Annotated in this window: 45 protein-coding genes and 1 riboswitch (1 of these 46 running past the window's edge); of the genes, 28 read left to right on the top strand and 17 right to left on the bottom strand. The window is 61.0% G+C overall.

Annotated elements, in window-relative coordinates; all coding sequences use genetic code 11:
* On the top strand, positions 1-2088 hold the 3' portion of the coding sequence (gene metH, locus CYR32_RS16035) for a methionine synthase (protein WP_101826171.1). Its footprint begins 1596 nt before the window's first position; the window shows 2088 of its 3684 coding nt (coding positions 1597-3684); its start codon lies beyond the left edge, outside the window; the stop codon is at positions 2086-2088.
* Between the two features lie 44 nt (positions 2089-2132).
* Here metH and CYR32_RS16030 read toward each other — a convergent pair whose 3' ends face one another.
* Positions 2133-3023, bottom strand: a complete 891-nt coding sequence (locus tag CYR32_RS16030) for a beta-1,6-N-acetylglucosaminyltransferase (RefSeq protein ID WP_101826164.1) — start codon at positions 3021-3023, stop codon at positions 2133-2135.
* 495 nt (positions 3024-3518) lie between these two features.
* Here CYR32_RS16030 and CYR32_RS16025 point away from each other — a divergent pair, with 495 nt between their 5' ends.
* Positions 3519-5165, top strand: coding sequence for a Na/Pi cotransporter family protein (locus CYR32_RS16025; RefSeq protein WP_101826163.1), 1647 nt, complete (start codon positions 3519-3521; stop codon positions 5163-5165).
* Between the two features lie 75 nt (positions 5166-5240).
* Here the strand turns inward: CYR32_RS16025 and panS are convergent, their stop codons facing one another.
* Complete coding sequence (gene panS, locus CYR32_RS16020; protein ID WP_101826162.1) at positions 5241-6188, bottom strand: ketopantoate/pantoate/pantothenate transporter PanS; 948 nt, start codon at positions 6186-6188, stop codon at positions 5241-5243.
* A gap of 140 nt (positions 6189-6328) precedes the next feature.
* Positions 6329-7711: a lysine-sensitive aspartokinase 3 gene (lysC, locus tag CYR32_RS16015; protein ID WP_101826161.1), complete on the bottom strand. Its 1383-nt coding sequence runs from the start codon at positions 7709-7711 to the stop codon at positions 6329-6331.
* 106 nt (positions 7712-7817) lie between these two features.
* Positions 7818-8010, bottom strand: a riboswitch (Lysine riboswitch).
* A 314-nt stretch (positions 8011-8324) separates the two neighbouring features.
* Here lysC and pgi point away from each other — a divergent pair.
* The 4 genes from pgi to CYR32_RS15995 all read left to right on the top strand — a co-directional run bounded on the left by pgi (position 8325) and on the right by CYR32_RS15995 (position 14260).
* The gene (pgi, locus tag CYR32_RS16010) at positions 8325-9971 is read left to right on the top strand and encodes a glucose-6-phosphate isomerase (protein ID WP_101826160.1); all 1647 of its coding nucleotides are present in this window, start codon (positions 8325-8327) and stop codon (positions 9969-9971) included.
* An 802-nt stretch (positions 9972-10773) separates the two neighbouring features.
* Positions 10774-11409, top strand: a complete 636-nt coding sequence (locus CYR32_RS16005) for a YjbF family lipoprotein (protein WP_101826159.1) — start codon at positions 10774-10776, stop codon at positions 11407-11409.
* A 5-nt stretch (positions 11410-11414) separates the two neighbouring features.
* The gene (locus CYR32_RS16000) at positions 11415-12170 is read left to right on the top strand and encodes a capsule biosynthesis GfcC D2 domain-containing protein (protein WP_101826158.1); all 756 of its coding nucleotides are present in this window, start codon (positions 11415-11417) and stop codon (positions 12168-12170) included.
* Positions 12170-14260 (top strand): YjbH domain-containing protein, encoded by a 2091-nt coding sequence (locus tag CYR32_RS15995; protein WP_101826157.1) that lies wholly within the window; start codon positions 12170-12172, stop codon positions 14258-14260. Before CYR32_RS16000 ends, CYR32_RS15995 begins: the two co-directional genes overlap by 1 nt.
* A gap of 101 nt (positions 14261-14361) precedes the next feature.
* On the opposite strand, the gene CYR32_RS15990 is transcribed toward CYR32_RS15995, so the two are convergent.
* Both CYR32_RS15990 and CYR32_RS15985 read right to left on the bottom strand, forming a co-directional pair.
* Complete coding sequence (locus CYR32_RS15990; protein ID WP_101826156.1) at positions 14362-14700, bottom strand: helix-turn-helix domain-containing protein; 339 nt, start codon at positions 14698-14700, stop codon at positions 14362-14364.
* Positions 14697-15059, bottom strand: a complete 363-nt coding sequence (locus tag CYR32_RS15985) for a type II toxin-antitoxin system RelE/ParE family toxin (protein ID WP_101826155.1) — start codon at positions 15057-15059, stop codon at positions 14697-14699. Before CYR32_RS15985 ends, CYR32_RS15990 begins: the two co-directional genes overlap by 4 nt.
* A 183-nt stretch (positions 15060-15242) precedes the next feature.
* Here CYR32_RS15985 and psiE point away from each other — a divergent pair, with 183 nt between their 5' ends.
* Positions 15243-15650, top strand: coding sequence for a phosphate-starvation-inducible protein PsiE (gene psiE / locus CYR32_RS15980; protein WP_101826154.1), 408 nt, complete (start codon positions 15243-15245; stop codon positions 15648-15650).
* Positions 15651-15697: 47 nt separating this feature from the next.
* Here psiE and CYR32_RS15975 read toward each other — a convergent pair whose 3' ends face one another.
* Both CYR32_RS15975 and CYR32_RS15970 read right to left on the bottom strand, forming a co-directional pair.
* Entirely contained in the window at positions 15698-16012 is a 315-nt protein-coding gene (locus CYR32_RS15975) for a PTS sugar transporter subunit IIB (protein WP_101826153.1), read from the bottom strand.
* Between the two features lie 14 nt (positions 16013-16026).
* A complete protein-coding gene (locus tag CYR32_RS15970; RefSeq protein WP_101826170.1) occupies positions 16027-17370 on the bottom strand; it encodes a PTS sugar transporter subunit IIC in 1344 nt (447 codons plus the stop codon).
* 444 nt (positions 17371-17814) lie between these two features.
* On the opposite strand from CYR32_RS15970, the gene CYR32_RS15965 reads away from it, so the two are divergent.
* Positions 17815-18852: an oxidoreductase gene (locus tag CYR32_RS15965; protein ID WP_101826152.1), complete on the top strand. Its 1038-nt coding sequence runs from the start codon at positions 17815-17817 to the stop codon at positions 18850-18852.
* A gap of 109 nt (positions 18853-18961) precedes the next feature.
* Here CYR32_RS15965 and malG read toward each other — a convergent pair whose 3' ends face one another.
* From malG to malE, 3 genes are all read right to left on the bottom strand, one after another.
* On the bottom strand, positions 18962-19852 hold the full coding sequence (malG, locus tag CYR32_RS15960; protein WP_101826151.1) for a maltose ABC transporter permease MalG: 891 nt from the start codon (positions 19850-19852) through the stop codon (positions 18962-18964).
* A gap of 12 nt (positions 19853-19864) precedes the next feature.
* Complete coding sequence (gene malF / locus CYR32_RS15955; protein ID WP_101826150.1) at positions 19865-21436, bottom strand: maltose ABC transporter permease MalF; 1572 nt, start codon at positions 21434-21436, stop codon at positions 19865-19867.
* A gap of 69 nt (positions 21437-21505) precedes the next feature.
* Positions 21506-22708 (bottom strand): maltose/maltodextrin ABC transporter substrate-binding protein MalE, encoded by a 1203-nt coding sequence (gene malE / locus CYR32_RS15950; protein ID WP_101826149.1) that lies wholly within the window; start codon positions 22706-22708, stop codon positions 21506-21508.
* A gap of 396 nt (positions 22709-23104) precedes the next feature.
* On the opposite strand from malE, the gene malK reads away from it, so the two are divergent.
* The 5 genes from malK to ubiA all read left to right on the top strand — a co-directional run bounded on the left by malK (position 23105) and on the right by ubiA (position 28243).
* On the top strand, positions 23105-24214 hold the full coding sequence (gene malK, locus CYR32_RS15945; RefSeq protein WP_101826148.1) for a maltose/maltodextrin ABC transporter ATP-binding protein MalK: 1110 nt from the start codon (positions 23105-23107) through the stop codon (positions 24212-24214).
* Positions 24215-24258: 44 nt separating this feature from the next.
* Positions 24259-25533, top strand: coding sequence for a maltoporin (locus CYR32_RS15940; protein WP_101826147.1), 1275 nt, complete (start codon positions 24259-24261; stop codon positions 25531-25533).
* Between the two features lie 141 nt (positions 25534-25674).
* Positions 25675-26610: a maltose operon protein MalM gene (malM, locus tag CYR32_RS15935; RefSeq protein ID WP_101826146.1), complete on the top strand. Its 936-nt coding sequence runs from the start codon at positions 25675-25677 to the stop codon at positions 26608-26610.
* A gap of 204 nt (positions 26611-26814) precedes the next feature.
* Entirely contained in the window at positions 26815-27363 is a 549-nt protein-coding gene (ubiC, locus tag CYR32_RS15930) for a chorismate lyase (protein ID WP_101826145.1), read from the top strand.
* 1 nt (position 27364) lies between these two features.
* Positions 27365-28243 carry a 4-hydroxybenzoate octaprenyltransferase gene (ubiA, locus tag CYR32_RS15925; RefSeq protein ID WP_101826144.1) on the top strand — a complete coding sequence of 293 codons (879 nt, stop codon included), beginning with the start codon at positions 27365-27367 and terminating at the stop codon, positions 28241-28243.
* Between the two features lie 155 nt (positions 28244-28398).
* Here the strand turns inward: ubiA and plsB are convergent, their stop codons facing one another.
* On the bottom strand, positions 28399-30876 hold the full coding sequence (gene plsB / locus CYR32_RS15920; RefSeq protein WP_101826143.1) for a glycerol-3-phosphate 1-O-acyltransferase PlsB: 2478 nt from the start codon (positions 30874-30876) through the stop codon (positions 28399-28401).
* 125 nt (positions 30877-31001) lie between these two features.
* Between plsB and CYR32_RS15915 the strand changes: the two genes are divergently transcribed.
* From CYR32_RS15915 to CYR32_RS15900, 4 genes are all read left to right on the top strand, one after another.
* Positions 31002-31370 (top strand): diacylglycerol kinase, encoded by a 369-nt coding sequence (locus CYR32_RS15915; RefSeq protein WP_101826142.1) that lies wholly within the window; start codon positions 31002-31004, stop codon positions 31368-31370.
* Positions 31371-31510: 140 nt separating this feature from the next.
* Positions 31511-32119: a transcriptional repressor LexA gene (lexA, locus tag CYR32_RS15910; RefSeq protein ID WP_101826141.1), complete on the top strand. Its 609-nt coding sequence runs from the start codon at positions 31511-31513 to the stop codon at positions 32117-32119.
* 258 nt (positions 32120-32377) lie between these two features.
* Positions 32378-33730 (top strand): MATE family efflux transporter DinF, encoded by a 1353-nt coding sequence (gene dinF, locus CYR32_RS15905; RefSeq protein ID WP_101826140.1) that lies wholly within the window; start codon positions 32378-32380, stop codon positions 33728-33730.
* A 371-nt stretch (positions 33731-34101) separates the two neighbouring features.
* Positions 34102-34311, top strand: coding sequence for a CsbD family protein (locus CYR32_RS15900; protein ID WP_101826139.1), 210 nt, complete (start codon positions 34102-34104; stop codon positions 34309-34311).
* Positions 34312-34583: 272 nt separating this feature from the next.
* Here CYR32_RS15900 and zur read toward each other — a convergent pair whose 3' ends face one another.
* A complete protein-coding gene (gene zur / locus CYR32_RS15895; RefSeq protein ID WP_101826138.1) occupies positions 34584-35108 on the bottom strand; it encodes a zinc uptake transcriptional repressor Zur in 525 nt (174 codons plus the stop codon).
* Positions 35109-35308: 200 nt separating this feature from the next.
* Here zur and dusA point away from each other — a divergent pair, with 200 nt between their 5' ends.
* A complete protein-coding gene (gene dusA, locus CYR32_RS15890; protein WP_101826137.1) occupies positions 35309-36319 on the top strand; it encodes a tRNA dihydrouridine(20/20a) synthase DusA in 1011 nt (336 codons plus the stop codon).
* Positions 36320-36467: 148 nt separating this feature from the next.
* Complete coding sequence (gene pspG, locus CYR32_RS15885) at positions 36468-36686, top strand: envelope stress response protein PspG (protein ID WP_101826136.1); 219 nt, start codon at positions 36468-36470, stop codon at positions 36684-36686.
* Positions 36687-37100: 414 nt separating this feature from the next.
* Here the strand turns inward: pspG and CYR32_RS15880 are convergent, their stop codons facing one another.
* Positions 37101-38090 (bottom strand): quinone oxidoreductase, encoded by a 990-nt coding sequence (locus CYR32_RS15880; RefSeq protein WP_101826169.1) that lies wholly within the window; start codon positions 38088-38090, stop codon positions 37101-37103.
* 201 nt (positions 38091-38291) lie between these two features.
* On the opposite strand from CYR32_RS15880, the gene dnaB reads away from it, so the two are divergent.
* From dnaB to CYR32_RS15840, 8 genes are all read left to right on the top strand, one after another.
* Complete coding sequence (gene dnaB, locus CYR32_RS15875) at positions 38292-39698, top strand: replicative DNA helicase (RefSeq protein WP_101826135.1); 1407 nt, start codon at positions 38292-38294, stop codon at positions 39696-39698.
* 42 nt (positions 39699-39740) lie between these two features.
* Positions 39741-40820, top strand: a complete 1080-nt coding sequence (gene alr / locus CYR32_RS15870) for an alanine racemase (protein ID WP_101826134.1) — start codon at positions 39741-39743, stop codon at positions 40818-40820.
* 831 nt (positions 40821-41651) lie between these two features.
* Complete coding sequence (locus tag CYR32_RS15865) at positions 41652-47000, top strand: Ig-like domain-containing protein (protein ID WP_165698261.1); 5349 nt, start codon at positions 41652-41654, stop codon at positions 46998-47000.
* Between the two features lie 257 nt (positions 47001-47257).
* On the top strand, positions 47258-47725 hold the full coding sequence (locus CYR32_RS15860; RefSeq protein ID WP_101826132.1) for an Lrp/AsnC family transcriptional regulator: 468 nt from the start codon (positions 47258-47260) through the stop codon (positions 47723-47725).
* Between the two features lie 311 nt (positions 47726-48036).
* Positions 48037-48657 carry a YitT family protein gene (locus CYR32_RS15855; protein WP_101826131.1) on the top strand — a complete coding sequence of 207 codons (621 nt, stop codon included), beginning with the start codon at positions 48037-48039 and terminating at the stop codon, positions 48655-48657.
* A gap of 57 nt (positions 48658-48714) precedes the next feature.
* Positions 48715-49908 (top strand): amino acid aminotransferase, encoded by a 1194-nt coding sequence (locus CYR32_RS15850; RefSeq protein WP_101826130.1) that lies wholly within the window; start codon positions 48715-48717, stop codon positions 49906-49908.
* Between the two features lie 152 nt (positions 49909-50060).
* On the top strand, positions 50061-50483 hold the full coding sequence (locus CYR32_RS15845) for a secondary thiamine-phosphate synthase enzyme YjbQ (protein WP_101826129.1): 423 nt from the start codon (positions 50061-50063) through the stop codon (positions 50481-50483).
* Positions 50480-50833: an MmcQ/YjbR family DNA-binding protein gene (locus tag CYR32_RS15840; protein WP_101826128.1), complete on the top strand. Its 354-nt coding sequence runs from the start codon at positions 50480-50482 to the stop codon at positions 50831-50833. Before CYR32_RS15845 ends, CYR32_RS15840 begins: the two co-directional genes overlap by 4 nt.
* 39 nt (positions 50834-50872) lie before the next feature.
* Here CYR32_RS15840 and CYR32_RS15835 read toward each other — a convergent pair whose 3' ends face one another.
* Together CYR32_RS15835 and uvrA are read right to left on the bottom strand one after the other, a co-directional pair.
* Positions 50873-51985, bottom strand: coding sequence for a glycoside hydrolase 5 family protein (locus CYR32_RS15835; protein WP_101826127.1), 1113 nt, complete (start codon positions 51983-51985; stop codon positions 50873-50875).
* 193 nt (positions 51986-52178) lie between these two features.
* Positions 52179-55040 carry an excinuclease ABC subunit UvrA gene (gene uvrA / locus CYR32_RS15830; protein ID WP_101826126.1) on the bottom strand — a complete coding sequence of 954 codons (2862 nt, stop codon included), beginning with the start codon at positions 55038-55040 and terminating at the stop codon, positions 52179-52181.
* A 278-nt stretch (positions 55041-55318) separates the two neighbouring features.
* Here uvrA and CYR32_RS15820 point away from each other — a divergent pair, with 278 nt between their 5' ends.
* Positions 55319-55882, top strand: a complete 564-nt coding sequence (locus CYR32_RS15820; RefSeq protein WP_101826125.1) for a single-stranded DNA-binding protein — start codon at positions 55319-55321, stop codon at positions 55880-55882.
* 80 nt (positions 55883-55962) lie between these two features.
* Here CYR32_RS15820 and gabP read toward each other — a convergent pair whose 3' ends face one another.
* Positions 55963-57354, bottom strand: a complete 1392-nt coding sequence (gene gabP / locus CYR32_RS15815; protein ID WP_101826124.1) for a GABA permease — start codon at positions 57352-57354, stop codon at positions 55963-55965.
* A gap of 142 nt (positions 57355-57496) precedes the next feature.
* On the bottom strand, positions 57497-57671 hold a 175-nt coding region (locus CYR32_RS15810), incomplete at its 5' end, for an aldehyde dehydrogenase family protein (RefSeq protein ID WP_146000711.1).

The raw sequence follows: 57671 nt of genomic DNA, 5'->3' as shown, positions 1-57671 counted from the left end.
GAGGAGCACAACAACTACGCGGTGGACTTCATCGGTGCGTGCAGTGACATCAAAGCCGAATTGCCGCACGCGCTGATCTCCGGCGGCGTCTCTAACGTCTCTTTCTCGTTCCGCGGCAATGACCCGGTACGCGAGGCAATCCACGCCGTTTTCCTCTACCACGCCATCCGCAACGGCATGGACATGGGGATCGTGAACGCCGGGCAGTTGGCGATCTATGACGATTTGCCGGCTGAATTACGGGATGCGGTGGAAGATGTGGTGCTGAACCGCCGTGCCGACAGCACCGAGCGGCTGCTCGGGCTGGCGGAAAAATACCGCGGCAATAAAGGGGGCGGCGAAACAACCGGCGTGCAGGCGGAGTGGCGCGCCTGGCCGGTGAACAAGCGGCTGGAATATTCACTGGTAAAAGGCATCACTGAGTTTATTGAGCTGGATACCGAAGAGGCGCGGCAGGCGGCCGGGCGGCCAATCGAAGTGATTGAAGGCCCGCTGATGGACGGCATGAACGTGGTGGGCGACCTGTTCGGCGAGGGCAAAATGTTCCTGCCGCAGGTGGTGAAGTCCGCCCGCGTAATGAAGCAGGCGGTCGCCTATCTCGAGCCGTACATTGAGGCCAGTAAACAGAAGGGCAGCACCAACGGCAAGATCCTGCTGGCGACGGTCAAAGGGGATGTGCACGACATCGGCAAAAACATCGTCGGCGTGGTGTTGCAGTGTAATAACTATGAAATCATCGATCTGGGCGTGATGGTGCCCACCGACAAGATCCTGAAAACCGCGCGTGAGGAGAAGGTGGATATTATCGGCCTCTCAGGGCTGATTACGCCGTCGCTGGATGAGATGGTCAACGTTGCCAAAGAGATGCAGCGCCAGGGCTTTACCTTGCCGCTGCTGATTGGCGGGGCCACCACCTCAAAAGCGCATACTGCGGTGAAGATCGAGCAGAACTACAGCGGGCCGACGGTCTATGTGCAGAACGCCTCGCGCACCGTGGGCGTGGTATCGGCGCTGCTTTCTGAGTCCCAGCGTGACGGCTTCGTGGCACGTACCCGCAAAGAGTATGAGACGGTGCGCATCCAGCATGGGCGCAAAAAGCCGCGCACTCCGCCGGTGACGCTGGCGGCGGCGCGGGAGAACGCGCTGGCGCTGGACTGGGACGATTACACCCCGCCGGTGGCGCACCGCCTGGGCGTGCAGACGGTCAGCGTCGGCATTGAGACCCTGCGTAACTACATCGACTGGACGCCGTTCTTTATGACCTGGTCGCTGGCCGGCAAATATCCGCGCATCCTGGAGGATGAGGTCATCGGGGAGGAGGCAACGCGCCTGTTTGCCGATGCCAACGCCATGCTGGACAGCCTGGCCGCCAATAACGCCCTGGCGCCGCGCGGCGTGGTGGGGCTGTTCCCGGCCAACCGCATCGGGGACGACGTAGCGATCTACCGTGATGAGCGCCGCGATGAGGTGCTGCTGGTAAGCCACCACCTGCGCCAGCAAACCGAAAAGAGCGATTTCCCCAACTACTGCCTGGCGGATTTTGTCGCCCCGAAAACCAGCGGCAAGCGGGACTACCTCGGTGCCTTTGCCGTCACCGCCGGGCTGGAGGAGGACGTGCTGGCCGCGGCCTATGACGCCCGGCATGATGATTACAATAAAATCATGGTGAAAGCGCTGGCAGACCGGCTGGCAGAGGCGTTCGCTGAGTACCTGCACGAGCGGGTGCGTAAGGTGTACTGGGGTTATGCGCCGAATGAAAACCTGAGCAACGAGGCGCTGATCCGGGAGAATTACCAGGGCATCCGCCCGGCACCCGGCTACCCGGCCTGCCCCGAGCACACGGAAAAGGCGCAGATCTGGCAGTTGCTGGAGGTGGAGAAGCACACCGGCATGAAGCTCACCGAATCCTACGCCATGTGGCCGGGGGCAGCCGTTTCCGGCTGGTACTTCAGCCACCCGGAAAGCAAATACTTCGCCGTGGCCCAGATCCAGCGTGACCAGGTGGAAGATTACGCCCAACGTAAAGGGATGCCGGTAGCGGAAGCTGAGCGCTGGCTGGCACCCAATCTGGGTTACGATGCCGAGTGATCGGGGCTTGTCCACCGGCTCTTTTCCACAGAGGGGGGCCGGTCTCAGGAGACCAGTTTTTTAAACTGGTCAAACTCTGCGTCGGTTACGTTTTCCGAGACTTTCCGGGTAAAGAAATAGAACCGGCGGGTAATGGCCGCGAGATCGCGGGTGTCCAGTTTTTTGGGGTAGTGCGGGCCGCTGTGCCAGTCGATATAGCGCAGGCAGTGGCTGGTGGCCTGAGGATCCTGATAAAGGCGCAGGTCAGGTTTACATTTTAATAGCGAATGAAAGAAAATTTCATCGGCACAGAAACTGCCGTGAAATGCCCGCAGCAATTCGGGGTGGGCATCATGATACGCCACAATAAATTTCACACTCTCCGCCGTTAACGTAAACCAGTTGGTGCCTTTATAAAGCGGCGGTAACTGGTTACTCGCGATCAAAGCGGCAATCTCCCGGTTTTTAAACAGTGGGCGGCTATAAACGCAGAGTTTTCTTTTTATCCGTGTGAAGAGATCATTTTTTCTTTGGAAGAAACAGGCAGGGTAACGATATAACACACGCGGGTAAGGGTCGACATAGGTGCCGCGGCCATTTTGGTAGTGGATAAATTCCTGATGATTATTTTTCTCCAGGAATGTATTTATCTTTTCATTCGAGGCCGCCGGCACATCTTCCCCGGAGATAAAAAAGCAGTAATCAAACTCAACGCTGAGCGCCTGGCGAAGCAGCAGTAAAGTGGCCTGGATTTGTGATACATCGCCCCAATAGACAGGCAGGCGCGCCCGAAGAATATAAACGTTTCTTTTTTCCAGCGGCAGAATCTCATTAATATCAGATTTGGCATCGTAATGAATAATGAGGTGGTTGTCCGGAAATGATGAGAGGTACTCTACCGTCCAGAAAAGCGCCCGGCTGGGCTGGTGCGCAGCCACAATAAATACTTTTTGCATCACGCAACGTCCTTGTTATTAAGCCAGAATTTATGCCGCTACCATACCAACCCCGCGGTATAAAACAGTGTGCTTAATCAAAAGAGCAGCGCGTTATAAATATGATTTTTTGTTGCGTGAATGCTAAATATCATAAAATATCTTGTGATTATTTTTTATATAACAAGAGAAGCCGGATTTTTCAGGGGTTATTATTATCGCTATCCAGGCAGACTAAACGGCTGGCTGGTTTATTGTGGTCTACAATTACCATGATAAATCTTATGGAAAGCCGCACACAGCGTACCTGAAGGGATTAGGTAATAGGTTGATTGAGGATGAAAAATGCAGGCCCTGCAGCCCCTGCCTTCCCGGCAGGGGAACGCAAGGCCGAGAACTACTTTGCGATTGCCGGCCCGGGCAAGAGGCCCGCGCCGGTAATTTGGATGCCACTCTGTTCCACGCGCCGGGCAGGCGGGGTGGCCGGTTAATGCCTGGCGAAGGAGAACGTATTCCGTGTTAACCCTTCTTCACTTGCTTTCGGCCGTCTCGCTGCTGGTGTGGGGCACGCATATCGTGCGCACCGGCATCATGCGGGTATTTGGCGCCAACCTGCGCCAGATCCTCAGCAGCGGTGTGGAAAAGAAACCGCTGGCGTTTGTCTCCGGCATCGGCGTGACGGCGCTGGTGCAGAGCAGCAATGCCACGGCACTGCTGGTCACCTCTTTTGTGGCGCAGGGGCTGGTGGCGCTCTCTCCGGCGCTGGTGATCATGCTGGGGGCGGACGTCGGGACGGCACTGATGGCGCGTATCCTGACCTTCGATCTCTCCTGGCTTTCGCCGCTGCTGATCTTCGTCGGCGTGGCGCTGTTCCTCAGCCGTAAACAGATGCGCGCCGGGCAGATTGGCCGGGTCGCCATCGGGCTGGGGCTGATCCTGCTGGCGCTGGAGTTGATTGTCACCGCCGCGACGCCGATTACCCAGGCATCCGGGGTAAAAGTCCTGTTCTCCTCCCTGACCGGGGATGTGCTGCTCGATGCCCTGACCGGCGCGCTGTTCGCGATCATCAGTTACTCCAGCCTGGCGGCGGTGCTGCTGACCGCTACCCTCACCGCCACCGGCGTGATCTCCCTGAAAGTGGCGCTCTGTCTGGTGATCGGGGCCAACTTCGGCAGCGGCCTGCTGGCGATGATCAACGCCAGCAAACAGAATGCGGAAGCCCGCCGCGTGGCGCTCGGCAGCCTGCTGTTTAAGCTGATCGGCTGTGTGCTGGTGCTGCCGTTCGTGACTCCGCTGGCGGAAGCGTTTGACCGCCTGCCGGTGTCAGACGAGGAGCTGGTGATCTATTTCCACGTCTTCTACAACCTGCTCCGCTGCCTGGTGATGCTGCCGCTGACCGAGCGGATGGCGCGCCTCTGTCAGGTGCTGATTGTCGCCTCCCCGCAGGATGACCCGCGCCTCAGCCCGCGCCACCTGGACAGCAGCGCGCTGGACACCCCGACGCTCGCACTGGCCAACGCCGCGCGCGAAACGCTGCGCATGGGCGATGTGGTAGAGCATATGCTGGTGCTGCACCATGAGGTGGTGCACGGCAACCTGACGCAGGAGCGCGAGGTGAGCCGGCTGGATGATGATGTGGATGTGCTCTATACCGCCATCAAACTCTATCTGGCGCAGATGCAGAAAGAGGATCTGGGCGAATCCGATTCGCGCCGCTGGGCGGAAGTGATTGAGATGGCCCTGAACCTGGAGCAGGCGGGGGACATCATCGAACGCATGACCGGCGACGTAGCAGCGAAATCCCACGGTGCGCGCCGTGCCTTCTCCGCCGCCGGGCTGGCAGAGCTGGACGAGCTGCACAAGCGGCTGCTCGATAACCTGCGCCTCAGCATGTCGGTGTTCCTCTCCGGGGACATCACCAGCGCCCGCCGTTTGCGCCGCTCCAAACACCGCTTCCGGCTGCTGGATCGCCGTTACGCCCATGCCCACGTTGACCGGCTGCACCAGCAGAACGTGCAGAGCATTGAAACCAGTTCGCTGCACCTCGGCCTGCTGGGGGATATGAAACGCCTGAATTCGCTGTTCTGCGCGGTGGCATACAGCGTGCTGGAGCAGGAGCTGGAGGATGATGAGCGTGACGAAGAGGAGCTGGTGACGCGCTGAGTGCGGCAACTGGAAAAGAGAGGGCGCGGAAATCCGCGCCCTTTTTTATGGCTGAAAGGTTATGCCGGGAGGCTGTTATTTTCCGGCACGCACGGTGGCGGCCGGGGCCGGTTTCTCCACCGGTTTGCCCGACCAGTAACCGGCCAGCAGCGAGCCGGAGAGGTTATGCCAGACGGAGAACAGCGCGCCGGGCAGGGCAGCCAGCGGCGAGAAGTAGAGCTTGCCCAGCGTGGCCGCCAGCCCGGAGTTCTGCATCCCGACTTCCATCGCCAGCGTACGGCAGGTGGTCTCGTCGAAGCCGAACAGCTTGCCGCCCCAGTAGCCGCTCAGCAGCCCGATGCCGTTATGCAGGATCACCGCCACAATCACCACCAGCCCGACCGAGCCGATAAAGCCCTGGCTGCCCGCCACCACGGCGCTGATGATCGCCAGGATGCAGGCCATCGAAAACAGCGGCAGCACCGGCTCCAGCTTTTTCACCAGCCCGGTAAACAGGTGGTGGATCACCAGCCCGGCGAAAATCGGGATCACCACGATTTTCAGGATGCTGAGCAACATCCCCTCCACATCCACGCTGATCTGCGTATCCACGTAGAGCCGCGTCAGCAGTGGCGTGGCGAACACGCCCACCAGCGTCGAGACGGCGGAAATCGTCACCGAGAGCGCCACATCCCCTTTTGCCAGGTAGATCATCACGTTGGACGCAGTGCCGCTGGCGACGCTGCCCACCAGCACCATGCCTGCGGAAAGGTCAGGCGGCATCTGGAACAGTTTCGCCAGCACCCAGGCGGCCAGCGGCATCACCAGATAGTGCAGGAAGGTGGCGGCGGCCACCGGGGCGGGGCGCGACAGCACCCGTTTGAAGTCAGCAAACTCCAGCGTCACTCCCATGCCGAACATGATCAGCATCAGCAGCGTGCTGACATAGGGGCCGATGGGGGTAAACGTACCGGGGGTGTAATAGGCGGCGACGGAGAGCAGCACGGCCCATAACGGAAACAGGCGGGTGATTTTCGCTAACATAGGTGGTCGGTTCCTTCTTCTTGTGGGTGGGGATGTTGTGTTTTTTCTACGGTAATAATGTTCCTTGCCGGTCTTTCTCTTGAGCAGCGGGCATAAAAAAAGCCGGGCATGCGCCCGGCTCCGCCCTGCGCGCCGCGGTATTACTCGAATAGGTTGCGGTGCAGGGTCTGCACGACCTGCTCGGCGTCATCGCCGGGGACCAGGAAGCAGAGGTTATAGCTGCTGGCACCGTAACAGATCATGCGGATGCTGAACGGGTCGAGTACGCCGAACACCTCTTTGCCGACGCCGCACGCCTGCGAAAGCTTGTTGCCGATCAACGCGATCAGCGCCAGGTTCTCTTCCACTTCCACCCGGCAGAGCGAGGAGAGGTCAGTGAGCAGCGAGGTGGTCAGCAGGCTGTCGCCGGTAGAGGTCGAGCCGGTGGTGTCGAGCGTCAGCGACACGCTCACTTCCGAGGTGGTGATGAGGTCCACGGAGATGTTGTGGCGCAGCAGGATGTTAAACACTTCCGCCAGGAAACCGCGCGCGTGCAGCATGTTGAGGCTGTGCAGCGTCAGCAGCGTCTGCTTGCGGCGCAACGCCAGCGCCCGGAACAGCGGCGGGTTTTTGGTGGAGTTGCAGACCAGCGTGCCGCCGGCGGCCGGGTCTTTGCTGGAGCCGACAAACACCGGGATGTCGCTGCGCACCGCCGGCAGCAGGGTCGCCGGGTGCAGCACTTTCGCGCCGAAGGTTGCCATTTCGGCAGCTTCTTCAAAGGTGATTCTGTCGATGCGCTTGGCAGTCGGCACTACGCGCGGGTCGGTGGTGTAGATCCCCGGCACGTCCGTCCAGATGTCGACGCGCCCGGCGTGCAGCGCCTCGCCCAGCAGGGCGGCGGTGTAGTCACTGCCGCCGCGGCCGAGGGTGGTGGTGCGGCCTTTCTCTTCACTGCCGATAAAGCCCTGGGTCACTACCAGCGCCCGTTCCAGGCGCGGCCGTAACTGTTGGGTGGTCAGCTCCGCCAGCAGCGCGGTGTCCGGCTCGGCGCGGCCGAAGCGGTCGGTGGTGCGCATCACTTTACGCACGTCAAACCATTCGGCTTCAACCTGGCGCTGGCGCAAAATCTCAACAAACAACAACGTAGACATCAGTTCGCCGTGGCTGACCAGTTCGTCGGTCAGGGCCGCGGAGGTCGCCAGGCTTGCCCCCTCGGAGAGCATGGCGATGTTCTCCAGCAGGCGGTCAATCTCCTCGCGGATCACCTCAGGCTCCGTGAGTCGATCTATGATGGCGTATTGAATACGGCGGATTTCGCTGAGTTTCACGTCACGCTGCTCTTGCTCACACCCTTCCGCCAGTGCCACCAGCAGGTTGGTGATGCCGGCAGACGCGGAAAGGATAACCAGACGGTTGGCGGGGTTGGCCAGCACCACATCCGCACTGCGGTTCATGGCGTCAAAATCCGCGACGCTGGTGCCGCCGAATTTCGCCACGACCATCGGCTGATCGGCGTGATAAGAGGAGGAGACTGCTTGATTCATGGTAAACCTCGTGTCAGGTGCCATTCTTTGATGGCAAAAAATTCATAACCTTGGCACAAGGGGAGAGCGGTAGACAGGGGGCAGACGTAGGGATTAAAGCTACGATACTCCCAGAAGCGCTCCACCTTGCTGGCCGCCCGCGTTGGGCGATCCTGGTGACAACCCAGAGGATTCAGCCTCTGTAGCCGATACGGGGCATCCGTCTGCCTGCGTACCTCGGCGTCGCTCCCCCTCAAGTGCCGTCAGTGGAATACGGTTCCTCTGACACCCTGCCTGGGCGACGCGCCTCTTCTGGCTCGCACACCGTGGCGCGAGTAGAGGGCTAGGATTACCGGTTCTGGCGGCGCTGTCAACGAAAGAGCGCCCGGCTTTTCATTTTTATTCGTTACGGAGGGTAAGCCTCTCTTGTCACACTTCATAACCGATTAATAAATAATCATTAACAGATGCAGCCTATTGCAAGAAAAGGCATATCATCGAAAGCATTACAGGCTACAATCGGGCCAGGCGGTCCGTAAAGCGTATCCCAGCATGACGTGTTTGCCCGTGCGGTTCGCGCCTGCTGGGATAGGCTTTTAATCTCACTCTGTGAAACTCAACCGAGAGCATTGCGATGAAAAATATCAATCCGAGTCAAACCGCGGCCTGGCAGGCCCTGCAGCAGCATTTTGAACAGATGAAAGATGTTCAGATCAGTGACTTATTCGCCCAGGAGAGCGACCGTTTCGCCGCCTTCTCCGCCACCTTCAACGATCAGATGCTGGTGGATTACTCCAAAAACCGCATCACCAAAGAGACGCTGGAGAAGCTGCAGGCGCTGGCCAAAGAGACCGATCTTCAGGGAGCCATCAAAGCGATGTTCTCCGGTGAGAAGATTAACCGCACCGAAGACCGCGCCGTGCTGCACGTGGCACTGCGCAACCGCAGCAACACCCCGATTCTGGTCGACGGCAAAGATGTGATGCCGGAGGTCAACGCCGTGCTGGCGAAAATGAAACAGTTCTGTGACCGCGTGATCGGCGGTGACTGGAAAGGCTACACCGGCAAGCCGATCACTGACGTGGTCAACATCGGCATCGGCGGCTCTGATCTCGGCCCGTTCATGGTGACCGAAGCGCTGAAGCCGTACAAAAACCACCTCAACATGCACTTCGTTTCCAACGTTGACGGCACCCACATCGCGGAAACGCTGAAAACCCTCAGCCCGGAAACCACCCTGTTCCTGGTGGCCTCCAAAACCTTCACCACCCAGGAGACCATGACCAACGCCCACAGCGCGCGTGACTGGTTCCTGAACACGGCCGGTGACCAGCAGCACGTGGCGAAGCACTTCGCGGCGCTCTCCACCAACGCGAAAGCGGTGGGCGAGTTCGGCATCGACACCGACAACATGTTCGAATTCTGGGACTGGGTCGGCGGCCGTTACTCCCTGTGGTCAGCGATTGGCCTGTCGATTGCACTCTCCCTGGGCTTTGAGAACTTTGAGAAGCTGCTGAGCGGCGCGCACGAGATGGACAAGCACTTCGCCAACACCCCGGCGGAGCAGAACCTGCCGGTACTGCTGGCGCTGATCGGCATCTGGTACAACAACTTCTTCGGTGCCGAAACCGAAGCGATCCTGCCGTACGACCAGTACATGCACCGCTTCGCTGCCTACTTCCAGCAGGGCAACATGGAATCCAACGGCAAATACGTTGACCGCAACGGCAACCCGGTGGACTACCAGACCGGCCCGATCATCTGGGGCGAGCCGGGCACCAACGGCCAGCACGCGTTTTACCAGCTGATCCACCAGGGCACCAAAATCGTCCCATGTGACTTTATCGCCCCGGCCATCAGCCACAACCCGCTGAGCGACCACCACGCCAAGCTGCTCTCCAACTTCTTCGCCCAGACCGAAGCGCTGGCGTTCGGCAAATCGCTGGAGACGGTAGAGGAAGAGTTCGCGGCACAGGGCAAAACGCCGGACGAAGTGAAGCACGTTGCGCCGTTCAAGGTGTTTGAAGGCAACCGCCCGACCAACTCCATCCTGCTGCGTGAAATCACCCCGGAAAGCCTCGGCGCGCTGATTGCGCTCTACGAGCACAAGATCTTCACCCAGGGCGCGATCCTGAACATCTTCACCTTTGACCAGTGGGGCGTGGAGCTGGGCAAACAGCTCGCTAACCGCATCCTGCCGGAACTGGCGGGTGACGAAGAGGTCAGCAGCCACGACAGCTCCACCAATGCGCTGATCAACCGCTTCAAAGCCTGGCGTTAAGCCCTGCTGCCTGCGGTAAATCTTAACCAACGGTTAAGCATTGGCCGGAAAACAGAGAATGGCCCTGCGGGTTTTTGCCCGGCAGGGCCTTTTTAATGGCCCATTCCGGCCATTTGCCAGTAGGGTTTGTCTGAAAAAGCAGGGATTCCGCCTTCACTGAGTGTGCTTATAATTTCCTCGCGCATTATCCGTTATTTTTCCTGAGATTAGCGGAAACGGCAGATATTATTCTTTTCATAAGTCAGCTTTCCGGCGCAAAACCCTGTTTAACCCGTTTTTTAACCACTCTTTCCCACCTTGACAAACGCCGCTGAAAACGCCGCCGCGCTCCCCGGGCGAAAACCCCCGTTATAAAAAACGCCGTAAATCATTAAGTTAAGTTAAGTGATGAAAACGGCGCGCCCTAAGTGAAACTGCCCGCTGGCGAGCCATTCACGCCATCAATGATGACACCTCGTAACAGTTTATTGCATTATAAATAAGCAGCCTTCCTGCCCGCCGCACCCGACAGAGACCGGTTCTTTCCCTGAGGCAACGCGTTGATTCGCCTTGGGAGATCCTCCAGTTTCCGGAATGTATCGGCGGCCGGAACGGCGTAACAGACCAGCCATCCGGCAAACGTGCCCCGCTTTTCGCAGGGAATTCCAGCACCTGTGCTGGCGAAAGGGGCCACCGGCGTTAACCGGTATACGTTTGCCCGCCGGGGCCTGCCCCGGTGAGGTCAATTATTATGCATCAGCCCGCCCGTGGTGAGGCTGCCTGGCCGCCCTTATGACGGGCCTGTTTATCCTGGGAAAAGAACGTGCGCTATTTACTGTTATTGGCTTCTCTCGTGCTGTCGGCCTGTAGCCAGACGCAGCGCGGCATCGGCGACACGCTGGCGATTGCCGCGTTTGGGATGCCCGACGTTGAGCTGAGCGATCCGTCGCTGCGCGACCTGCCGTACTCCAGCATTTATGCCCGGCTCGATGACGGCCCGCAGATTTTTGTGGTTGCCGCTTTTGCCGAAGAGGGGCAGGTGAAATGGCTCTCCTCTGACCGCGTGCTGCTGGTGACGCAAAACGGCCGCCTGACCCGTACCGTCGGTTACCGCGACAACCTGCTGGAGACCACCGACCGCCAGCATGACCCGCTGCTCCACCCGCAAAACCTGAAAGAGGGCGCAAGCTGGACGCGCACCCTGAGCTGGACGGAGGATCGGCAGTTCCACAGCGCCACGGTGAACTCGGTCTTCCACCTGGACGGCAGCGAACCGCTGATGATTGCCGGTACACCCCTGAACACGCTGCGCGTCGAGGAAGAGGTGACGGTGCCGTCACTGAACCGCCACTACCGCAACCGTTTCTGGATCGACCCCGCCACCGGCATTGTCAGGAAAGCGGAGCAGTTTCTCGGCCCCGATTTCATCCCCGTTAACATCACAATTTTGAAACCGTAAATACCATGAAAAAACGTCTCTTACTGGGCGTCAGCCTGGGCATGGGCCTGGCGGCCTCTGTGTGCGCACAGAGCCACGTCACGGTGTATTTACCGGCGCAGGCCGGCAGCGTCACGGTGGACGGCGCGCGCGACCTGAGTGAACTGGTGATGAACCCGGCGCTGTTTAACCGCACCTGGTGGCCGGGCACGGTGATCGCCGCGCCACAGGCCACGGCGCAGCAGCAGGCGATGAAGCAGGCGGTGCTCGCCTCGCTGAGCGCACTGGCCGCCGGGTTCCGCGCGGACGGCGACGGCGACCTGGCCGCCGCCGCCGACAACCTGCACCAGCAGGTGTCACAGCTCAGGGTCACTGGCCGCCAGTTCGTGCCGCTCGACCCGGACGCCGTGCGCATCCAGCCGCAGGCCAACCGCCGCCTGGAGGGGGAATACAGCATCTACACCCTGCAACGGCCCACCACCGTGCGCCTGTTCGGGCTGGTGGAAAACAGCGGCCCGCAGCCGTTTGTGCCGGGGCAGGAGGCAAAAACCTATCTCGACAGCCACGCCCCGCTGTCGGGGCACGATAAAAACCAGCTCTGGCTGATCCAACCCGACGGTATGACCCAACAGGTGCCGGTCGCCTACTGGAACCACCGCCGCGCCGAACCGGCACCGGGCAGCACGCTCTTTGTGGGCTTTTCCGCCCACGCCTTACCCAGCGCTTACCGCGATCTGAACCTGCGGATTCTGGCGCTGTTGACCAACCGGGTCCCTGACTAATGAAAAGATCCTATGTTATCAGCGCGCTGGCGATGGCCGTGGCCGCAGGCGTGCAGGCTTCCCCTTACACGGAACCGCTGGGGCCGTCCCAGGGCGATTTCGGCGGCGTCGGCCTGATGCAGGTGCCGACCGGGCGCATGGCGAAAGAGGGCGAGTTCAGTCTCAACCTGCGCCATAACGACCAGTACCGCTTCTATTCGCTGGCGGTGCAGCCCTTCCCGTGGCTGGAAGCCACCATCCGCTACACCGACGTGCGCACCCGCAAATACAGCAGCGATGCGGCGTTCAGCGGCGACCAGACTTACAAAGACAAGGGCGTAGACCTGAAACTGCGCCTGTGGGAAGAGGGCTACTGGCTGCCGGAAACCTCGGTCGGCATCCGGGACTTCGGCGGCACCGGGCTGTTTGACAGCGAATTCATCGCCGCCAGCAAAGCCTGGGGGCCGCTCGACTTCACCCTCGGCCTCGGCTGGGGCTACCTCGGCAACAGCGGCAACGTAAAAAACCCGTTCTGTAAGGCCAAGGCGAGCTACTGCTACCGCAACAACGTGCAGGGCGAAGCGGGCGAGTTCAACGGGAAAAACTTCTTCCACGGCCCCGCCTCCCTGTTCGGCGGCATCGAATACCAGACGCCGTGGCAGCCGTTGCGCCTGAAAGTGGAGTATGAGGGCAACGACTACCAGGGCGATTTCGCCGGGACGATCAAACAGGATTCGAAAGTGAACGTCGGCGCGGTCTACCGCATGACCGACTGGGCCGACGTCAACCTGAGCTGGGAGCGCGGCAATACCCTGATGGCGGGCGTGACCTTGCGCACCAACTTCAATACCCTGTCCCAGCGCCATCTCGACCCGGCACCGCAGCCTTACCAGCCGCAGCCACAGGACGCGATCCTCGACCATCAGGTGGTGGCCGATCAGCTGGCCGCCCTGCAGGACAACGCCGGTTACACCGCGCCGCACATTCAGGTGAAGGGCAGCACCCTCTACATGACCGGCGAGCAGAACCGCTACCGCGACAATAACGCGGCAGTTGCGCGCGCCAACCGTATCCTGATCAACCGGTTACCGGCCGGTGTCGATACCCTGAACGTTACCGACACCAGCATGAACATGCCGATTTCCAGCACCGTGACCAGCGTGGAGAGCCTGAAGCAGGAGCTGGAGGGGTACCCGCTCGGGCAGGAGAAGCCGCTGCTGCAGCACCGTGCCGACCCGCATCTGCCGGAACGGGCGGAGCAGGGCTACTACGTGGAGAAGAGCACCTTCAGCGCCGGGCTGGCCCCGGTGCTGAACCAGTCCATCGGCGGCCCGGAAGATTTCTACATGTACCAGGTCGGTATTCAGGGCAACGCCGACTGGTGGATGACGCAGCACCTGCTGGCCTCCGGCTCGCTGTTCCTGAACCTGTTTAATAACTACGACAAGTTCAACTACAAGGGGCCGCCGGCTGACAGCTCCCTGCCGCGTGTGCGTACCCGCATCCGTGAGTATGTCGACAACAACGACCTCTACCTGAATAACGCGCAGCTGACCTACATGGACCGCCTGGGCGACGGCTGGTACGGCCAGATCTACGGCGGTTACCTGGAGCAGATGTACGGCGGCGTGGGCGCGGAAGTGCTTTACCGCCCGCTGGACAGCCGCTGGGCGGTGGGGGTGGATGCCAACTACGTCAAACAGCGTGACTGGGACAGCCCGCTGCGCTTCACCAATTACAAAACCCAGACCGGCAACCTGACTGCCTACTGGCAGCCGCGTTTCCTGGATGGTGTGCTGGTCAAAGCCAGCGTCGGGCAGTATCTGGCGAAAGACAAGGGCGCGACGCTCGACGTCTCCAAACGCTTCGACAGCGGCGTGATTGTCGGGGCCTTTGCCACCAAGACCAACGTCTCCGCCGAGGAGTACGGGGAAGGGGAGTTCACCAAAGGCTTCTACATCTCCGTGCCGCTGGACATCCTGACCGTTCAGCCGAGCCGGACGCGCGCGCAGATCAACTGGATACCGCTGACCCGCGACGGCGGCCAGATGCTCGGCCGCAAATACCAGCTCTACAACATCACCGACAGCCGCTCGCCGTACTTTAACTAGGTAAACCGGCAGGCATCACGCAGATGCTGTGAAAAAGGCCGCAACGGATAAGGTTGCGGCCTTTTTTATCCCCATCCGTTGAGTAATGGCGGAACAGGAGGTTACTCAATCACCAGATGGACTTTTTTGCCGATGCAGCCAACCATGCTGATCAGGGCATCAAGGGTAAACTTTTCCGTTTTCTGATTGACCACGTCAGACACGCGCGGGCGTGACACCTGCAAGATTTTTGCCGCGGTAATTTGCTTGATGTCCCCCTCTTTCATCCAGTCCGCGATCTCGGACATCACCTGCTTTTTCATCGCAATAAGCTGCAAAATCTCTCTGTCGGACTCTTGAGTAAGCTGGTCAGCGCGCTCAGCGGAAAACCCCAGCGCCTCGAAGAGATTATCACCAGCACGTGTTACTGGGTCGTCGTAAGTTTTGGGTTTATCTGTCATAGCGGCCTGCTCCTGTCGTTAACGACTTTACGATAACGCGTTTTAATCAGGTCAATATCTGCCTGACGGGTCTTTTGTGTTGTCTTTTTGAATCCGTGCAGCACGTAAAGTGCCTCCTCAAATTTAGCGACATAGACCACGCGATAGATGCCGTCTTCGTCACCAATAAGGATTTCAATCACACCGGCCCCCCACCTGGGCACGGCTTTAAAATCGGCCGGATCCTGGCCGAACTGCACCTTACGTAACTCCTTCCCGGCAGTGGCACGCGGCGACTCAGGAAACGCCCTGAGATCCTGTAAAGAGGTACCGCACCAGACAATATCTTTAGGAATGATTTTTATATCACCTGCATCCATTTCAGCGCATCCTTCCCGAATGTATAAAATTTTATACATCATCCTGCTGAGATGCAATCGGGTCAAGTCGTTTCGTTGCGTGATTATCTTTGGTAAGCAAAGGGACTTTTATCTGCGCCCCTGTCCCCCTCCGCCCGCATTCGGTATGCTGCTGAAACGATTTAATCACTAAAGAGAATCTTAATGGGTGGTTCACCACGCGGCATCATGATAGCCGTGATTATGCAGCGTATTTTAAATGTGTTTTTACTCGGGCTGGGCGCAATCCTGCTGCTGTTTCTGGGGCGGGAGACCTACCACCTGACGCTGGTGCTGTTCGTCAACGGCGATGAGCCGTCTTCCTATCTGCTGATTGAAGGGATTGTGATTTACTTCCTCTACTTCGAGTTTATCGCCTTGATTGTGAAGTATTTCTCTTCCGGCTATCACTTCCCGCTGCGCTACTTTATCTACATCGGCATCACGGCGATTGTCCGGCTGATCATCGTTGATCACAAAAACCCGCTGGATACGCTGATCTACTCCGCCGCCATTCTGGTGCTGGTGGTCACGCTCTACCTCGCCAACACCGACCGCCTGAAGCGCGAATAGTCTCTGGGCCTGCCGGTATCCCCCGGCAGGCAACGTTCTCTTTTCCCTCACTGTAAAGGCGCGGTGATCAGCGCCAGGGCGCGGTCGAGAATAGCGTCGGCATTGATGCGGCCAAAATGCACCGGGTTAATCGCCTCCACCGGGCGGCTGTGGTTCACCCGCTGCTGGATAGAGGCGGTGAGATACGCGATCTGCGGCCCGACCAGAATCACGTCCGCCTCCTGATAGCGCCCCTCCAGCGCGGACTCAGGGATCGCCCAGGCGGTCACGGCTATCCCACGCGCTTTTGCCGCCGCATTGATCTTGTTGCATAAGAACCCGGTCGACATCCCTTCATTACAGACCAGCAAAATACTTTTCATCATTCATCACCTTATTACGCATGGGGAGGAGGCACGGTGCCGGAGGCGGCCTGCTGTTCTGCGGCTGCCAGCACTTTTTCATACAGCATCAGAAACGGCATATAGAGCAGCACGCCGATGGCGATCAGCAGTGCCTGAAGGACGACGTTGCGGTAATCCCCGCCGCTGGCTAAGTAGCCTGAAATCAGCGGCGGCACCGACCAGGGCACATACACCACAATGCGCGACACCCATCCCCATGCGGTGGCATACCAGGCCAGGATATAGAGCAGACTGGGAATAAAGGTAAAGGGAATCATCAGGATAGGGCTGAACACAATCGGGAAGCCGAAAATCACCGGCTCGTTGATATTAAACAGCGTGGTAGGTATCACCGTTTTTGAGAAGGAGCGCAGATCGCTGCGGCGGCTTCTGATAAACACCGCCAGAATCAGGCAGAGCGTAATGCCGGTGCCGCCCATCCGCCCATACAGATCGCTGAACGGGCGGACAATAATGTTGGGGATCTCCCGCCCGGCGGCCCAGGCATCCATATTTTGCTGCATGGCGACCAGCAACGGCGGCTCAAGCACCGCGCCGGTAATGCCGCCGGGATTAATGCCGAGGGAAAACAGCGCATTATTGATGATGTCGAGCAGCAGGAAGCCGGGCAGGCTGGTGGTCAGCCCCAGCAGCGGCGCCTGGATCAGCACGTTGATCGCCTCATGGAATTCATGGCCCGTCAGGGTCGCCACCAGATAAGAGCCGACGGCAAACAGCAGGATGGTGATCATCACGGCAAACAGCGTATTGAAAGATTGCGTGACGGCGGGCGGTACGTTGCCCTCAATCCGTATCTGTAACCGTTTGTTTTTACTGACCCAGACAAACAGCTCCGTCGCCAGCGCCCCACACATCAGCGCGACAAAGGTACCGCTGGTGCCCAGTAGTGAATAGGCGGCTGCCCCGGTGACCATCACCGCGTTGCCGCCGCTGACCGGCACAAACGGCAGCGCGACCGGCATCAGCACAAACAGGCAGGCGACCGTCACCAACGCGGGCATCAAGGGGGTGCTGTACTGGCGGTTACGCGCCAGGTTAAACGAAAACAGGATGCCGATCAGCACACCGAGAATATTCATCGTCCCGTTAACCACCTTATTCCCCACGGTTTGCCAGTCTGCCAGGCGGTCAGGGGAGATCAGGGCGGATAAAAACCCGTCCGGGGCGATCACAACGTTATTAAATAAGATCATCATGCCCGACAGCACCAGAAAGGGAATTAAGGTGATGAAGGCGTCACGCATAGATCGTAAATGAATTTGCGATCCCATTTTTTGGGCGAGCCACATGATTTTCTGGAATAGTTTCTCTTTCACCATGATCTCCGTGTTATTCAGCGAATGGCAAAACAGTGGCGGGGAACGTCTCTGTATAAACAGGGCGAGGGTGAAATTCACCTGTAAATAAGTCAACTGTTTTTAGCGTAAACCGGGCGGCTTTTACGCGAAAAGCGATATTGTTATAATTTCGCGCAGTGTTTTATCCGGCATGCTATGCGTACGGCACAAAGTAACAGGTGAAGATATATTAAGTCAGTGAATGTCATCATAGAAAAGCCATTGAATTTTATATAAAAGTAGATCTGCCGACTGTGCCGGATAAATCAGTGTTTTTACGAAAAGTGTGATCAATATAGATTTAAACAAAAACGATAGGGTTTTAAATGGCTTGTTTATTACTTTTTGGTGGCAGGGGAAATAACGTCTTAATACGCTAAAGAAGTTATTTTCATTGCCTCGTTGTCGCGTTAATCAGGAAATATGTTGATGAATATCGCCTATATTGCGTTTGGTAAAAGCACCACCCGTTATCATCTGCCCTATGTGCTGGCACGCAAGGATAAATTTAATGTGAAATGGATTTATGCCCGGCGACGCAAACCGGAACAGGAATCCCTGCCTGCGTATCAGGGCATCCGTTTTACTGAAGAGCTGAATGACATTCTGCATGATGACACCGTGACGCTGGTGACGGTCTGCACGCCGCCGGAAAGCCACTACCATTACGCCCGGCTCTGCCTGGAGCACGGAAAACATGTGCTGGTTGAGAAGCCGTTTACCACCACGCTGGCCGAGGCGGAAGCGCTGTATGCGCTGGCGCGGGAAAAGGGGCTGACGGTAACGCCGTTCCAGAACCGCCGCTTTGACAGCTGTTTCCTCACCATGAAGCAGGCGATCGACAGCGGGAAACTCGGCGACATCGTGGAGATTGAGAGCCATTTCGACTATTTCCGGCCGGAGGCGGAGACCCGCCCCGGCAGCCCGTTCAACGGCGCGCTGTATGGTCTGGGGGTGCACACCCTCGATCAAATCATCGCCCTGCTGGGCAGGCCGCAAAAGGTGGGGTATGACCTGCGCTCAGTACGCAACCCGGCCAACCCGGATGACACCTTCGACGTGCAGCTCTACTACCCGCGCACCAAAGCGATAGTGAAAACCAGCCACCTGGTCGCCCTCAGCTACCCGAAATTTACCGTCCACGGCACCCGCGGCTCCTTTATCCGCTATCGCATCGACCAGCAGGAAACCAGCCTGAAAGCGGGCATCATGCCCGGCGACGCCGGTTTTGCCGAGGATCATGAAAAGGCGGTGATGGTGTACCTGAATGCGCAGGGGGAGAGCGTGCGGGAGGAGATCCCGGCGGTGCCGGGGGATTATGGCCGGGTTTACGATGCGCTGTATGAGACGCTGACCCACGGCAAACCCAGCTACATCAGCGAGCAGGAAGCGTTGACGAATCTGGAGATTCTGGAGAAAGCCTTCCGCCAGCCCTCCCCGGCGATTGTGACCCTGGGCTAAAGGGGCTGTCTTACCCAGACAGAGGGGAAGACGCCCGCCATAAAAAAGGCGGCCCGCAACGGCCGCCCAAGACACAGGTAAATCCAACAATAACGGCACAAAACGAGGGTTACCCCTTCACCCCCCCGGCGGTCAGGCCACCGACCAGCCAGCGCTGTGCCAGCAGGAAGATGGCCGTGATCGGGATGGCGGAGAGCACGGCAGAGGCGGCAAAATCGCCCCATAAATAGTTCTGCGGGTTGAGGTACTGCTGCATCCCCACCGCCAGCGTGTAGCTGTTCACATCCCGCAGCAGCAGGGAAGCCACCGGCACCTCGGTGATCGCGGCGATAAACGACAGGATAAATACCACCGCCAGAATCGGCACCGACAGCGGCAGCAGCACCAGCCGGAACGCCTGCCACGGCGTCGCGCCGTCCAGGGACGCCGCCTCCTCCAGCGAGTTATCAATCGTCTCGAAATAGCCCTTGATCGTCCACACATGCAGCGCGATGCCGCCCATATAGGCGAAGATCGCGCCGCCGTGGGTATTCAGCCCGATAAACGGCAGATACTGGCCGAGGCGGTCAAACAGCGCATAAAGCGCCACCAGCGACAGCACCGCCGGGAACATCTGGAAAATCAGCATCCCGCGCAGCAAATTGCCTTTGCCGCGGAAACGCATCCGCGCAAAGGCGTAGGCGCAGGTGGTCGAGAGCGTCACGATGCCGATGGCGGTGATAAACGCGATCTTCACCGAGTTCCACAGCCACAGCAGCACCGGGAAGGGCGGCGGCGTCACGCTGCCGTCCGCGTGGGTCACGCTGAAGCCCAGCGCCAGCCGCCAGTGGTCCCAGGAGATCTGATCGGGGATCAGGCTGCCGGTGGCAAAGTTGCCGGGGCGCAGTGAGATCGCCACCACCATCAGCAGCGGGAACATAATCATCGCCACAAACGCGATCAGCAGCAGGTGCGTCACCAGCAGGCGTACGCGCTGCGATTTTGGTTTTACCATGCCCATCGGCGGCTCTCCTTAGTCAAAGTTCATTTTGGTGGCTTTCAGGTTGAGGATCGCCAGCGCCCCCACCAGCAGGAAAATCAGGGTGGCGATCGCCGCCGCCAGGCCGAAGTCCTGCCCGCCGCCGCCCTCGAAGGCGATGCGGTAGGTGTAGCTCACCAGCAGGTCGGTGTACCCGGCCGGGGTGGTGGTGCCGAGCCGGTCGGGGCCGCCGTTGGTCAGCAGCTGGATCAGCACAAAGTTATTAAAGTTAAAGGCGAAACTGGCGATCATCAGCGGCGTCAGCGGGGTGATCAGCAGCGGCAGCGTGATGCGGAAGAAGTTCTGGAACGGCGTCGCGCCATCCATCGCCGAGGCCTCATACAGGTCTTCCGGGATCGCCTTCAGCAGCCCCATGCAGAGGATCATCATGTAGGGGTAGCCGAGCCAGGTGTTCACAATCAGCACCATCGCCTTGGCGGTGGTCGGGTCGCTGAACCAGGCGGGTTTGATGCCGAACAGCGCGCCGAGCATCAGGTTGATCTCACCGAAGCTCTGGTTAAACAGCCCCTTGAAGATCAGAATCGAGATAAACGACGGCACTGCATAGGGCAGGATCAGCAGCACGCGGTAGAGCGCCTTGCCTTTCAGCGCCTCCCACTGCACCAGGCAGGCGAGCACCATGCCCACCGCCACCGTCAGCACCACCGTCAGCAGTGAGAAAACAATCGTCCAGACGAAGATCGACAGGAACGGTTTCTGGATGCCGTCATCCTGCATCACGCGCAGGAAGTTTTTCCAGCCGATGCCGACGGTAAAGCCGGGGCTGAGCTTCTCTGCCTGCCAGTTGCCGTCAGCGTCAGTGGCCTGGTAGAAGCCAGTGTCCGGGTTCGGTTTATAGACCACCCGGGTCTGGTTATTGGTCAGGGTGGTGTTGTCTTCCGCCAGGGTGTAGAGCGGGGCGGTGCCGGAGAACTGGCGCAGCGAGCTCATGCGCAGGTCGCTGCCCTGCGGCAGGTGCGCCACCAGCGCGCTCATCGCCTGTCGGTTCTGCGTCACCACGCGCAGCGTGGCTTTTTCCCCTTCCGGCGCGGTCTGCTGCGCCTGCATCTCCAGCGGCGGCGGGTTCGGCCCAAGGGTGAACGGCTGGGAGATCCACTGTTCATTTTTCGCTGCGTCGGTGAGCTGCAACCGCCACTTGTCGCCCGCCGGGTAGAGCGCGAAGGCGTAGGTGTCACCGGCCTGGTACTGGCGCTGCATCAGCACCGATTGCGCGCGCTCAAAGGTGAGCTGGTTGGTGCTGCTGTAGTTGGTAAAGGCGATGGCAATGGTCGCGACCAGCGGGAACAGGACGAACAGCCCCATCCCGGCCAGCCCGGGGTAGACGTAACGCCAGGCGTAGGTGCGGCGGTTGGCGAAAATATACAATCCGGCGCTCAGCAGCACCAACGTGACGATGGCAAACAGGTACTCGCCCTGGGCGTACATCAGCACCACCAGGTAGGCGGTGAACAGGGCGAACAGGCCAATAACCAACCACTTCAGCGGATCACGCTGCCACCAGGCGGTGGGGCGGCGGCCGGCACGATCGGTACGGGTCAACTGCATAACGACATTCCTTGCGAGAATTCGGGGGGAGGGCACGCCCGCCGCCCGGCCGGGCGGCGGGACGGGGCATTACTTGGTAATGCGGGCCTGCACATCATCCAGTGCCTGCTTCACGCTCTGGCGGCCGGAGACGGCGTTGATCACCGCGCTGCGTTCGGCATACCAGAAGGCGCTCATCTGCGGGATGTTCGGCATGATTTCGCCATTTTTGGAGTTTTCCATGGTGGCGGCAATCTTCGGATCTTTCTCCAGTTGCGCCTGATAGGACTTCAGTGCCACCGCGCCCAGCGGCTTGTCTTTGTTGACCTGCGCCAGCCCTTCGTCCGTCAGCAGGTAGTTCTCCAGGAACTCGGTCGCCAGCTCTTTGTTCGGGCTGGCGGCGTTGATCCCGGCGGTCAGCACGCCGACGAACGGCTTGGACGGCTTGCCTTTGAAGGTCGGCAGCACCGCCACGCCGTAGTTCACCTTGCTCTGCTCGATGTTGCCCCACGCCCACGGGCCGTTGATGGTCATCGCCGTTTCGCCCTTGTTAAAGGCGGCTTCCGCGATGGAGAAGTCGGTGTCGGCGTTGATGTGCTTGTTCTTCACCAGATCGACGATGAATTGCAGCCCCGCCTGTGACCCGGCGTTATTCACGCCGACATCTTTCACGTTGTATTTGCCGTTCTCCAGCTTGTAGGCGTAGCCGCCGTCTGCCGCGATAATCGGCCAGGTGAAGTAGGGCTCCTGGAGGTTCCACATGATGGCGCTCTTGCCTTTGGCGCGCAGTTCTTTGTCCAGCGCCGGGATCTCTTCCCAGGTTTTCGGCGGGGTTTTGATCAGGTCTTTGTTGTAGATCAGCGACAGCGCTTCCACCGCCACCGGGTAGCCGATCACTTTGCCGTCAAATTTCACCGCGTCCCAGGTGAAGGGGAACAGCTTGTCCTGCGTGGCCTGGGAGGGGTGGATCTCCGCCAGCAGGCCGGACTGGGCGTAGCCGCCGAAGCGGTCATGCGCCCAGAAGATGATGTCCGGGCCGTCGCCGGTAGCCGCGACCTGCGGGTATTTCTCCTCCAGCTTGTCCGGGTGCTCCACGGTGACCTTGATGCCGGTGTCTTTTTCAAAGCGTTTGCCCACCTCGGCCAGCCCGTTGTAACCCTTGTCACCGTTGATCCAGATGACCAGTTTGCCCTCTTCGATTTTGGCCAGGGCCGGGGCGGAAAGCACCAGCGTGGCCAGCGCAGAGAGGGCCAGCGTGCGGGTAAAGCCAGACCTGTTACGTGTGTGAGTCATAATCCTGTCCTGTTATCCGTGTCAGTAGGCAGCGACGCAGACAGCCCAGAAAGCTGGCGCGGCCGGGGTGAAAGAGTTTCAGCGCCGTCATAGTCGTTCACAATCTGATACAGGCTCATCCTCCCCCCCTCTACGCCCCCGCAAAAGGAGTTGTGATCCAGTTAACACTCCGGCCGGTTCTGTGGGATCAGGCACAGAATCAACAGGCTGTTTTTGTAAGCCGGATCACAAACTTGGCATTGGGCCGGAACTTTTGTACCCCGCCTGTTTCCTCTCATCCTCCCGGCTCCTCCCCCATGAAAAACCTTGTAACGGATGATTACCGGCTGATTACAAACGCGCATCCTCAGCAGCAATTAATTCACCACATAAATTCTTGGCAGAAAGGAGTCTTGCATGGCGGGCGTTACGCTGCAGCACGTACATAAAGCCTACGGTGAAACCGTGATCTCCAAAGACATTAACCTGGAGATCGATGACGGTGAGTTTGTGGTGTTTGTCGGGCCGTCCGGCTGCGGGAAGTCCACGCTGTTGCGGATGATTGCCGGGCTGGAGGAGATCACCTCCGGCAACCTGCTGATTGGTGAAAAGCGCATGAATGAGGTGCCGCCCGCAGAGCGCGGCATCGGCATGGTGTTTCAGTCCTACGCCCTCTATCCCCACCTCTCGGTGGCGGACAACATGTCCTTCGGCCTGAAACTGGCCGGGGCCAAAAAGAGCCTGATCGGCCAGCGGGTCAACCAGGTCTCTGAAATTCTGCAACTGGCGCACCTGCTGGAGCGCCGCCCGAAGGCACTCTCCGGCGGCCAGCGCCAGCGCGTCGCCATCGGCCGTACGCTGGTGGCAGAGCCGGATGTCTTCCTGCTGGATGAGCCGCTCTCCAACCTCGACGCGGCGCTGCGGGTGCAGATGCGCATTGAGATCTCCCGCCTGCACAAGCGCCTGAAGCGCACCATGATCTACGTCACCCACGATCAGGTCGAGGCGATGACCCTGGCCGACAAGATCGTGGTGCTGGACGCCGGGCGTGTGGCGCAGGTGGGCAAACCGCTGGCGCTCTACCACTACCCGGCCAACCGCTTTGTCGCCGGGTTTATCGGCTCGCCGAAAATGAACTTCCTGCCGGTGAAGGCGCTGGCCGCCGAAACAGAGCGGGTACAGCTCGAACTGCCGAACCGTCAGCAGGTCTGGCTGCCGGTAGCCGGGCAGGGCGTCCAGCCCGGCAGCAACCTCTCGCTGGGCATCCGCCCGGAGCACCTGCTGCCGAGTGACGCCTCAGAGGTGACCCTCTCCGGCGAGGTGCAGGTCGTCGAGCAACTGGGCAACGAGACCCAGATCCATATCCAAATCCCTGCGCTGCGTCAGAACCTGGTCTACCGCCAGAACGACGTTGTGCTGGTAGAAGAAGGTGCAACATTCGCTATCGGCCTGCCGCCACATCGCTGTCATCTGTTCCGTGAGGATGGCTCGGCCTGTCAACGGCTGCACGAAGAGCCGGGCGTTTAAAGCACGCACATGCCATCAGGCAATTCCATAACAGGAGATTTTAGATGTCTACTCTGCGCATTGTACCTCTGGCACTGGCGGTTGCGGCCGGTGTGATCTCTTCTCAGGCGGCGGCGGTGGATTTCACCGGCTACGCCCGTTCCGGCATCGGCTGGAGCGGCAGCGGCGGCGAGCAGCAATGTTTCCAGGCCACCGGCGCCCAAAGTAAATACCGTCTCGGTAACGAGTGCGAAACCTACGCGGAACTGAAATTCGGCCAGGAAGTGTGGAAAGAGGGCGACAAGAGCTTCTACTTCGACACCAACGTCGCCTACTCCGTCTCCCAGGAGAATGACTGGGAAGCCACCGAGCCTGCGTTCCGTGAAGCCAACATTAAAGGGAAAAACCTGATCGACGCCCTGCCGGGTGCCACCATCTGGGCCGGTAAGCGCTTCTACCAGCGCCATGACGTCCACATGATCGACTTCTACTACTGGGACATCTCCGGCCCGGGTGCCGGCCTGGAAGATATCGACCTCGGCTTCGGCAAGCTCTCTCTGGCCGCGACCCGCAGCACCGAAAGCGGCGGCTCCATCGGCTACATCAACAATGACCGTGAAGAGGTGCCGACCTCCAACGACGTGTTTGACGTCCGCCTGGCCGGTCTGGCAGTCAACCCGGGCGGTACGCTGGAACTCGGCCTCGACTACGGCCGCGCCAATGCGCGTGACGGCTACTCGCTGGATGACAACGCCTCCAAAGACGGCTTCCTGGTGACCGGTGAGCACGTCCAGAGCTACATGGACGGCTTCAACAAATTCGTGGTGCAGTACGCCACCGACGGCATGAGCACCAACAATGCCAACGCCGGCCGCTCGCAGGGCGCACTGGTCAACAACGACGGCCACATGATCCGCGTGCTGGACCACGGTGCCATCACCCTGGCCGAGAAATGGGACCTGATGTACGTCGCCATGTACCAGGACGTTGACCGCGACAACAACAACGGCACCACCTGGTACACCGTGGGCGTGCGCCCGATGTACAAATGGACGCCGATCATGAGCACCCTGCTGGAAGTCGGTTACGACAACGTGAAATCGCAGGAGACCGGCGACCGCAACAGCCAGTACAAAGTCACCCTGGCGCAACAGTGGCAGGCGGGTAACACCATCTGGTCACGCCCGGCGATCCGTGTGTTTGCCACCTACGCCAAATGGGATGAGAAATGGGGCTATGACGAAGCCGGTGTTGCGGCGCGTGATACCGACCTGACCACCTTCAGCCGCGGCGATGATGACGAAGTTACCTTCGGTGCGCAGATGGAAATCTGGTGGTAAGACCCCGCGCCGCCGGGGATACCCGGCGGCCATGACCGGTTTGCGGCCGGTCAGCCTGTTATGGATGGTTTCAGAGATTAGCCGGCGCAGTGCATTGCCTGCCTGACGCCGGCGCTCCCGCTCCACAAAAAGGGTTTCATCATGAAAAAAACACTGCTTTCCCTCTGCCTCTCCCTGAGTATCGGGGCGCTGGCACCGATGGCGGCACACGCCATCTCCCTGACCTCTTCCCCTTCCCCGGCGGTATCCAGTGATGTCGCCACTGCCCCGGCGATCCCGGCGGAAACCTTGCAGCGCCTCCCGTGGGTGCCGCTGGTGCCGCCCGCCAATGAAACCCTGACCCTGGACGGCAGCAGCAGCCGCATCAACCAGGGCGACGTGCAGGGCGCGGTTGCCGCCTTTGCACTCCCGGCCGACCGCGGCTCGCTGGAGATCCGGCTGAGCAGCGTGGCGGAAAACCGCTCGGTCTATGCGCCGAATGTGCTGGTGCTGGACGAGCAGATGCGCCCGGCCGCGTTTTACCCGAGCAGCTATTTCCCTTATCAGCAGCCGGGCGTGATCTCCAGTGACCGGCTGGAAGGCACGCTGAAACTGACCCCGGCGCTGGGCCAGAAACAGATCTACATGCTGGTCTACACCACCCGCCAGGATCTGGCGCGCACCACCCAGATGGTTGACCCGGCCAAAGCCTATGCGGCGGGTGTCGGCAATGCGGTGCCTGCGATCCCGGATCCGGTGGCGCGCCACAGCGACAGCGGCACCCTGAAGATCAAAATCAGCGCGGAGCAGCAGTCCGGCAATATCATGATTGGCCAGGCCTTTACCGCCCCCGCCCCGGCTCCGGTAGTGGTCGGCAATACCGCCCCACGCCCGGCCGCCCCGGCCCCGGCACCTGCCCCGGCGAAACCGGCCGAGCCGATGCTGAATGACACCGAAAGCTACTTTAATCAGGCCATCACCAAGGCGGTAAAAGCCGGCGAGATTGATAAGGCCCTCAAACTGCTGGATGAAGCGGAACGCCTCGGTTCCAAAACCGCGCGTCAAACATTTATCGGCAGCGTGAAAGGCAAGGGGTAACTCCCCACGCCGCCGGTTATGGCTGGATGATTGGTGCGCTCCGGCGCACCTTTTTTCGTGACGGCGCGCTTTCCTTCCCCCTCAGGCTGTGCCGTCAGGTATTGCCGCCAGGTTAGTAGCTTGTTAACACACCCATTCCCCTAATGCTTTTCTGCGTTACAATAGCGCCCTGTGATTTCCCAAGCCTGTTTGAAACGGACCCCCATGCCTGACGCGCTCCTGATTCCTGCTTCTTTGCACTGGCTCGCCCCGGGTGAGCCGGTGCCGCCGCACATTGCCGACTGGCTGGGCGAAATCGGCTCCATGACCCGGCGTTTCGAACAGCACTGCCGGGAAGTGACGGTGCAGCCGGTGCGCGAGGGGTTTGTCCCGCGGGCGGCGCTGCGGCCGGAAGAGGCGGACGCCCTGCCGGACAGCCCACGCTACTGGCTGCGCGAGATTGTGCTGCTGGGGGACGGCGTGCCCTGGCTGCTGGGGCGCACGCTGATCCCGGAGGAGACGCTCACCGGCCCGGACCGCGCGCTGGTGGACCTCGGCACCGTGCCGCTGGGGCGCTACCTGTTCGGCGGCGCAGCACTGACGCGGGACTATATCCATTTTGGGCTGGCAAACGAGGGCGCAGGCGGCGAAGCCTGCTGGGTGCGGCGTTCGCGCCTGCGGCTCTCGGGCAAGCCGCTGCTGCTGACTGAACTATTTCTTGCGGAGGCACCGGTGTACGGTGCGCCGCAGCCAACACACCAGGAGGGGAGATAAGGTGGAGGCAACTGTAACGCAGAGCAAATGGCGGGCGTATTGCCGCCTGATGCGCATTGATAAACCGATTGGTTCCCTGCTGCTGCTGTGGCCGACCCTCTGGGCGCTGTGGCTGGCCTCCGGGGGCGTGCCGCCGCTGAAGCTGCTGCTGGTGTTTGTGCTGGGGGTGTTTTTCATGCGCGCCGCCGGTTGCGTGGTGAATGACTACGCAGACCGCAAATTTGACGGCCACGTCAAACGTACCGCCGGGCGGCCGCTGCCGAGCGGGCAGATTTCCTCCGGGCAGGCCAAGGCGCTGTTTATCGGGCTGGTGCTGGTCTCCTTCGGGCTGGTGCTGACGCTGAACCTGATGACCATCGCCCTGTCGCTGGTGGCGCTGGCGCTGGCCTGGACGTACCCGTTTATGAAGCGGGTGACCCACCTGCCGCAGGTGGTGCTGGGCGCGGCGTTTGGCTGGGCGATCCCGATGGCCTTTTCTGCCGTGGGCGAAAGCCTGCCGCTGACCTGCTGGCTGCTGTTTATCGCCAACCTCTGCTGGACAGTGGCCTACGACACCCAATACGCGATGGTCGACCGTGATGATGACCTGAAGATCGGCATTAAATCCACCGCCATCCTGTTCGGCGCGCAGGACAAGCTGATTATCGGCCTGCTGCAACTGGCGACGCTGGGGCTGATGCTGGCCGTGGGCCAGCTGATGCAGCTCGGCGCGGTCTACTACGGCGGGCTGCTGCTGGCCGGGGTGCTGTTTGTCCGCCAGCAGAGGATGATTGCCGACCGCCAGCGTGAGCACTGCTTCCGCGCCTTCCTGAACAATAATGCGGTGGGGATGGTGCTGTTCCTCGGCATCCTGGCGAGCTACCCGCCGTTCAGCGGCTGACGGCCGGAACGGCGCTGTGCTTTCTGCGGGCACGAATCGCCGCACAAACCTGAACCGGCGGGCGCTCCTGAAAACGCCCATAAAAAAAGGGCACTGCATCGGCAGTGCCCTTTTTGCTTTCTGTTATTGGTGACCCGTTACCTGCCGGGCAGGCATCACTCCGCCTCTTTTTCCACGGCGGCCTGGCCCTCTGCCGTGGCCAGCAGCGCGTCGGCCGGGGTCATCACGCTCTCAATCGTCAGGCGCACTTCCGGCGTCATCAGGTCGCTCAGCATGTTGTACACCGCCAGCGTATGCTCCTGGATGGCGTCACCCACATCATTGATGTAGCCCTCGGCGCGCAGCGTCCCGACCAGCGTCGAGAAGACCGCCTTGTCGAAGAACTCCGGCGCATTGATGCCGTGCAGCACCGAGAGGCGCTGCGCCATGATGCGGCTCTCTTTCTCCAGCGCGCCCCGGCTGATGCTGGGGTTGGCGCTGAGCAGGGAGAGGGTGATGGCATAGCGTTGCAGCGTCTCGCGCACCCCCGCGGCCAACAGTTGCAGCGGGCGGATGCGGACCGGGTTGATCGCCAGCTCGTCATTGTCGGTGATGATCAGGTGCTGGCGCGCCAGTTCGTCACACAGGGTGTCGAGCACCGCCGGCAATCCCTCTTTGGTGATATGCAGGAACAGCTCTGCCTTCACCATCGGGTAGATCAGGCCAATCTGGCGCAGCAGCTCCGCACGGCTGACGCGGCGGTGGTGCATCACGATGCTGGCAATCAGGGACGGCAGCACCAGCAGGTGGTGGATGTTGTTACGGTAGTAGGTCATCAGCACCGCCTGCTCACGCGGCAGGATGATGATGTCACCGATGTTGTCCTTCTCTACCTGGAACTTGTTCATCTTCAGCGCGTGGTCCAGCAACTGGGCCGGGGTCTGGTCCGGTACCGTCACATCCCCGGCATAGGGCACGTTGCGCATCAGCTGCAGGTAGCACTCCAGCTGCTCCAGCAGCTGCTCGCGGGTCAGCGAGCGCTGGCGCGAGGCGAGCAGGGCGGTGGAGCAGAGGTTCATGGCGTTGGCGGCGGCCGCATTGTTGATGCGCACCATAATTTTGTCCGCTAGATCCTGCACCGTCGGCGTCAGCCAGCTTGGGCGCTGCGCCTCAATCGGGTCGATGGCGTCACGCCAGGCCGGAACATGCTGGTTCAGGTAGGTGGTCAGCGGCAGCGGTTCGCCGAAGTTCACATAGCCTTCGCCCAGGTTGCGCAGTTTGCGCAGGCCGCGCAGCATCTGCAACAGGCTCTCTTTCTCTTTGGTCGCGCCGCGCAACTCTTTGGCGTAGGTGCCCACTTCCATCACATGCTCATAGCCGATGTAGATCGGCACCAGGGTGATGGGGCGGGTGCCGCCGCGCAGCATCGCCTGGATGGTCATCGACAGGGTGCCGGTTTTCGGCTCCAGCAGGCGGCCGGTGCGGGAGCGCCCGCCCTCCACGAAGTACTCCACCGAGTAGCCGCGGGTAAACAGCTCGCCCAGGTATTCGCGGAACACCGTGGAGTAGAGTTTGTTGCCTTTGAAGGTACGGCGGATGAAGAACGCCCCCAGGCGGCGGAAGATCGGCCCGGCGGGCCAGAAGTTCAGGTTGATCCCGGCCGCGATGTGCGGCGGCACCAGCCCCTGGTGGTAGAGCACGTAGGAGAGCAGCAGGTAGTCCATGTGGCTGCGGTGGCACGGCACATAAACAATCTCCTGGCCGTCCTGCGCCAGCTGGCGCACGCGCTCGGCGTTGCTGACGTTGATGCCCTGGTAGAGGCGGTTCCACGTCCAGCTCAGGACGCGGTCAGAGAGGCGCACCGTTTCGTAGGAGAAGTCCGCGGCGATCTCTTCCATCAGCGCGATAGCGTTCTGCTGCGCCTTGTCATGGGAGATCTTCTTGCTGCGCGCCTCATCCTCTACCGCTTTTTCAATCGCCTTGGAGGCGAGCAGCTTATTGAACAGATCCTGACGGGCGGGCAGGCGCGGGCCGACAGCGGCCAGCCGCTGGCGGGCAAAGTGCATCCGCGCGACGCGCGCCAGCTTCTGCGCGATGGTCTTGTCCGTGCCGTGCTCGGTGGCCATATAGCGCAGTGACACGGTATTGGAGAAGCGCACAAAGCTGTCACGCCCCAGCCAGATCACGGCGAAGAATTTTTGGATGCCGTTGAGCAGCCGCAGGTGTGGCATCATCTGCCCGTCGCCTTCACGCCCCGGCGAGCGGCCGAACATCACCGACACCGGCAGCATCTGGATGTCGAGCGTCGGGTTGCTGCGGTGCAGGTCGAGATAGTCGTGGAACAGTTTCACCGACTCGTGCTGCGGCGTGTAGTAGCGGAAGAACCGCGGCCCCTGGCCGATAAAGACATGGCTCGGCAGCAGGTGGCCGTCAATCTCCAGCGGGATCAACGGATCGGGCAGGTTCTGCGCCAGACACTGCTGACGCAAGGTCAGCAGGTCGGCGTCTGAATCATAAGGTAATACGTACAATATCGGCCGGGTCGGGTCCAGGCGGAACTCCGTGACCGGATCGGCAGGGATCACCTTGCTTCTTACCAATAATTTCAGCGGTAAGTTTAAAAGGGAGTAATAAAGTTTGCGCCAACCTGACATAAAAATGTGAAGCCTCATAGTAGCAATGCGCCGCAAGGATAGCAGAAAGCCGGGTGGAGATCTTTCGTGCCGGGCAGGGGAATTCCCGCTAAAATGTTGTTAATTCATCCTAAGGTGCAAAAAATATGGCAAATCAGACGACCGGGTTGATCCGCATTTATAAAGCAGCCGGTTACTCCGTAAAGGGCATCGCGGCAGCCTGGAAAAATGAAGCCGCGTTCCGGCAGGAAGCCATCATGGTCATCCCGGCTATGTTACTGGCTTTCTGGCTGGATGTGAGCACCGTTGAACGCATTCTGATGATAGGTTCACTGCTGCTTATCCTTATTGTTGAAATTATCAACAGCGCCATTGAAGCCATCGTTGACCGCATCGGGCCGGAACTTCACCCGCTCTCCGGCCGCGCCAAGGATCTCGGGTCAGCGGCCGTTGCGCTGGCTATCATACTGACACTTTTCGTCTGGGCAATGGTACTGCTGCCCCGATTGTTCTGAGTTGCGATGTTTTACTCAAATTCCGCCTGCAAACCGGGTAAATCGCGCCATAACAGGGCTTTTTCTTGCCTGTGCGGTTTTCAAGTGCGTGTTAGCTGTATATACTCCCAGCAAGACTGTATAAACAACCAGGGGGCGGGATGAAAGCACTAACAGCCAGACAGCAAGAGGTCTATGACCTTATTCGCGACCATATTTCTCAGACGGGTATGCCGCCGACGCGTGCTGAAATCGCGCAGCGTCTGGGGTTCCGCTCACCGAACGCGGCCGAAGAGCACCTCAAGGCGCTGGCGCGCAAAGGGGTGATTGAGATCGTTTCCGGCGCCTCACGCGGCATCCGCCTGCTGATGGAAGAGGAAGACGGCCTGCCGCTGATCGGCCGCGTGGCCGCCGGTGAGCCGCTGCTGGCCCAGCAGCACATTGAGAGCCACTACCAGATCGACCCGGCGATGTTCAAGCCGAACGCCGACTTCCTGCTGCGCGTCAGCGGCATGTCGATGAAAGAGATCGGGATTCTGGACGGCGACCTGCTCGCGGTGCATAAAACCCAGGATGCGCGCAACGGCCAGGTGGTGGTCGCGCGTATTGATGATGAAGTCACCGTCAAGCGCCTGAAAAAGCAGGGCAACATTGTGCATCTGCTGCCGGAAAACAAAGAGTTCTCCCCGATTGTGGTTGACCTGCGCCGCCAGACGTTCTCCATTGAAGGGCTGGCCGTCGGCGTGATCCGCAACGGCGACTGGAGCTGATCCGTCAACGGCGCGGTTAACGGAACGGCCGCGCCTATACAGTCCTCCAGCTGTGCCGCATCGCCCCTTTATTGGGGCGATGTCGTTTCTGGCGTCCGGCAATCGTGGGCAGGTGCAGCCTGTGTCATGCCTGTGCCCCACGTGGGCCGGGGAGACCCGGCCCTGTTCAGGTACCGTGCGCTGCTGCGCCGGGGCACAGCGGGGGCGTTTTTCGCCCATGCCGTTGCGCATGGGGCATGATTTAAGGGAGCCATTCTGATGCAACTGAGCCTTGCCGCCTTTTTTGGGCACACTGACCGGGCGCTCTGGCGGCTGGCGCTGCCGATGATCTTCTCCAATATCACCGTGCCGTTGCTGGGGCTGGTGGATACCGCCGTGATCGGCCACCTCGACAGCCCGGACTACCTGGGCGGGGTGGCCGTGGGCGCAATGGTGACCAGCTTCCTGTTTATGCTGCTGCTGTTCCTGCGCATGAGCACCACCGGCCTGGCCGCGCAGGCGTTCGGCGCCCAGGATGCGCCGCGGCTGGCGCGTGCCTTTATGCAGCCCCTGCTGCTGGCCCTGCTGGCGGGCGTGGCGATTCTGCTGCTGCGCGGGCCGCTGATCGCGCTGGCGCTGAAGATGGTGGGCGGGCATGAGGCGGTGCTGGCGCAGGCGCGGATTTTCCTTGAAATCCGCTGGCTCAGCGCGCCCGCGGCGCTGGCGAATATGGTGATCCTCGGCTGGCTGCTTGGCGTGCAGTATGTGCGCGCGCCGGTGATTCTGCTGATTGTCGGCAACCTGCTGAACATCGTGCTCGACCTCTGGCTGGTGGTAGGGCTGCACTGGAACGTCAGCGGCGCGGCGTGGGCCACCGTCACCGCCGAATACGCCACGCTGCTGCTGGGGCTGTGGCTGGTATGGCGGGTGATGCAGCGGCGCGGCATCGGCTGGCCGCTGCTGGCGCGTGGCTGGCAGGGTGACCTGCGGCGGCTGCTGGCGCTGAACCGCGACATCATGTTGCGCTCGCTGCTGTTGCAGCTCTGCTTCGCCTCCCTGACCATTCTCGGCGCGCGGCTCGGCAGTGAAACGGTGGCGGTCAATGCGCTGCTGATGAACCTGCTGACCTTCACCGCCTACGCGCTGGATGGCTTCGCCTATGCGGTGGAGGCCCACTCCGGCCAGGCCTTTGGCGCGCGCAACCGGGCGCGGCTGCTCGCGGTGTGGTACGCCGCCTGCCGGCAGGCGGGGATCGTGGCACTGGGGTTTGCCGCCGCCTATGCGCTGTTCGGCATGCAGATTGTCTTTGCGCTGACGTCACTGCCCGCGTTGCGCCAGCTGGCGGAACACTATCTGGGCTGGCAGGTGATCCTGCCGCTGGCCGGGGTCTGGTGCTATCTGCTGGACGGCATGTTTGTCGGCGCGACGCGCGGCCGGGAGATGCGTAACAGTATGGCGGTGGCCGCCGCCGGTTACGGCCTGACCCTGCTGACGCTGCCGTGGCTCGGCAACCATGCATTATGGCTGGCGCTGACGCTGTTTCTGGTACTGCGCGGGGCGGCGCTGGGCTGGATGTGGCACCGCCACTGGCAGCAGGACAGCTGGTTTTCCGCCGCCTCAGCCCCGCATTGACCCCTGCTTTTCCCTCCGGTGCCGCGCCGGGGGGAGCGGCCGGCGGACATATCGGTTTACATCTGCTGACAGTTATTATCACTCTCCGTTACCGGCTGTTTTGCCTGCGTTTTTACCGCCGCTTCGCCCGCAGACCCGGCGGTTTTAAGGTTAATCTGACTGGAAACGGCCCCATAATCCGCACGACCTACTATAGTTATTCCTACGGCAGGCGCAGAAACAGCCGGATATACCGGGCTGACACTGGCACCTGCGGGTTCTGTGAAGGATGAATTCTGAACCCGTCACACAGGTTCCCTGCCGCGACTATCTGTAACGGGCGATGGAGTGAGTTCCATAACGCCTCATCTGAAAGAGATAAGGAGATTACGATGAATAAAGATCAAGCCGGCGGTAACTGGAAGCAGTTTAAAGGCACCGTGAAAGAGCAATGGGGCAAGCTGACGGATGACGACATGACGGTCATCGAAGGTAAACGCGATCAGCTGGTCGGTAAAATTCAGGAGCGCTACGGCTACGGCAAAGAGGCTGCTGAAAAAGAGGTGAAAACCTGGGAAGACAGCAACAACTACAAATGGTAGTGCTGCGATAAAAACAGGGTGTAACGTGTCGCGATAGCTGTCGCCCCCCCTGTTCCGGCCCGCTCCCTCCCAGGCGTGATGCCACTCACGCGGGGGCAGGCCAGAAGTAAAGCATCCAGGGGCTCTTCGGCTGCTCCTACCCTGAAAAGCGAAGAAGCGGATAGGATGGTACAAGGATGTACCCTTTTCTTACCTGTACGCGCTTCCCCACTGAACACCTTTTCTTAAAAAGCGTTTTCCTTTCCTCAAAATCCTTTTTTTCCTGCAAATCCCTAGCGTTTCTTGATCGCGATGCTGTGGTCATGTTCACAGGCGTGCTGATCGTCACAGGCTTCCACCTCTTTGCAGGGCGCGCACAGCCCGTGCGCTTCCACGACGCTGTGGCGCAGGCTGAAACCGGCGGTTTGCGCCAGCTTCGCCAGGATCTCTTCAATCCCTTCAGTGGTTTTCTCGGTCACCTGGCCGCAACGGTCACAGATGAACATCGCCGAGGCGTGCGTCGGCTCTTCGAAATGGTGGCAAAGCACATAGCTGTTGGCAGACTCCACGCGGTGGATAAACCCCTGTTCCAGGAGGAAATCCAGCGCGCGGTAGACCGTGGGCGGCTTGGCCTGCGGCTCCGATTGCCGCAGCAGATCCAGCAGATCATAGGCACTGATTGCGCCGGGCTGAAGCGCCATCAGGCGCAGCACTTCCAGCCGCTGGGGGGTCAGGCGCACATTACGCTGTTGGCACAACTGCTCAGCCTGAGCAAGGAGCTTTTCCTGATTGAGGGAGTCCTGGAGGGAAGAGTTCATGGCAATAGTCCCGGCACAAAAGAAGAAGGGGATTTTAGCACGTTTAGCGTCAATCGCCGACCCTGAGCGCCGATCGCCCCTGTGCTGTTAAAATGCACCAATCGCTGTACAATAGGGGCTTGCCTGCGGCGTTGCGCCGCACCGTTGTGCCTGTTGCTGACAGGTGACCTTTTGACCTTCCGGAACTGCCCAATCCCGTTATGACAACTTCACACACCGCCCCGGCTACCCGCCCGGCTCATACCTTTTCTGTGGCGCCGATGCTCGACTGGACCGATCGCCACTGCCGCTATTTTCACCGTTTGCTGAGCCGCCAGACGCTGCTCTATACCGAAATGGTGACCACCGGTGCCATCATCCACGGCAAAGGGGACTACCTGGCATACAGCGAAGAGGAGCACCCGGTGGCGCTGCAACTGGGCGGCAGTGACCCGGCCGCGCTGGCGCACTGCGCCAGGCTGGCGGAAGAACGCGGTTACGATGAGGTGAACCTGAACGTCGGCTGCCCCTCTGACCGGGTCCAGAACGGCATGTTCGGTGCCTGCCTGATGGGGCAGGCCGGGCTGGTGGCGGACTGCATCAAAGCGATGCGCGACGTGGTGTCGATCCCGGTGACGGTCAAAACCCGCATCGGCATTGACGATCAGGACAGCTACGCCTTCCTGTGTGACTTTATCGACACGGTCTCTGGGCGCGGCGAGTGTGAGGTGTTCACTATCCACGCGCGCAAAGCCTGGCTCTCCGGCCTCAGCCCGAAAGAGAACCGCGAAATCCCGCCGCTGGACTACCCGCGCGTCTACCAGCTGAAACAGGATTTCCCGCACCTGACGGTGGCGATCAACGGCGGGGTGAAAACGCTGGAAGACGCGAAAGCGCACCTCACCCATCTCGACGGCGTAATGATGGGCCGCGAAGCCTACCAGAACCCCGGCATCCTGTTGCAGGTTGACCGCGAGATTTTCGGCAGTGATGACGAAGTACGCGCCGGGGTGGACGTGGTGCGCGCGCTCTACCCGTACATTGAAGCGGAGCTGGCGCGCGGCACCTATCTGGGCCACATTACCCGCCATATCCTTGGCCTGTTCCAGGGCATCCCGGGCGCACGCCAGTGGCGGCGTTACCTGAGCGAAAATGCCCACAAAGCCGGGGCGGATGTCGGGGTCGTGGAACGCGCCCTGCAGTGCGTGATCGCCCCGCACGGCGCACTGTAGCAAATTCCGCCATTTTTTCGTGTTTTCTGCCAATACCCGCCGCTGACCGCTGCGGGTGTTTTTTTATTTATCAACAGGTTAGTGGTATAAAAACCTGGCACAGATCTTGTAATAACCGGGTAAGACCTTTTATTACGGGAGCCTTGCCATGATTGAGCTTTTCTTTGTTATCGGCTTCTTTGCCATGCTGATGTTCACCGGGATTTCGCTGATCGGTATTGTGGCGGCGCTGCTGGTGGCCACGCTGTTTATGATGGTCGGCGGCTTGTTCACAATGGTTATAAAGTTGTTACCGTGGCTGCTGCTGGCGGTGGTGATCGTGTGGATTTACCGGGCGATGCAGAAGCCAAAACTGCGCCGATATTAATGGAACCTGTTACAGCGCCTTGCGGCTGGTTAAAAAATAACGTTACATTTCAGGGTAATAAATCGGCGTTCAGGTAACAGGATGGTGAAAAACTCTGCGGCGGCCCAGGGTCATTCTGCGGCAGTGATCACAACCCGGCAGATTTCCCGGGGTTTTAGGAAATTATGCATATTTTTTAACAAAGCGGGCTGTTAGGATATTTCCAGCTTTCCATTGCCGGCTATGCCACGGCCTGCAATAACGGATTCATCCAGCCCGACGGGCAGACAATAGTCACCCAAGTGACACCGTCCACCGGGTTTGCCGCTGTGACCCTACCATTACAGTGTATGAATTATCGTGAAGGCGTTTATCGTTACGCGATAGCATCAGAGGGCTTCTTCGGAAGCCCTCTTTGCGTTTCTGGGGCGGGGATCAGCGCCCCGGGATCAGCAGGCTGGAGCCTTGTGTTCCGCGGCTTTGCAGCAGTTCATGGGCGCGCTGCGCCGCGGAGAGCGGGAACTTCTGGCTCTCCGGCACTGACACCTGGATCGCCCCGCTGGCCAGCATCGCGAACAGTTCGCGGCTGGCGCTGAGCAGCTCCTCATAATTCGTGACATAGCCATTGAGCGACGGGCGGGTCACGAACAGCGAGCCTTTCTGGTTCAGGATGCCGAGATCGACGCCGGTCACCGGGCCGGAGGCGTTGCCGAAGCTCACCATCAGGCCGCGGCGCTTCAGGCTGTTGAGGGAGTCGAGCCAGGTCGCTTTCCCCACCGAATCAAACACCACACCCACTTTTTCGCCCTGCGTCAGCTCCGCCACGCGCGCGGCGATATCCTCACGCTGAGAGTTGATCACCGCCCAGGCACCGGCCTGTTTTGCCCGTTCCGCTTTCTCATCACTGCCTGCGGTGCCGATCAGCTTCGCGCCCAGCGCTTTCGCCCACTGGCAGGCAATCAGCCCCACGCCGCCCGCTGCCGCATGGAACAGGAACACTTCCCCCGGCTGCACCTCATGGGTTTTGCGCAGCAGGTAGTAGACCGTCAGCCCTTTCAGGAACGACGCCGCCGCCAGCTCGAAACTGATCCCCTGCGGCAGCGGCACGGCCTTGTCCGCCGGGACATTGTGCACCTCGCTGTAGGCACCCAGCGCAGCCTGGGCGTAAACCACCCGGTCGCCCGGCTTCAGGTGGCTGACGTCACGGCCGACTTTGGTCACCACGCCCGCCGCCTCGGTGCCCAGCCCGGAGGGCAGGGAGGCCGGGGCGTAGAGGCCGCTGCGCACATAGGTGTCGATGTAGTTGATGCCGATAGCCCGGTTCTCCACCTGGACTTCCCGGTCAGCGGGGTCCGCCGGGGTGAAATCCACATACTCCAGCACGTCCGGGCCGCCGGTGGCGGAAAACTGAATGCGTTTAGCCATGTCGCTCATCTCCGTTTGGGTTTCCTTTCACGCTACGCCAAAGCGCGCCGCCTTGCCACCCACGCTTTTCATCGCACTGCTGAGGGATAGTACGGAAAGCGTGAACAGAATTGAGTATACTGACGCGTCGAATTTCCGCTGCGCCCGCCGCAGCCCTCCTCACAGGCAGGAGCCTTTTTACCCCAGGAAACATAGCTACCCATGTCAGCAAAAAAACCCTTCAGCAAACCGACCGAAACCCGAGACCGCCAGATGGAAGGGCTGAAACTCCCGCCGCATTCGCTGGAAGCGGAGCAGTCCGTGCTGGGCGGGCTGATGCTGGACAACGAACGCTGGGACAACGTATCAGAACGCGTTGCGGCCAACGACTTCTTCAGCCGCCCGCACCGCCTGATCTTCACCGAGATGCAGCGCCTGCTGGAGATGAGCAAGCCGATCGACCTGATCACGCTCTCGGAGTCGTTGGAGCAGCGCGGCGATCTGGACTCGGTGGGCGGCTTCGCCTATCTGGCGGAGCTGTCTAAAAACACGCCGAGCGCCGCCAACATCTCCGCCTATGCCGACATCGTGCGTGAGCGGGCGGTGGTGCGTGAGATGATCTCCGTGGCGAATGAGATCGCCGACGCAGGCTACGACCCGCAGGGCCGCAGCAGCGAAGACCTGCTCGATCTCGCCGAGTCACGCGTGTTCCAGATCGCCGAAAACCGCGCCAACAAGGATGAAGGGCCGAAAAGCATCGACCAGATCCTGGAAGCCACGGTGTCGCGCATTGAGTCGCTTTACCAGACCCCGCACGACGGCGTCACCGGCGTGGACACCGGCTACCAGGATCTCAACAAGAAAACCGCCGGGTTGCAGAAATCTGACCTGATTATCGTAGCGGCGCGCCCGTCAATGGGGAAAACCACCTTCGCCATGAACCTGTGCGAAAACGCCGCGATGCTCCAGGAGAAACCGGTGCTGATCTTCAGCCTGGAGATGCCCGGCGAGCAGCTGATGATGCGTATGCTGGCGTCGCTGTCGCGCGTCGACCAGACGCGCATTCGTACCGGCCAGCTTGATGATGAGGACTGGGCGCGCATCTCCAGCACCATGGGCATCCTGCTGGAGAAGCGCAACATGTACATCGATGACTCCTCCGGCCTGACGCCGACCGAGGTGCGCTCGCGCGCCCGGCGCGTATTCCGCGAGCATGGCGGCCTGAGCATGATCATGATCGACTACCTCCAGCTGATGCGCGTGCCGTCGCTCTCGGACAACCGTACGCTGGAGATCGCCGAGATCTCCCGCTCCCTCAAAGCGCTGGCGAAAGAGTTGCAGGTGCCGGTGGTGGCGCTGTCGCAGCTCAACCGCTCTCTGGAGCAGCGCGCCGACAAGCGCCCGGTCAACTCCGACCTGCGTGAGTCCGGCTCCATCGAGCAGGATGCTGACCTGATCATGTTCATCTACCGCGACGAGGTCTACCACGAAAACAGTGACCTGAAGGGCATCGCGGAGATCATCATCGGGAAACAGCGTAACGGCCCGATTGGCTCGGTGCGGCTGACCTTTAACGGCCAGTGGTCACGCTTTGACAACTACGCCGGCCCGCAATACGACGACGAATAACGGTTTACCCCACTCACGGTTTACCCCGGATAAGGACGAAACATGAAAGCGGCAACCGCGGTGATCGACCGCCGCGCCCTGCGCCATAACCTGCAACAGGTGCGCCGGCTGGCCCCGCAAAGCCATCTGGTCGCCGTGGTCAAGGCCAACGCCTACGGCCACGGGCTGCTGGAGACGGCGCACACCCTGCAAGATGCCGACTGCTACGGCGTGGCGCGCATCGGCGAGGCGCTGACCCTGCGTTCCGGCGGCATCGTAAAACCGATCCTGCTGCTGGAGGGCTTCTTCAGCGCGGACGATCTGCCGGTGCTGGTGGCGAATAACATCGACACCGCCGTGCACAGCGAGGAGCAGCTTCAGGCGCTGGAGCAGGCCGATCTGCCGCGGCCGGTAAAAGTCTGGATGAAGCTCGACAGCGGCATGCACCGGCTCGGCGTGCGCCCGGAAGAGGCGGAAGCCTTCTACCGCCGCCTCTGCGCCTGCGCCAACGTCAGCCAGCCGGTCAACATCATGAGCCACTTCAGCAGCGCCGATGAGCCGGAAAAGCGCACCACGCTGGACCAGCTCGCCTGTTTCGACCGCTTCGCCCAGGGCAAACCGGGCGAGCAGTCGATTGCCGCGTCCGGCGGCATCCTGCTGTGGGCCGACGCGCACCGCCACTGGGTGCGCCCCGGCATTGTGCTCTACGGCGTATCGCCGCTGGCGCAGGGGCAGGCCACGGATCACGGCTTCCAGCCGGCGATGACCCTGAAAGCCAGCCTGATCGCGGTGCGTGAACACCGGGCAGGGGAGCCGGTGGGCTATAACGGCATCTGGCAGAGTGAACGCGACACCCGCCTCGGCGTGATCGCCATCGGCTACGGTGACGGCTACCCGCGCAGCGCCCCCACCGGCACGCCGGTGTGGATCAACGGCCGTGAAGTGCCGATTGTCGGCCGGGTGTCGATGGACATGATCTCCGTGGATCTCGGCCCCGGTGCGCAGGATCGGGTCGGGGATGACGCCATCCTCTGGGGTGACGTGTTGCCGGTCGAGCGCGTGGCCGCGGCCACCGGCATCAGCGCCTATGAGCTGATCACCAAGCTGACGTCACGCGTGGCGATGGAGTACCCGGGCGAATAACCCCCTTGGGATAAATAAAATTTTCTCAGGCGGCCGCGTGCCGCCTGTTTATTTATCAGCTTTAACGCTTTTTATTTCCCTTCCCGCGCCCCGCCTTATCGATCTTTTATTGCACTTTCCCGCGGTTTGCCGGGCGCGCCGTTTTTCCCAGCGACATGAACAGCTTGAATTTAGCATGATAAACAACCGATGATTAAAAAAAGTAACCAGTCAGCCGGATAATGGTTAACACTATTTTTAACGCCATAGGTTAATTATTAATATTCCCTGGCATTAGCCGGATAAAAGTGTGAGATACGCCTTATTTTTATCCGGCGTTAAATAAGCTCATTTTTTCACAGAAATAGCGGCCCCGGCAACGTGATACGGCGCGCCTGTATTCATTTATGCTTGATAAACAGCAAATTGACTGTAAATCATGCCGGGATTCCGCGCAGCCTGCCGGTTGGCGAAGCCAATTAATGCGGTGAGAATGCCGGCATTTAAAATAAGCAGCGGTGTTTGACAGTGTTAATTAAAGGCTATAGGTTTATGGTCAGTTATTCCTTGTTCGCTTTACCTTCTCTTTGTGACATCCGGCGGTGCCAGCCGTTCACCGCTTTTATAGGCAGTGGTCTGTTTCCCAAAAGTGGCCGGAATTAACCGGCCTCTTATTCCCGCGTACGTGCGTGCTCAAAAGACGCGGGCCGGCTTTATTTAAAATTCGGTAAACAGGGTGGGATATAACAAATGAACGTTTCTTCCGGCGCGTCTCTTCTTGGGGCGGTGCGTGCGCACCGCTGTCTGTTGCTGTGCACCGCATGGCTGCAAATTTTCCTCCAGGTGTTACTCGTGGCACTGCCGATTCAGGCGCGGGCGGCACCCCCCGGCCTCCGGCTGGAGGAGCAGACCCTCAGCCGCGCCAGCATGTACACCCTGCAACCCGGTGAAAACGCGGCCATCGTGGCGCAGCGTAAAAACCTCACTCTGGACGACCTCTGGGAACTGAACCAGTACCGCCAGCCCGACCGCGCGGCGATGCTTAAGCTCGGCGGCGGGGACATCCTGCTGATCCCGATGAGCGAGCGTGATCAGGCCCTGCCGCTGCTGGGCAGCGCCCCACTCAGCGAAGAGAAAATGCCGGATAACCGCGCCTTCGCCCAGCAGGCCAAAGCCTTCGGCCAGGCCACCGGCAGCCGTTACAGCAACGGCGACGCCGCGCAGAACTTTGTGCAGGGGCAGGTGGCGCAGGCCGCCACCTCTACCGTGGAGGGCTGGCTCAGCCAGTTCGGCACCGTGCGCGCCAATCTGGCGGTCTCCGACGGCAGTGACCTCGACAGCAGCTCGCTGGATATGCTGACGCCGATCTGGCAGAGCCCATCCCGCATTTTCTTCACCCAGTTCGGCGTGCGCGACACCGACGACCGGGTGATCGCCAACCTCGGCGTCGGCCAGCGCCACTTTACCGATAACGGCTGGATGTTCGGCTACAACGCCTTCTACGATCAGGAAGTCACCAACAACAACGCCCGCCTCGGGCTGGGGCTGGAGGCGTGGCGCGACTACCTGAAACTCTCCACCAACGTCTATATGCGCCTGACCAACTGGGTGGACTCCAAACAGCTGGAAGATTATGAGGAGCGCCCGGCCAACGGCTGGGATGTGATGGCGCAGGGCTATATCCCCGCCTACCCGCAGGTGGGCGGCAAGCTGGCATATGAACAGTACTACGGCAACAGCGTGGCGCTGTTCGGCATCGATAACCGGCAGAAAGATCCGCACGCCATCACCGTGGGGCTGAACTATACCCCGGTGCCGCTGGTGAGCTTCGGCGTCGACTACCGCCAGGGCAAAGGCGGCATGGACGACACCCGCTACAGCATGATGGTGAACTACACCTTCGGCGTGCCGTGGGAGGAGCAGGTCGCGTCGGAAAATGTGGCGCTGAAACGCAGCCTGGCGGGCAGCCGGCTCGACCTGGTAGACCGCAACAACGAGATCGTGATGGAGTTCCGCAAGAAGATCCTCATCACCCTCGGCCTGCCGCCGGAAATCACCGGCCGCAGCGGCCAGACGTATGACATCGGCTACACCCTGCAATCTAAATATGCGCTGTCCCGCATTGAGTGGCAGCAGAGCGAACTGGTGGCGGCCGGCGGCGCGGTGGTTGACCTCGGCGGCGGGCGCTATCAGGTGAAAATGCCGCCCTACCGCTATGACGGCAGCCCCAACAGCTACCCGCTCTCCGGCATCGCGGCGGACACCAAAGGCAACCGCTCCAATACCGCCTCCTCACTGATTACCGTCAGCGGCGCGGCAATCGATAATGTGAAATCCACCACCACCGCCACCCCAACGGACATCCTGGCCGACGGCCAGAGCACCTCGCTGGTGGAGGTGAAAATTGTCGACACCGACGGCAACCCGGTTTCCGGGCTGGGGGCGAACCTGAAATTTGCGCTGGCGGAAACCCTCACCGACAGCAGCACCCAACCGGCCGTGGCCGCGCAGCTCGGCAACGTCAATGAAACGGCGCCGGGCGTTTATCAGGTGCTGCTCACCGCAGGCAATAACCCCGGCAGCGTGGTGATCACGCCGTCCGTCGGGGCGGTGACGCTGGCAACTGCCACCGTCAATGAAACGGTTGCGGTGCGTAATGCGCGTATCGCCAGCCTGACGGTGAATAAAAACCGCGCCGTCGCCAACGGGCAGGATCCGGTGATCTACAGCGCCCAGGTGCTGGATGACAACGACCGGCCGGTGAAAGGGGTGCTGGTGCGCTGGGCCACCTCACTCGGTGAGGATGCGGTGCCTGCCAGTACCACGGATGAAAACGGCATCGCCACCGTGACGCTGACCAGTACCCAGGCCGGGATCGCGCTGGAGATTGCGCAGGTGACGCTGGTCGGGCAGCCGACCGGTTCCGAGCCGGTGCAGGCCCCGCCGGTGCTGTTCGTGCCGGATGCCGCCACCGCCACCTTCAGCCAGATCACCGAAGATAAAACCCAGGCGCTGGCCAACGGCGCGGATGCGGTCACCGTCACTGTCACCGTCGTGGATGCCAACGGCAACCTGATCCCCGGGCAGACCGTGAACTGGGCGACGACACTGGGCGAGATGTCCGCTGAGAGCACCACCACCGGCGTCAACGGCACCAGCAGCATCACCCTGACCAGCGCCGTGGCGGGCAGTGCGCAGGTGTCGGCACGGCTTAACAATAATGCGGCGATCGCGGCCGATCCCATCACCTTCAGCGGCGATCCGTCCACGGCGGTGGTCAGCACGCTGACGCCGGATAAACTCACTGCCGTCGCCAACGGCAGCGACCCGGTGACCTATGACGCGCTGGTGCTGGATGCCAACAACAACCCGGTGAGCGGCGTGGCGATCACCCTGACCACCGATCGCGGCACGCTGGCAGCGCCCACCGGCGTCACCAACGCCGAAGGGCACTACCTCACCACCCTGACCAGCACCGAGCGCGGCGAGGCGATTGTCTCGGCCACCATCCCGAACCAGCCGGCGAAAACCGCGCAAACCGTGACCTTCGTGGCCGATACCAGCAGCGCCACCGTGACCGCGCTCACCGTGGATAAACGGCTGGTGCTGGCCAACGGCAGCGATCAGGCGGTCTACACCGCCACCGTGACCGATGCGCAGGGCAACCCGGTCGCCAACCAGACGGTGAGCTGGACGACGAACTTCGCCACGCTCTCCGCGCCCACCAGCACCACTGGGCCGGAGGGCACCGCCACCATCAGCCTGACCAGCCTGCAAGCCGGTGCGGCGGTGGTGAATGCGCAGGCCGGCAGCAGTGCGCCGCGGGCGGCGGAGGAGGTGACCTTTACCGGTGACCCGGCCACCGTCACCATCGCGACCCTGACACCGGACAAAACCACTGCCCTGGCAAACGGCAGCGACGCCATCACCTATGTCGCCACCGTCCGGGACATCAACAACAACCCGGTGGCCGGGCAGACGGTCACGCTCACCACCGACCTCGGCACGCTGGGCACCACCACCGCGGTGACCAACGCCGCCGGGCAGGTGCAGACCACGCTGACCAGTATCCTGGCCGGGACGGCCACGGTGGGCGGGTCGCTGACCAACGGCGCGACCATCAACGCCACGCCGGTGACCTTTACCGCTGATCCTTCCACTGCCCGCATCACCACGGTCACGGTGGACAAAACCAGCGCGCTGGCGAACGGCAGTGATGCGGCGACCTACACCGCCACCGTCACCGATGCCAACAACAACCCGCTGACCGGCATCGCGGTGAACTGGGCCACCACCCTCGGCACGCTGTCCGGCGCGCAGAGCAGCACCGGCGCGGACGGGCTGGCGACCATCACCCTCAGCAGCACGGTGGCCGGGGCGGCGCAGGTCAACGCGCAGCTCAGCGGCGGTACGGCCTCGGCCGCACCGGTGGTGACCTTCACGGCCGATGCCTCGACGGCGCAGATCACCGCCCTGACGGTAGACAAGCCCACCGCCGTGGCGAACGGCACGGATGCGCTGACCTACACCGCCACCGTGGCGGATGCCAACGGCAACCTGCTGGCGAACCAGACCGTGACCCTGACCACCGACCGCGGCACCTTCGCCAACGGCGGCACCGGCCAGACCGACGCCGCCGGGCAACTGGCGTTGCCGCTGGTGAGCACCCAGGCGGGGCCGGTGGCGGTAAGCGGCAGCGTCAACGGCGGAACAGCGGTAGGCGCCCCGGCCGCGGCCTTTATCGCGGACGCCTCCACCGCCACGATTGCCAGCCTGACGGTTGACCGCACCACCGCCATTGCCAACGGCAGCGACAGCGTGACCTATACCGCCACGGTGCTCGACGCCAACAGCAACCCGGTGGCCGGTCAGGCGATCACCTGGAATAGCTCGCTCGGCACGCTCTCGGCACCGGGCGGCACCACCGGCAGTGACGGTGTGCTGACGGTTGGCCTGACCAGCGTGGCAGCCGGGGTGGCGAACCTCACCGCCACCCTGAACGGCACGGCAACCGGGGCCGATCCGGTGACCTTCACGGCGGACATCACGACTGCGGTGGTCACGGTGCAGGCCAATACCGACACCGTACCGGCCGACGGCGTGACGCCGATTATCGTCACCGCTACGGTACGTGACGCCAACAACAACGTGCTGCCGGATCTGCCGGTGACCTACACCACCGACTTCGGCCAGCTCTCGGTACCCAGCGGCACCACCGACGCCAACGGGCAGGTGACCTTCAACCTCACCAGCCAGCAGGCAGGCACGACCACAACGGTGGCGGCACGCCTGAGTAACGGCGTGACCGGCACCGGCGGGCCGTACCAGTTCATTCCTGACCTGAACACCGCGGTGGTGACGCTGACGCCGTCCGGCAACGGCATCTACACCACCGACACGGAAAATGCGGTGTCAGTCCTGGTGGTGGATGCGTTCAACAACCCGATTGTCGGCACCGTGACGCTGACGGCGGACAACGCCGGGGTTAACGTCATCGGCAGCCCGATCACGCTGAGCCCCTCCGGGAGCGGGAGCGTCAACGTCAGCAGTGCCACGACGCTGGCACCGGTAGTGCTCACGGCCACGCTGGATCAGAACCCGGCGAAAACCGCCACCGCCAACGTCAGCTTCACCACGCCGATGACGGTGGTATCACGTGAGGCGGTGGACGCCAGCGGCGGCAATGCCAACGGCAAAACCTTCGGGCAGGGGCCGGGCATCGCCTGGCCGGGGGCGCGCTTCCACATCACGCTGGCCGGGGGATCGGGCAACCTGACCTGGGTGAGCAGCAGCGCGGCGGTCTCGGTAGAGAGTGACGGCACCGTGACTTTCAACGACAACCCCGGCGATGGCCCGCTCAGCATCACCATCACCGACAACCTGACCCAGCAGACCCTGACGGAGAACTGGAACTTCGTCAGCTGGTTTAATACCGCCGGTTCCAGCGCGCAGGGCGACCACCCAACGGCCGTTGCTGCGTGCCTGGGCAGTGGCGGGCTGCCGACGCTCGGCAACGTCACCAGCCTGGTCAACCTGTGGGGTGACATGAGCGCCTATAACTGGGATACCTCCAGTGACTACTGGACCAACGAGAGCGATCTGTCGCAGCTTAACTACTACTTCGCCTCCGACCTCTCACGCGGCGTACAGAACTCTTACCCGGAAACCACCCAGACGGCGTATGTGTGTGGGGGTGAATAAGAATATCCCTGGTTGAAAGGGAAAAAATGTACCTCTGCTGCCCTTCCACGCCCTCCCGTGGAAGGGCTTTTTTTGGTGAAAATGGGCGACCCGCGCGATTTTCCGGCCACTTTTTCCCTGCGGGTGCACAGTTGTGCGGGAAAAGCGGCGGCGGTTCAGTGGGATCGCCCGTTTTCTTTGCGGTGCGTGAAAGAGACAGCGCCCGCCACGGAAAAACAGGTAGTCTGTGTGACCACTCAAAAAAACAGGCCGGGACGATGTACACCATTGATGATTTCGATTTGAAGATTCTGACCCTGTTGCAGGGCAACGGGCGGCTGACCAACCAGGAGCTGAGCGATCTGGTGGGGCTGTCGGCGTCCCAGTGTTCGCGCCGCCGCATCAGCCTGGAGCAGGCGCAGCTGATCCTCGGCTACCATGCGCGGCTCGCCCCGGAAGCGGTGGGGCTGGGCATGATCGGGCTGATTGAGGTGCGGCTGGTGAACCATATGCCGGCTTATGTCGACAGTTTCCATGCCATGCTGGGCGAGGTGGACGCGATCATCGACGCCTATAAAACCACCGGTGATGCGGACTATTTGCTGAAGGTGGCGGTGGCCGATCTGGCCGGTTTAAGCGATCTCATCAGCAAAATCCTCTCAAGCCATGAAAGTGTCGCCCATATCAAGACCTCGGTGGTGCTGAACCGCCTCAAAGAGAACGGGTTACTGACGCCGGTGCACTAAGCCCGTTTTGCACCTTTTTGGTGCCTGGCTTGCGCGAAAAAGGTGCATGCAACAGGGAGAAGGTGCGGGAAGTGTGTAGAGAAAGGGGAAATAGCGCGCAGCAAACGCATCAAGAAGGAAAAAAATGCAAAATGTGTGTCAGGAAGATGACGAACATTAACAAGTGATTGCCGGCAGGCAAACCGCTGAAAAAGGCCCGCTGGGAAAAAATCCTTTGCCCAGTCGCTGTTTTTGCCGGATATGGCGCGCTTTTTGCTGGAGAGTAGGGTCCGCAGCCCGGCTGCCCCCTTATCTGATGAAGTGACCGACCTATGGCTAATGTCATTACCCCTGAACCGCAAAAACTGTCCCACACCCTGCTGGAAGATGTGCTGGCGATTGTGATGGGCACGCTGATGGTGTCGTTCGGCGTGATCCTGCTGCGCCAGTCCGGCGCGCTTACCGGCGGCACCGCCGGGATGGCGTTCCTGCTGCACTACCTGACCCACGTCTCGTTCGGCACCGCCTTTTTCCTGATTAACCTGCCGTTCTACTGGCTGGCGATCCGCCGCATGGGCTGGCAGTTCACGGTGAAAACGTTCTGCGCGGTCGGGCTGGTGTCGCTGTTCTCCGACCTGCACCCGCTGTTCATCCACGTTGACCATTTGCAGCCGTTTTACGCCACGCTGTTCGGCAACATGATCATGGGTATCGGGTTTATTGTGTTATTCCGCCACAAAGCGAGCCTGGGCGGGGTAAATATCCTGGCACTTTTCCTACAGGACAAATATGGTATCCGTGCCGGGAAATTACAGATGGGCGTGGACGCCGCCATTGTGCTGGCGTCGCTGTTTGTGGTGAGCCTGCCGATGCTGGTGGCCTCGGTTGCCGGGGCTTTCCTGCTCAACCTGATCATCGCCATGAACCATCGTCCCGGCCGTTACAGCGTATAAGGGCGTAACACCGCCTAATTTCAGAGCCAGACCAGACAATTCAAGGAGTGCAGCACCGTGTTCCACAATGTTGATGCCTATGCGGGTGATCCCATCCTGTCGCTGATGGAAAGTTTCAAACAAGATCCGAGAGAACAGAAGGTTAACCTGAGCATCGGGCTTTACTATAACGAGCAGGGTGTGATCCCGCAGATGCAGGCCGTTGAACAGGCAGAAAAGGTGCTGGCCAACACGCCGCACGGTGCCTCGGTCTACCTGCCGATGGAAGGGCTGGCGGGCTACCGTTCCGCCATCCAGACGCTGCTGTTTGGTGACGATCACCCGATGCTGGCACAGGGGCGCATCGCCACCATCCAGACCGTGGGCGGTTCCGGCGCGCTGAAAGTGGGCGCGGATTTCCTCAAGCGCTACTTCCCTGAGTCTGAAGTCTGGGTCAGCGACCCGACCTGGGAGAACCACATCGCCATCTTCGCGGGCGCGGGCTTCAATGTGCACACCTACCCGTACTACGACGCAGAGCGCCTGGGCGTGAACGTGCCGGCGATGCTGGAGAGCCTGCAACAGCTGCCGCCGAAAAGCATCGTGCTGCTGCACCCGTGCTGCCACAACCCGACCGGCTCTGACCTGACCCACGCCGAGTGGGACGAGGTGATCGCCCTGGTGAAAGCGCGTGAGCTGATCCCGTTCCTCGACATCGCCTACCAGGGCTTTGGCGGCGGCATGGACGACGACGCTTATGCCATCCGCGAAATGGCGCGTGCCGGGCTGCCGTGCCTGGTCAGCAACTCCTTCTCCAAAATCTTCTCGCTGTATGGCGAGCGCGTCGGCGGCCTGTCGGTGGTGTGCGAAAGCGATGACGCTGCCGCCCGCGTGCTGGGCCAGCTCAAGGCGACCGTGCGCCGCAACTACTCCAGCCCGCCGAATTTCGGTGCGCAGGTGGTGGCGAAAGTGCTGAACGACGCCGACCTGAAAGCGCAGTGGCTGGCAGAAGTGGAAGCGATGCGCACCCGTATCCTGGAGATGCGCGAAACGCTGGTCGCCAGCCTGAAGACCTCCCTGCCGGGGCGTGACTTCAGCTACCTGCTGGCGCAGCGCGGCATGTTCAGTTACACCGGCTTCAGCGAAGCGCAGGTAGATCGCCTGCGTAACGAGTTCGGTGTTTACCTGATCGCCAGCGGCCGCGTCTGCATGGCCGGGCTGAACCACGGCAACGTGCAGCGCGTCGCGGACGCCTTCGCCGCCGTGCAGTAACCCTGTTGCGGCAGGCCCTCTGCGGCCTGCCGTTTCCTTGCCTTACGCCTCCCGCCTTTACGCCCCCGCGCGGATAAATTCCGCCTGCCGCCTTTATCTTTCACGCCGTTGATGCACACTCAATAGGGACCCAAACGAAAAATGGAGAACCTATGTGGCATCAGCAGACCCTGACCCTCAGCGCCAAAGCGCGCGGGTTTCACCTGATCACCGATGAGGTGACCGGCAAACTGGAACGGTTACCGCAACTCAGAACCGGCCTGTTGCACCTGTTGCTTATGCACACCTCGGCCTCCCTGACCCTGAATGAGAATTGCGACCCCACCGTGCGGGCGGACATGGAGCACCATTTCCTGCGGCAGGTGCCGGAAAACGCCGACTACCAGCACGATTATGAAGGCCCGGATGATATGCCCGCCCACATCAAATCCTCGCTGCTGGGCGTGTCGCTGCTGCTGCCGGTGCACCACGGGAAACTGCTGCTCGGCACCTGGCAGGGCATCTGGCTGGGCGAGCACCGCAACCACGGCGGCCAGCGCCGCATCGTCGCTACTTTACAAGGAGAAACCCAATGAACAGTTCGGATCTGCTCGACTACTGCATGTCCAAGCCGGGCGCGGAACAGAGCGTGAATAACCAATGGAACGCCAACCAGATCAAAGTCGGCGAGATGATGTTTGCGATGGTCACGGCGGTGCAGGAGCGGCCTGCCATTTCGCTGAAAACCAGCCCGGAGCTGGCGGAGGAGCTGCGCGCCCGGCACCCGGAGATTGTGCCCGGTGAGCACCTGAACAAAACCCACTGGAACACCATTTTCCTAGACGGCGACCTGCCGGATTCCCAGTTCTACTTCCTGATCGACAGCTCCTACCAACTGGTGGTGGAGAGCCTGCCGGAAGCGGTGCGGCACGAGCTGGGGGTGTAACCCGGCGGCACCCGGCGGGGGCCGCGGCCCCTGTGGTGCCTACTTTTCCCGCTTTTTCACCGGTGCCGGGCACGCCCCGCGCCCGGTAAACTCCCTGACCAGATCCATCTCCCCCTGCCGGAACGGCACGCCCTGCTCGTCGAGCACATCGTGGAACCAGAGCTGCGGGTCGTCGCGCTTCTGCTTGCGTATGGCGGGCCACGGCAGCCAGGTCTGGGTTTTGCCGCGCACCAGCCCCCACTGGTAACAGCCGACCCTGGTGGCGCAGAACTGCGGGAGCTGCGTTTCAACCACGCTGCCGATATGGCGCGCCAGCCACTCGGTGCAGATCGCCGGGCGGTGGGTCTGCTGCCAGTAGCCGAGGATCGGCAGCAGCGCCGGGGTGTCGACGTAGGCGTGGAAGGTGATGATGTCTGAGAGCTGTGCCGCCGCGACGTCAATCGGGTGCTGGTACCAGCTCGGCGTCGCCTGGCCGGGGTTGAGCGGCAGGTGCCACGCCGCCACCGTCAGCGGCTGGCTCGGGTCCTCCTCGCGCGCCCATGTAAACACCAGGTGCATCAGCTCCAGCGCGAAGGTCTCCAGCTCCTGCTCAAACAGCACCTCTTCGTCGGGGCCGATGAAGATCCCGCGGTTGCCCGGCTCGTTGTAGAGGTCCCAGATAAACACCCGGCTGTCGTCGCGGAAATGGCGGATCACGTCGCGCACGTAGCGCTCAATCTCCGGCCACGCCTCGCGGTTCATCACCGTGCGGCGGCCGGGGCTGGCGGCGGCCTGGCTGTTGTGGACGTCCGGCACCGGGGGCTTTTGCGGGCCGAGGAAAGGCTCGTCACCGGAGAAACCGCAGTCATCCATCAGCGTCAGCATCACCTTGATCTCATGGGCGTCCGCCAGCGTGAGAAAGTGATCGATGCGCGCCAGCAGGCCGTCACGGTCTGCCCGCCAGACGATAAACGGCAGGTTGATGCGCAGCTGGTTATAGCCGATGGCCTGCGCCCAGCCGAGCTCCTGATCGATGGTAGGTGGGTCGAAGGTATCGGCCTGCCAGAGTTCCGTCCAGTTTACGGCCGTTCGCGGCAGGTAGTTAAACCCGCACGGCCAGGCTTGTTGGCGATACCAGTCATTGGCTTGTTGCTCACTCCAAGGCTGACGCATTGCCGGCTCCTGATAACCAGAATAGGCGGTGGGAAGGGCAGAGCAGGGCGTTCCTGTCTCTCTTTATTGATCGTAGCAAGCCTGTAGAAAAAGTTTGCGGCTTCGCTTCATTCTGCGTGATAAACCGATAAAAAAAGCCACGCGTCAGGGCGTGGCTTATTGATTATTACCGTTCCGGCTCAAAATGGGCGAATCAGGCCGATTTTTTCTGCTTTTGCTTCTGCCGGTGGTGCGCCAGGATCGGTTTCAGGAAGCGGGCAGTGTGGGACGCCTCGCACTCTGAAACGGTTTCCGGTGTGCCGGAGACCAGGATCTCCCCGCCGCCGCTGCCGCCTTCCGGCCCCAGGTCGACAATCCAGTCCGCGGTTTTAATCACGTCCAGGTTGTGCTCAATCACCACGATGGTGTTGCCCTGGTCACGCAGCTGGTGCAGCACCTGCAACAGTTGCGCGATGTCCGCGAAGTGCAGGCCGGTGGTCGGCTCATCCAGGATGTAGAGCGTCTGGCCGGTGCCGCGTTTCGACAGCTCGCGCGCCAGTTTCACGCGCTGCGCCTCCCCGCCGGAGAGCGTGGTGGCCGACTGCCCCAGCCGGATGTAGGAGAGGCCGACGTCGATCAGCGTCTGGAGCTTGCGCGCCAGCGCCGGCACCGCGTCAAAGAACTCGCGCGCCTCTTCGATGGTCATCTCCAGCACCTCGTGGATGCTCTTGCCCTTGTAGCGGATCTCCAGCGTCTCACGGTTATAGCGCTTGCCGCGGCACTGGTCGCACGGGACGTAGATGTCCGGCAGGAAGTGCATCTCGACTTTGATCACGCCGTCGCCCTGGCAGGCCTCACAGCGCCCGCCGCGCACGTTGAAGCTGAAGCGCCCCGGCGTGTAGCCCCGCGTGCGGGATTCCGGCACCCCGGCGAACAGCTCACGCACCGGCGTGAAGATGCCGGTGTAGGTGGCCGGGTTGGAGCGCGGCGTGCGGCCGATCGGGCTCTGGTCGATGTCGATCACCTTGTCGAACTGCTCCAGCCCGTGCACTTCACGGTAGGCGGCCGGTTCGATAATGGTCGCGCCGTTGAGCGCGCGCTGCGCAATCGGGAACAGCGTGTCGTTGATCAGCGTCGATTTGCCCGACCCGGAAACGCCGGTGATGCAGGTGAACAGCCCTACCGGCAGCGTCAGGGTGACATCTTTCAGGTTGTTGCCACGTGCGCCCACCAGCTTCAGCACCCGTGACGGGTCAGCCGGGACGCGCTCCACCGGCACCGAGATTTCCCGCTCGCCGCTGAGGAACTGGCCGGTCAGGGACTCGGCATTGGCCATGATGTCCGCCGCGGTGCCTTCCGCCACCACCTGGCCGCCATGCACCCCGGCACCGGGGCCGATGTCGATGATGTGGTCAGCGGCGCGGATGGCGTCCTCATCGTGCTCCACCACAATCACGGTGTTGCCGAGGTCGCGCAGGTGGATCAGCGTCTCCAGCAGCCGTTCGTTGTCACGCTGGTGCAAACCGATGGACGGCTCATCCAGCACGTACATCACGCCCACCAGCCCGGCGCCGATCTGGCTCGCCAGGCGGATACGCTGCGCCTCGCCGCCGGAGAGGGTCTCCGCCGAGCGCGACAGCGACAGGTAGTTCAGGCCGACGTTGACCAGAAACTTCAGACGGTCGCCGATCTCTTTCAGCACTTTTTCCGCAATCTTGGCGCGCTGGCCGCTGAGCTTCATGTTCTGGAAGAAGGTCATGGCGTGGCCGATGCTGAAGTCGGAGATCTCCGGCAGCGTGGTGTTCTCGACGAAGACGTGACGCGCCTCTTCCCGCAGGCGGGTGCCGTGGCAGGTGGTGCAGGGGCGATTGCTGATGTACTTCGCCAGATCCTCGCGCACGGCGGTGGATTCCGTCTCTTTGTAGCGGCGCTCCATGTTGTTCAGCACGCCTTCGAACGGGTGGCGGCGCACAGAGGTGTCGCCCCGGTCGTTGATGTATTTGAACTCGATGGTCTCGCGGCCGGAACCGTTGAGAATCGCCTTCTGCACCGCGGCGCTCAGGGACTCAAACGGCGCTTCGATGTCGAACTTATAGTGGTCCGCCAGCGAGCGCAGCATCTGGAAGTAGTAGAAGTTGCGGCGGTCCCAGCCGCGGATCGCGCCGCCGGCCAGCGACAGCTCCGGGTTCTGCACCACGCGGTCCGGGTCGAAGAACTGCTGCACGCCCAGGCCGTCACAGGTCGGGCAGGCACCGGCCGGGTTGTTGAAGGAGAACAGGCGCGGTTCCAGCTCACGCATGCTGTAGCCGCAGATCGGGCAGGCGAAGTTGGCGGAGAAGAGCAGCTCCGGGGCGTTGGCGTCGTCCATGTCCGCCACCACGGCGGTGCCGCCCGACAGCTCCAGCGCCGTCTCAAACGACTCCGCCAGGCGCTGGGCCAGATCCTCACGCACCTTGAAGCGGTCGACCACCACTTCGATGGTGTGCTTCTTCTGCAGCTCCAGCTTCGGTGGGTCGGAAAGGTCACACACTTCGCCGTCGATGCGGGCGCGGATGTAGCCCTGCGCCGCCAGGTTCTCCAGCGTTTTGGTGTGCTCGCCTTTGCGGTCTTTGATGACCGGTGCGAGCAGCATCAGGCGGCGGCCCTCCGGCTGCGTGATGACGTTGTCCACCATCTGGCTCACCGTCTGGGCGGCCAGCGGCACGTCATGCTGCGGGCAGCGCGGCTCCCCCACGCGGGCAAACAGCAGGCGCAGGTAGTCATGAATTTCGGTAATGGTCCCCACGGTGGAACGCGGGTTGTGTGAGGTGGATTTCTGCTCAATCGAGATCGCCGGTGACAGCCCCTCGATATGGTCCACATCCGGCTTTTCCATCAATGACAGGAACTGACGGGCGTAAGCCGACAGCGACTCCACGTAACGGCGCTGCCCTTCGGCGTACAGGGTGTCAAAAGCCAGTGAGGATTTGCCCGAACCGGACAGGCCGGTGACAACGATCAGTTTGTCGCGCGGGATGATCAGGTTGATATTCTTGAGATTATGGGTGCGTGCGCCCCGAACTTCGATCTTATCCATTCATATTTCCCGGATTAAACACGATCTCTCACTATGCCGGTCACTGGTTTCCGGTACGGGATGGGGCGATGTACCGGAAGAAAAAGCAGGGGGCACAGAAAGTACGAAACGTATAATTATGACACAAAAAAACCTGAATGGATATCCAGTATAGTGAAGCGGAATTGGTTATACTGTACCCAATTCTGGGGCGCACTTCGCAGGTATGATCGCGCGGGGTGGCGTGCTAAAATGATTGGTTTAGTATCGTAAAAATTAACTCATTGTGGAGAGTCGACATGGCCAGCAGAGGCGTAAACAAAGTGATTCTTGTCGGGAATCTGGGCCAGGATCCGGAAGTGCGCTACATGCCGAGCGGCGGCGCTGTGGCGAACATCACCCTGGCAACATCTGAGTCCTGGCGTGACAAAGCCACCGGCGAGCAGAAAGAGAAAACCGAATGGCACCGTGTAGTGCTGTTCGGCAAACTGGCGGAAGTGGCGGGCGAATACCTGCGCAAAGGTTCCCAGGTCTACATTGAAGGCTCCCTGCAGACCCGTAAATGGACGGATCAGTCCGGCCAGGAAAAATACACCACGGAAGTGGTGGTGAACGTGGGCGGCACCATGCAGATGCTCGGCGGCCGTCAGGGCGGCGGCGCACCGGCAGGCGGCGGCCAGGCATCCGGCAACAACAACGGCTGGGGCCAGCCACAGCAGCCGCAGCAGAACAACCAGTTCAGCGGCGGCCAGCCGTCCCGCCCGGCACCGCAGCAGAACTACGGTTCCAACCAGGGTTCGTCTAACAACGCCCCGATGAACAACGAACCGCCGATGGATTTCGACGACGACATCCCGTTCTGATCCGGCGTTTTTACGGCGTGATAAAACGCGCAATAAAAAAATCGTGTTACAAAAAAGCCCCTCGCGGGGCTTTTTTCGTTTTAACGCCGTGAGGCGGCCATCTGGCTGACCGGGACGCGCGCCTCGCGCCGTTTCCGGTGCACCCAGAAGGAGCTGCCCACGACCACGGCGGCGAGGATCAGGGTGGAGAGCACCTGCGGGCGCTGGTCAGGCATAAACAGCATGCAGGCCAGCATCGCCACGATAAAGACAATCACCGCCAGCGTAATCCCCGGGTAACCCCACATGCGGATCGGCATCTGCGCGTTGCGCAGCTGGGTGCGCATCCGCAACTGGGAGACCGCAATCACCAGGTAGACCAGCAGGGCGATGGCACCGGTGCTGGCGATCAGGAAATCAAACACGCTTTTCGGCGCATAGTAGTTGGCGACCACCGTCAGGAACGCCGCGATGGTGGAGAGCATCACCGCCATATAAGGGGTTTTGACCTTATTGATCTTGCGGGCGGCGGCCGGGGCGTCACCGCGTTTGCTCAGGGAGTAGAGCATTCTGGAGGCGGTGTAGAGCGCGGAGTTCAGGCAACTGCACACCGCCAGCAGGATGATGCCGTCCATGATCGGCTTGGCATACGGGATATGCAGCGACTCCAGCACCGACTGGTAAGAGCCGATGGTGGTCAGGCCGTGGCTGTTCCAGGGCACCAGCGTCACCACCATAAAGATCGAGCCGAGGTAGAACACCGTAATGCGGCCAATCACTGAACGGGTCGAGCGCACCACATGTTCCGCCGGGGAGTCCGTCTCTGCGGCGGCAATAGTGACGATCTCGGTGCCCATAAAGGAGAACATGGTGATCAGCACCGCCGCCAGCACCGCGCCGATGCCGTGCGGCATAAAGCCGCCCTGGCTCCACATCAGGGAGATCCCGGCGTGTTCCGCTTTCGGCAACACGCCGGTCAGCGCCAGGGTGCCCAGCACGATAAACGCCAGAATGGCGATCACTTTGGTCAGCGCGAACCAGAACTCAAACTCACCGTAATTTTTCACGTTCAGCAAATTGCTGCCGGTCAGCGCCAGGGTGATCAGCAACGAGAAGGTCCAGACCGGCACCGTCCCGAACCAGTTATGCAGGATGGTGGCGGCGACGTTGGCTTCAAGCGGGATCACCAGCACCCAGAACCACCAGTAGAGCCAGCCGATGGTGAACCCGGCCCATTTGCCGATGGCGCGGTCGGCATAGGTGGAAAAGGAGCCGCTGTCCGGTGAGGCGGCGGCCATTTCGCCCAGCATCCGCATAATCAGTACCACCAGCAGCCCGGAGATGGCGTAAGCCACCAGCGCCGCCGGGCCGGCCAGCGCCACGGCACTGCCGGAGCCGACAAACAGCCCGGCACCGATAACGCCGCCAATCGACAGCATGGTGATATGGCGGGATTTAAGATTGGTATTTAATTCACTGGCTTGTTGACTCATAAGCTTCCCTTACTTTCCTGTTTGTGCCGTACGCGCAAACAGGAAAATGTCGTGATGTGGTTAATGACGTCGTGCGGTGAATCCCGGTGTCCGCGGGCCAGGCAGGGTGCGCCCGGCCGCGGCATCACCGGTGGGTGTAAAACTACGTGATGTCAAAGCAGAGGTATTTCAGCTCGAGGTACTCCTCCAGCCCGTAGCGTGAGCCTTCACGCCCCAGCCCGGACTGCTTCACGCCGCCGAACGGCGCGACTTCATTGGAGATGGCACCGGTGTTGACCCCGACCATGCCGCTCTCCAGCGCCTCGCTGACCCGCCAC

It is taken from the genome of Chimaeribacter coloradensis (assembly GCF_002858715.1).
Lineage (GTDB): Bacteria > Pseudomonadota > Gammaproteobacteria > Enterobacterales > Enterobacteriaceae > Chimaeribacter > Chimaeribacter coloradensis.
Note: the sequence above shows the minus strand (reverse complement) of the source record. Positions and strands in the feature narration are given on the sequence as shown.

What these genes read in the sequence shown, in the direction of transcription:
- CYR32_RS16030 (WP_101826164.1), bottom strand. Translation starts at nt 3,023, where the DNA reads ATGCAAAAAGTATTTATTGTGGCTGCGCACCAGCCCAGCCGGGCGCTT.
- panS (WP_101826162.1), bottom strand. Translation starts at nt 6,188, where the DNA reads ATGTTAGCGAAAATCACCCGCCTGTTTCCGTTATGGGCCGTGCTGCTC.
- lysC (WP_101826161.1), bottom strand. Translation starts at nt 7,711, where the DNA reads ATGAATCAAGCAGTCTCCTCCTCTTATCACGCCGATCAGCCGATGGTC.
- pgi (WP_101826160.1), top strand. Translation starts at nt 8,325, where the DNA reads ATGAAAAATATCAATCCGAGTCAAACCGCGGCCTGGCAGGCCCTGCAG.
- CYR32_RS16000 (WP_101826158.1), top strand. Translation starts at nt 11,415, where the DNA reads ATGAAAAAACGTCTCTTACTGGGCGTCAGCCTGGGCATGGGCCTGGCG.
- CYR32_RS15995 (WP_101826157.1), top strand. Translation starts at nt 12,170, where the DNA reads ATGAAAAGATCCTATGTTATCAGCGCGCTGGCGATGGCCGTGGCCGCA.
- CYR32_RS15990 (WP_101826156.1), bottom strand. Translation starts at nt 14,700, where the DNA reads ATGACAGATAAACCCAAAACTTACGACGACCCAGTAACACGTGCTGGT.
- CYR32_RS15985 (WP_101826155.1), bottom strand. Translation starts at nt 15,059, where the DNA reads ATGGATGCAGGTGATATAAAAATCATTCCTAAAGATATTGTCTGGTGC.
- psiE (WP_101826154.1), top strand. Translation starts at nt 15,243, where the DNA reads ATGGGTGGTTCACCACGCGGCATCATGATAGCCGTGATTATGCAGCGT.
- CYR32_RS15975 (WP_101826153.1), bottom strand. Translation starts at nt 16,012, where the DNA reads ATGAAAAGTATTTTGCTGGTCTGTAATGAAGGGATGTCGACCGGGTTC.
- CYR32_RS15965 (WP_101826152.1), top strand. Translation starts at nt 17,815, where the DNA reads ATGTTGATGAATATCGCCTATATTGCGTTTGGTAAAAGCACCACCCGT.
- malG (WP_101826151.1), bottom strand. Translation starts at nt 19,852, where the DNA reads ATGGGCATGGTAAAACCAAAATCGCAGCGCGTACGCCTGCTGGTGACG.
- malF (WP_101826150.1), bottom strand. Translation starts at nt 21,436, where the DNA reads ATGCAGTTGACCCGTACCGATCGTGCCGGCCGCCGCCCCACCGCCTGG.
- malE (WP_101826149.1), bottom strand. Translation starts at nt 22,708, where the DNA reads ATGACTCACACACGTAACAGGTCTGGCTTTACCCGCACGCTGGCCCTC.
- malK (WP_101826148.1), top strand. Translation starts at nt 23,105, where the DNA reads ATGGCGGGCGTTACGCTGCAGCACGTACATAAAGCCTACGGTGAAACC.
- CYR32_RS15940 (WP_101826147.1), top strand. Translation starts at nt 24,259, where the DNA reads ATGTCTACTCTGCGCATTGTACCTCTGGCACTGGCGGTTGCGGCCGGT.
- malM (WP_101826146.1), top strand. Translation starts at nt 25,675, where the DNA reads ATGAAAAAAACACTGCTTTCCCTCTGCCTCTCCCTGAGTATCGGGGCG.
- ubiC (WP_101826145.1), top strand. Translation starts at nt 26,815, where the DNA reads ATGCCTGACGCGCTCCTGATTCCTGCTTCTTTGCACTGGCTCGCCCCG.
- plsB (WP_101826143.1), bottom strand. Translation starts at nt 30,876, where the DNA reads ATGTCAGGTTGGCGCAAACTTTATTACTCCCTTTTAAACTTACCGCTG.
- CYR32_RS15915 (WP_101826142.1), top strand. Translation starts at nt 31,002, where the DNA reads ATGGCAAATCAGACGACCGGGTTGATCCGCATTTATAAAGCAGCCGGT.
- lexA (WP_101826141.1), top strand. Translation starts at nt 31,511, where the DNA reads ATGAAAGCACTAACAGCCAGACAGCAAGAGGTCTATGACCTTATTCGC.
- dinF (WP_101826140.1), top strand. Translation starts at nt 32,378, where the DNA reads ATGCAACTGAGCCTTGCCGCCTTTTTTGGGCACACTGACCGGGCGCTC.
- CYR32_RS15900 (WP_101826139.1), top strand. Translation starts at nt 34,102, where the DNA reads ATGAATAAAGATCAAGCCGGCGGTAACTGGAAGCAGTTTAAAGGCACC.
- zur (WP_101826138.1), bottom strand. Translation starts at nt 35,108, where the DNA reads ATGAACTCTTCCCTCCAGGACTCCCTCAATCAGGAAAAGCTCCTTGCT.
- dusA (WP_101826137.1), top strand. Translation starts at nt 35,309, where the DNA reads ATGACAACTTCACACACCGCCCCGGCTACCCGCCCGGCTCATACCTTT.
- pspG (WP_101826136.1), top strand. Translation starts at nt 36,468, where the DNA reads ATGATTGAGCTTTTCTTTGTTATCGGCTTCTTTGCCATGCTGATGTTC.
- CYR32_RS15880 (WP_101826169.1), bottom strand. Translation starts at nt 38,090, where the DNA reads ATGGCTAAACGCATTCAGTTTTCCGCCACCGGCGGCCCGGACGTGCTG.
- dnaB (WP_101826135.1), top strand. Translation starts at nt 38,292, where the DNA reads ATGTCAGCAAAAAAACCCTTCAGCAAACCGACCGAAACCCGAGACCGC.
- alr (WP_101826134.1), top strand. Translation starts at nt 39,741, where the DNA reads ATGAAAGCGGCAACCGCGGTGATCGACCGCCGCGCCCTGCGCCATAAC.
- CYR32_RS15860 (WP_101826132.1), top strand. Translation starts at nt 47,258, where the DNA reads ATGTACACCATTGATGATTTCGATTTGAAGATTCTGACCCTGTTGCAG.
- CYR32_RS15855 (WP_101826131.1), top strand. Translation starts at nt 48,037, where the DNA reads ATGGCTAATGTCATTACCCCTGAACCGCAAAAACTGTCCCACACCCTG.
- CYR32_RS15845 (WP_101826129.1), top strand. Translation starts at nt 50,061, where the DNA reads ATGTGGCATCAGCAGACCCTGACCCTCAGCGCCAAAGCGCGCGGGTTT.
- CYR32_RS15840 (WP_101826128.1), top strand. Translation starts at nt 50,480, where the DNA reads ATGAACAGTTCGGATCTGCTCGACTACTGCATGTCCAAGCCGGGCGCG.
- CYR32_RS15835 (WP_101826127.1), bottom strand. Translation starts at nt 51,985, where the DNA reads ATGCGTCAGCCTTGGAGTGAGCAACAAGCCAATGACTGGTATCGCCAA.
- uvrA (WP_101826126.1), bottom strand. Translation starts at nt 55,040, where the DNA reads ATGGATAAGATCGAAGTTCGGGGCGCACGCACCCATAATCTCAAGAAT.
- CYR32_RS15820 (WP_101826125.1), top strand. Translation starts at nt 55,319, where the DNA reads ATGGCCAGCAGAGGCGTAAACAAAGTGATTCTTGTCGGGAATCTGGGC.
- gabP (WP_101826124.1), bottom strand. Translation starts at nt 57,354, where the DNA reads ATGAGTCAACAAGCCAGTGAATTAAATACCAATCTTAAATCCCGCCAT.